The organism is Xanthomonas bonasiae, assembly GCF_014836395.1.
Classification (GTDB): domain Bacteria; phylum Pseudomonadota; class Gammaproteobacteria; order Xanthomonadales; family Xanthomonadaceae; genus Xanthomonas_A; species Xanthomonas_A bonasiae.
The window spans coordinates 5,656-47,995 of record NZ_JACSQX010000017.1; the positions used below are offsets into that span (position 1 = coordinate 5,656).

Consider the following 42,340-nt stretch of genomic DNA (forward strand, 5'->3'; position numbering starts at 1 on the left):
GGACTCTACCGGTACGCGCCCTGTCGCGGCTGAAGCCGCTCCTACAGATGCGCGCTGCGCGCGGCCAGCTGCGCGCATTGCGCGACCGCGGCGAACAGGCTGGACGGGTCGGCGATGCCGCGGCCGGCCAGCTCCAGCGCGGTGCCGTGGTCGACCGCCACGCGCGGGTAGGGCAGGCCCAGGGTCAGGTTCACCGCCTGCTCGAACCCGCTGTACTTGAGCACCGGCAGGCCCTGGTCGTGGTACATCGCCAGCACCGTGTCGAAGCCGGCCAGTTTCTGCGGCAGGAATGCGGTGTCGGCCGGCAGCGGGCCGACCAGGCGCATGCCTTCGGCGCGCAAGGCGTCGAGGACCGGCGCCATCACCTCGATTTCTTCGCGGCCCAGGTGGCCGTCTTCGCCGGCATGCGGGTTCAGCCCGAGCACCGCGATGACCGGCGCGGCGATGCCGAATTCGCTGCGCAGCGCGGCGTGGACGATGCGCAGGCAGCGTTCCAGCAGCGCGGGCGTCAGCGCGTCGGCGACCGCGCGCAACGGCAGGTGGGTGGTGGCCAGGGCCACGCGCACGATGTCGTTGGCCAGCATCATCACCACCTCGCGCCCGGCATGGCGGGCGAGCAGTTCGGTGGTGCCGGTGTAGGCGATGCCGCCGTCGTTGATCGCCGCCTTGTGCACCGGGCCGGTGACCAGGCCGGCCAGTTCGCCGCGCAGGCAGGCGTCGGCGGCCTGGGTCAGTGCGCCGATCACCGCGGCGGCATTGGCTGGTTCGGTGTGGCCGAAACGGCTGGGCACGGCATTGACGACCGCGCGCAGGCGCAGGTCGCCAGGGGCCACGGCAGGCGCGGATTCGGGAAGCAGCTGCAGCGGCAGCGACAGCGCCGCAGCGGCGGCGCGCAAGGTGTCGGGATCGGCGAAGGCCAGCAGTTGGCAGTCGCGTCGCGGCTGTTGCGCCAGCCGCACGCACAGTTCCGGGCCGATCCCGGCCGGCTCGCCCGGCACCAGCGCGAGCGAGGGCAGCACGGCTTACGGCTTGGTGGCGGCCGGTGCCGGGGTCGCCGCCGGCGCGGTGGCGTCGGCAGCGGGCGCGGCGGAGCTATCGGCACCGCCGACGCGCAGGTTCACATAGGCTTCGCCGCGCATTTCCTGCAGGAAGCGGTTGTACTCCTCCTCCAGCTTGCGGCGGCCGATGGTCTCGCGGACCTGGGCGCGCTGGGTGTCGCTGGTCACGTCGGTCTGGCGCGTGGCGACGCGCTGCACGATGTGCCAGCCGGCCTCGGTGCGGAACGGCTGCGAGATCTGGTTGTCGCTCAGGCCCTCGATCTGGTGGCCGAAGTCCGGGCCGAACGCGTCGGCCGGGAACCAGCCCAGGTCGCCGCCCTGACCGCGGCTGTTGGCGTCGTCGGAGGATTCCTTGGCCACGGCCTGGAAGTCGGCGCCGCCGGCGATGCGCGCGCGCAGGGTCTCGATCTTGGCCTTGGCGGCGGCATCCGGCTGCGCCTCGTTGACGCGGATCAGGATGTGGCGGGCGTGGTACTCGGTTACCGTCTTCTTTTCCGGGTTGGCCGAGGCATCGCGGATCTCGACCAGCTTCAGCAGCTGGAAGCCGCTGGGGCCGCGCAGCGGGCCGGCGACCTGGCCCGGCTTCATGTCGCGGATCAGCTGCGCGAAGGCGTTCGGGATCTCGTCCAGGCTGCGCCAGCCGAGGTCGCCGCCTTCCAGCGCGTTGGGGCTGTCCGAATAGCGCACCGCAGCCGCGCTGAAATCGATCTCGCCCTTGTCGATCAGGGTCTTGACCCCGTCGATCTTGCTCTGCCCGGTCTTGATCTGGTCGGCGGTGGCGCCTTCCGGCAGGCCGACCAGGATGTGCGCCAAGTGGTACTGGGCACCGGTGGTGGCCTGCTGCGCCAGCGCCGCATCGACTTCGCTCTCGCTGACGTTGATGCGGCTCTGCGCGAAGCTCTGGCGCAGGCGCTGCACGGTGATCTCGTCGCGCACCGAATTGCGGAAGTCGTCGAACGCCATGCCGTCGGCGGCGAGCTTCTTGCGCAGGCCGTCGACGTCGGTGCCGTTCTGCTGGGCGATGCTGCCGATGGCGCGGTTCAGTTCGTCGTCGCCGACGCGGATCCCGGTGCTGTTGGCGCGCGCCACCTGCAGCTTGACCAGCACCAGTCGCTCTAGCACCTGGCGTTGCAGCACGTTGTCCGGCGGCAGCTGCGCTTCGCGGCCGGAATACTGCGCCTTCACGTTGCGAACGGCACGATCCAGTTCGCTCTGCAGTACGACATCCTCGTCGACGACCGCAGCGATGCGGTCCAGTGGTTGGGTTTGTTGCGCGGCCGCCGGAGCGGACACGCCGGCGATCGCCAGCAAGGTGACGAGGAAAGCAGAGAGGGTATTGGTCATGGAATCAGGTTCGGATCGTAAGCGTCCGGATCGGTCGTGGTGTTGCTGGGCGGGACCAAGTACAGGTCGTCGCGGTTGTAGCCGAGAATAGCACGGCGCAGAACGCGGTCCGTGTCCTGGCCAAGCGAGGAGAGTCCCTTCAGCACGAACTCGACCTGGAACGCGGTGTCCAGATCGCCTTCGCGGTTGCGCACGTAGCGCCGTGCCAATGCGCGCACGGCGAGGCAGCAGCTGTCCCACTGCACGCCGGCGATGATTTCCAGCGGCTTGCTGTCTTCCAGCGAATAGTAGTGGCGCCCGACCAGGCTCCAGGTCGGGTTGATCGGGTACAGCACCGACACGTCGGTCTGCTCCAGCAGGTCGCGGCGGAAGCGGTAGCTGACGTTGATGATGCCGTCGCCCGGCAGCAGATAGCGGGTGCGGAAGCTGGCCAGGTCCTTGCGCCGGTACTTGGGGTCCCACTGGTAGGTGGCGCCCATCGTCCAGCGGTCGTTGATCATGTAGTTGGCGTCGGCGATCCACGCCGACTTGCCCTGCTCGATGGTGGTGTTGCTGCCGGGAAGGCTGACCCTGGAATCGTTGAAGTACAGGATCTGGCCCAGGCTGACCGACAGCTTTTCCTTGCCGTCGTCCTGGCGCAGCAGGCGCGAGCTCAGCGCCAACGTCATCTGGTTGGCGTCGTTCTGACGATCGGCGCCGGTGTAGCGCGAATCGCGGAACAGCTGGCCCCAGCTGAAGGTGAATTCGCGCGTGTCGAAGATCGGCAGGTCGTCCTGGTTGCGGTACGGCGTGTACAGATAGAACAGCCGCGGCTCCAGGGTCTGCAGGTAGCTGGTGTCGCCGAACTTGGCGTCGCGGTCGAAATACAGGCCGGCATCGACGGTGGTGATCGGCAGGCTGCGCGAGGGCGAGGTGTCGCCGCCCAGCGTGGCCGCCAGATCCTTGTCCAGCTGGTAGGCGGTGTAGCGCCAGGCCACGGTCGGCTTCAGGAACCAGGCCGCGCCGGCCAGCGGCATCGAGATGTAGGGCTTGAGATCCAGGCGGCTGCCGCCGGGCATTTCCGTGGTCACCCCGGTCCGCTCGTACAGCGCGTCCTTGGCATGCACGTCGTCGTGCACGAAGCGCACCGCTTCGCTGTAGATGCCGGCTTCGAAGTAGTTGCCGAACGCCTGGTCCCAGTTGAAGAAGGCGCGCGGCTGGCGGTTGTACGGCAGCGCGGACTCGGTCAGGGTGTAGTCGGTCAGCTGCCAGCGGTCGGCCATCAACCCGGCGGTCCAGGTCTCGCCGGTGCCGTAGATGCCGACCGTGCTCTGCAGATTGGACACCGCGTTGCCGAGCAGGCGGTTGGAGAAGTCTTCCGTATAGCGCTCGTCGCTGACCCAGGCCACCGAGGCGCGGGCCTGCCAGTGCGAATCGATGTTGTGGTAACCCTGGTATTCGAACTTGCCGCGGTCCTTGTCGCGCAACTGGTCGTCGGGCATGTAGGTCGCCTCGATCTCGCCCTTGCCGCCGTCGTACAGGTAGCGGAACTCGCTGCCGAGCATGAAGCCGCGCGAACTCATGTAGCGCGGATACAGCGTGGCATCGTAGTTCGGCGCCAGATTGAGGTAATACGGCTGCATGTAATCGAAGCCGTTGCGGCTGGACATGCCGATCGCCGGGAACAGGAAGCCGCTGGTGCGACGGTCGTCGATCGGGAACTTGAACCACGGCGCGTACAGGATCGGCACGTTGTAGATCTTCAGGATCGCGTTGCGCGCGGTGCCGAAGCCCTCGTCGTTGTCGACGTCGATCTCCGGCGCATGCAGCTCCCACACCTGCTGCGAGGGATCGCAGGTGGTGTAGGTGGAGCGGTGCATCTGTCCCAGCGCGCCCTGCAGGTCGACCGAGTCGGCCTTGCCGTTGCCGCGGCGCTCGATCAGCTGGTAGCGGATGTTGGTGATCTTGTGGGTGTCGGTGTCCTGGTTGCCTTCGGCGCGGTCGGCGACCATGCGGATCGACGAATCCTGGTAGCGCACGTGGCCCTCGGCAATGTAGTTGCCGGTCTCGGTATCCACGCGCAGGCTGTCGGTGCCCATGAACTGGTCGCCGCGCTTGAGCGCGACGTTGCCGGTGTAGTTGGGAACCGTGGTGGTGCCGGACAGCTTGTCGCCGACGATATCGGTCGGCTGCTGATCGCGGATCGCGGCCAGTTTCGGGTCGACCTTGGGCGCGTCGTCGAACTTGGGCAGCACGTCCGGGGTCGGGCACAGGCCCCAATTGGGCGGCTTCTCGGCCGCCATCGCCGGCAGGCAGAGAGCGATACTGAACGGAAGGGGTAGCAGGCGGAGGGCTCGGCGCACGCGCGTCAGGTATCGGGCTAAAACGACCGCTAGCTTGCCCCATCCCATGCATGGGGGCAATGAAGACGTCCCCCGGCCGGGGGACGGGGTTCATCCGCCCGGGCCGGCCTCAGCGCAGCGCGTCGACGTGGGCGACGCTGCATTCGCGCAGCGCCTGCAGGTCGTAGCCGCCTTCCAGCAGCGACACCACGCGGCCGCGGGCATGCCGTTCGGCCAGCGCGCGCAGCTCCGCGGTGAGCCAGCCGAAGTCCTCGGTCTCCAGCATCAGGTCGGCCAGCGGGTCCCGCATATGCGCGTCGAAGCCGGCCGAGATCAGCAGCAGCTGCGGCTTGAACGCGTCCAGCAGCGGCAGCATCTGGTCGGCCCAGGTGTTGCGGAAACGGAAGCCGCCGCTGCCCGGCGGCAGCAGCGCGTTGTGCAGGTTGCCGACGCCGCGGTCGTGGACCCCGCCCGAGTTGGGGAACAGCCCGGACTGGTGGGTGCTGAAGTACTGCACGTGCGGATCGCGCTCGAAGATCGCCTGGGTGCCGTTGCCGTGATGCACATCGAAGTCGACGATGGCGATCCGTTCCAGGCCGTGCGTGTCGCGCGCGTGGGCGGCGGCCACGGCGATGTTGTTGAACAGGCAGAAGCCCATCGCGGTGGCGGCGGTGGCGTGATGGCCGGGCGGGCGCACCGCGCAAAAGGCGGTGTCGGTCTCGCCGCGCATCACCGCGTCCACCGCGGCCAGGCCGGCGCCGGCGGCGCGCAGCGCGGCGGCGCGCGAGCCGGGCGAGATCACCGTGTCCACGTCGAGCATGCGCTTGCCGTCTATGTCGGCCAGCACGCTGTCGATCAGCTCGCGTTCGTGGACCCGGGCCAGGTCGCCGAGCTTGGCCAGCGGCGCCTCGCGCCATTGCAGGTCGGCAAAGGCCTCGCGCAGCGCCGCGGTGACGGCCTGCAGGCGTTCCGGCCGCTCCGGATGCTCCGGGCCGGGGTCATGGCCCAGGCACGCGGGATGGGTATAGATCAGCATGCCTGCCGCCCGGTCCACGCGCCGCCGCTGCCGCTCAGGCCTGGCGGCGGTCGTGGCGCCACAGCACTTCGCCCTGGCCATCGGCCCGGGCCAGCACCCGCGCCAGCACGAACAGCAGGTCGGACAGGCGGTTGAGGTAGCGCACCGCCTCCGGCCGCACCGCGTCCTGGCGCGACAGCGCCACGGTCTCGCGCTCGGCGCGGCGCACGATGGTGCGCGCCAGGTGGCAGCGCGCCGCGGCCTCGCCGCCGGCCGGCAGGATGAAGTCCTTCAGCGCGGGCAGGGTGTCGTTGTAGCGGTCCAGGTGCTGCTCGAGGGCGTCGATGTCGGCGTCGTGGATCGCCGCATGGCCGGGAATGCACAGCTCGCCGCCCAGGTCGAACAGCTGGTGCTGGATCGCGGTCAGCAGGGTGCGGACGTCGTCGGCCAGCGCACAGGCCAGGACCACGCCGATCGCCGAATTGGCCTCATCGACGGTGCCGTAGGCGGCCACCCGCGCCGAATCCTTGCCGACCCGGTTGCCGTCGCCCAGGCCGGTGCTGCCGTCGTCGCCGGTGCGGGTATAGATCTTGGAGAGACGATTGCCCATCGGCGGCGACCCGACCCCGGCTCAGTGGCCGGCGGGCTGGCCGCGCTGGCCCAGCCGCGCCAGCTGCTCGACGCCGACCTGGACCGCCGCGGCCAGCGCGGTGTACAGCGCCGCACTGCCCAGGTACGGCAGCAGCCAGTCGCTGTAGTTCTGCCACCAGCCGGCAACGGTCGGGTTCGGCACGCTGCGGCTGACCCAGTAGAAGCTGCCCTGCGCGATCAGGTGGCACACCGCCACCGCCACCACCAGGCTGGCGGCGGTAAGGCCCAGCGCGCGCCAGTCGGCGCCGCGGTAGCGCCGCGCCAGCCAGCTGCCGCCGGCCCACAGCGCGAAGTAGGCCGGGATCAGGCACCAGTATGCCGGCGACACGCAGTAGTGCTGCCAGAAGCTCAGGCCCTGGCCACGGATCACCAGGTAGTCGACCAGCACCGCCAGCGCCATCAGTCCCGGGAACGCCCAGCGGGTCCAGCCGCGCAGGTAGAAGCCGCCGACGAAGAACACCGCCCAGGAGGCGTCCGGAATCGCGCCGAAATGGTTGATGCGGGTCGCGGCCAGCAGCGCTGCCAGCAGGAGCAGGGCGGGAAGGCGGTGGCTGGAAGGGGTCATGGCGGATCACGGCGGGCGGCGGATGGGGCCGATTCTACTGGAAGCGCCGCGCGGCGGTGGCGCGCCATCGGGGCGCCGGGCCGGAGCGGCCGGTTTGCGGCGTGGCGGGCACCGCGGACAAGCGCGGCAGGAGCGGCGGGTCGTGTGCCAGAGCGTTGCCGGCAAGCGCACATCCTGGCAATGGCCTGCCACGCCCGGGCACTAGATTCGCAAGGCGCGGTGTCGCCGCTGGGTGCGTCGGTACGCCTGCGCCGTGGGATTCATGTCGATTCGTATCCAAGACGAGGCGGTCCGGTCGTTCGCCGGCGGGAGGGCTTTGCCGCCCGCCAGCGACAGTGGATCGACGGGGGAGGGGGCATGCGGTATCGAGCCAAAGGCCAGGTCTGGCCCAGGGCCGGCGGGTGCGCTGGCGGATTCAGCCTGATCGAGTTGATGGTGACGATCGCCGTGCTGGCGATCGTGCTGGCGATGGCGGTTCCCGCCTTCGCCGCGCTGATCAACGGCAATCGCCTGGTGGCGCAGGCCAACGAACTGGTGGCATCGCTGCAGCTGGCGCGCTCGGAAGCCGTGCGTCGCAACGCCAAGGTGGCGCTTTGCCGCAGCAGCGACGGCAGCAGCTGTGCCGGCGCTGGCGTCGCCTGGTCCGGGTGGATCGTGCGCGTCTCCAGCAGCGGCGAGCTGCTGCGGGCGAACCTGGTCAATCCCTCGGTGCAGGTGCACGCGAGCCCTGCGGTCAACGACAACGGCGCCGCGGTCGTGTTCTATCCCGATGGCCTGGCGCGCGACGCCAGCAACGGCCTGCTGGCGGCCAGCATCGCGGTGTGCATGGCGGTCAGCCGTCCCGAGAACAACCAGCGCCGGATCGGCATCGCGGCCGGCAGCCGGGTGGCGATCAGCAGCGAGAATACCGAGGCGGCCTGTGCCGTGCCCGCCGATGAGTGAGCGTTTGCCGCCACGCACGCCGGGGCCGCGCCGCCAGGCGGGCGAGTTGCTGCTGGAAGTGCTGATCGCGGTGTTGATCCTGGGGATCGGCCTGCTCGGCATCGCCGCGATGCAGACCACCGCGCTGCGCAACAACCACAGCGCGATGCAGCGCAGCCAGGCGGTGGTGCTGGTCACGACCCTGCTGGACGCGATGCGGGTGAACCGCAGCGTGTCCCTGACCGGAGGCTATGCGCTCAGCCGCACCTGCGCGGTGCCCGCCGCCGGCACGCTGGCCGCCACCGATCTGAACGGGTGGATGCAGTCGCTGCACAGCATGGTCGGCGCCAGCGCCTGCGGCACGGTCAGCTGCAGCAGCGGCCTGTGCACGGTCACCGTGGACTGGGACGACAGCCGCGCCAGCGACGCGTCGGCCAGCGGCGTCGACAGCGGCGCGGCGCGCTACACCGTCAGCATGAGCACCCAGCTGTGAGCGCCCGGGCGCGTTCGCGGCAGGGCGCGGCGGGATTCGGCCTGATCGAGTTGATGGTCGGGATGATGCTCGGCCTGATGGTGACGATCGCGGCGATCGGGATCTTCCTCAGCAACCAGCAGACCTACCGCAGCACCGAAGGCCTGAGCCGCATCCAGGAAAGCGCACGTACCGCCTTCGACCTGATGTCGCGCGACCTGCGCGTGGCCGGCGGCAGCGCCTGTACCAGTCGGGCCTTGACCAACACGTTGAGCAGCAGCGCGTGGTGGGGCAGCCTGAGCCGCTGGGGCGACGCGCTGAAGGGCTATTCCTCCAGCACCGAGTTTTCCGATGCCACGCCTGCGTTCGGCAGCGGCAAGGGCGCGCGCGTGGCCGGCACCGCGGCGCTGCAGATGTTCTCCGGCAGCGACTACGTCGCCTCCGTCGCCGCCGACAGCGGCACCGTCTTCACCTTGAACGGCAGCCTGCACGATTTCGTCAGCGGCGATGTGCTGCTGGTGTGCGACGGCAACACCAGCAGCGTGTTCGCCGCCTCCAGCGTCGCCACGACCAGTCTCTCCCATCCCGGCACCATCAGCTATGCCGCCAATGCCGCGGTGGCGCGCTTCAATGCGCTGCGCTGGTATGTCGCCTACAACGGCAACGGCAGCACCTCGCTGTACCGCAGCCGCCTGTATGCCGGAGCGCTGAAGCAGGAAGAGGTGGCGCAGGGCGTGTCGGCGATGGCGCTGAGCTACCTGGTCAGCGGTGCGAGCGGCTATGTCGATGCGGCGGCGGTCAGCGACTGGTCGAGCGTGGTCGCGGTGCGCATCGCGCTGACCGTGGACAGCCCGGACAAGGTGGGCAGCGACGGCAAGGTGCTGCAGCGATCGCTGGTGCACGTGGTCGGCCTGAGGAATCGCGACGGATGAATATGCCGAAAACCCTGGTCCCGGGCGCCGCGCCGCAACGCGGCATTTCGCTGCTGGTGGCGCTGATCCTGCTGTTGATCATGTCGCTGCTCGCGGTGGCGGTGCTGCGCAGCACCGCGCTGGAGGAACGGATGAGCGCGAATCTGCTAGACCGCACCCGCCAGTTCCAGTCGGCCGAGTCGGCGCTGCGCATCGCCGAGACCGCGATCTCCGCCGGCATCAGCGTGCCCAGCAGCGGGTGCAACGGCGGCGTGTGCGCCACGCCGCTCGCGGGCGCGACCGATCGCTGGCTGGACAGCGGCTTCGGCGGCTGGGCGACGGCGAGCAAGACCGGCAACAACGATGCGGCCATCACCACCAGCTACATCGTCGAGTACATGGGCGACGGCGCCTACGGGCCGAACTGCACCACCTCCAAATCCACCGCGTCCACCGATGCCAACTGCGACATGCGGCGCTACCGGATCACTGCGCGCAGCGCCGGCAACGACCGCGCCGCGGTGATCCTGCAAACCAACTATCTGGTGGCCAAATGAGCGCAATGGCGCGCGTGCGCGGCATCCGCATCGGTCTGACGCTGTCGTGCCTGCCTGTGGTGGTCTCGATGCCTGCCGCGGCGGCGACCAGCGGCCTGGAGCTTCCCGACAATCCGCTCATCACCGACACCACGGTGGCGCCCAACATCCTGTTTATCCTCGACGATTCGGGATCCATGGACTACACCTACATGCCGGACAGCGTGCCGGCGACCAGCACCGTGTCCGACGTCGCATCGAAGACCTATGCGCGCAATACCATCTACTACAACCCGGCCACCAGCTATGCGCCATGGGTGGACTCGACCGGCACGGAAATGACCGGCGGCACCAGCTACGACAGCGTCTACAGCAGCCTGGAATCCGCCTCCGGCAGTACCACCAGCCTGTATGCGAGCGTACAGACCTTCTACGTCCCCAAGAACACGGCCAGCACCGATACGGCGGTGTATCTGGCCAACGGCGCCAATTACTACCGCTACCAGATCCTGACGAGCGGGGCGATCTACCGCAGCGAGTACACCACCTACAGCGCCGCCAACACGCCTGCCGGCGCCTCCTCGATGGGCTGCGCCACCTCCACGTCGGGCAGCGGCTGGCGCAACTGCGTCAGGACCACGCCGACCGGGCGCAGCGAGGCCGCCGAGCGCAGCAACTTCGCGATCTGGTACTCGTATTTCCGTACCCGCAACAAGGTCGCCAAGGCCTCGGCCGGGCGTGCGTTCAGCGAATTGGGCTCGAACGTGCGGGTCGGATTCCGCACCATCTGGGCGCGGCAACTACATACGCTGTCTAGCAACTACATCACCAATGCGTATCCGATCCCGGTCAACAACAACGATGGGCTGTTCGTCGATCCGAACGGGACCACCGGCGCCAACAACAACCGCACGCTGTGGTACGACCGCCTGTACAGCGCCAATGCCAGCGACAGCACGCCGTTGCGCGGCGCGCTGGCCTCGGCCGGAACCTACTTCAGCAGCACCGCGTCCGCCGGCCCGTACGGCCCGGAGTCGGACACCAACCAATACGCGTGCCGGCAGAACTTCGCGATCCTCACCACCGACGGCTACTGGAACGAATCCGGCTACACCCCGGCCGCCGGCGAGCAGGACAACGCCAGCGGGTCGACGATCAGCGGACCCAGCGGCAATACCTATACCTACACCCCGGCGCGTCCCTACAGCAGCGCCTATGCGGACACGCTGGCCGACGTGGCGATGCGCTACTGGAAGAACGACCTGCGCAGCGACCTGTCCAACATCGTGCCGACCAACAGCGACGATCCGGCGTTCTGGCAGCACATGGTCACCTTCGGCATCTCCATCGGTGCGGCGGGCACGCTGGATCCGTCCACCGACCTGGCGGCGATCACCGCCGGCACCCTGTCCTGGCCGAAGCCGGTCAACAACACCATCGTCAACATCGACGACCTGTGGCATGCCACGGTCAACGGCCACGGCTCGTTCGTGGTCGCCAGCGATCCGGACAGTTTCGTCACCGCCTTGCAGTCGGCGCTGGCCGCGATCACCGAGCGCACCGGCTCCGGATCCAACATCAGCGCCACCTCCACCAGCCTCAGCAGCAGCACCCAGCTGTTCTCGGCGCTGTACGTCTCCGGCACCTGGAGCGGACAGTTGCTCGCCTGCGCGGCCACGGTCAGCACCTGCAACGCGAGCAGTGCGTCCTGGCTGGCGACTGCGGGCATGCCGGCCGCCACCGCGCGCACCATCGTCACCTACGAGAACGCGGCCGGCGCCAGCTTTCCCACCACCACCCAGCAGACCGCGCTCGGCGGTGCCGATATCGCCAGCTACCTGCGCGGCGACCAGAGCAACGAGAAGCAGAACGGCGGCACGCTGCGCAACCGCAGCACGGTGCTCGGCGATATCGTCGATTCCACGCCGGCCTACGTCGGCGACACCGGCACCGTGTACGTGGGCGCCAACGACGGCATGCTGCACGCCTTCAATTCCAGCACCGGCGCCGAGCTGTTCGCCTACGTGCCCGGGGCGCTGGCCATGAGCGATCTGGCCACGCTCGCCGATCCCGACTACACGCACCAGTTCTTCGTCGACGGTCCGGTGGTGGCCTCCACGCGGACCCAGACCAGCGGCAGGAACATCCTGGTCGGCGCCCTGGGGCGCGGCGGCAAAGGCCTGTACGCACTGGATGTCAGCAGCCCGACCGCGTTCTCGGCCAGCTCCGTGCTGTGGGAGAAAACGGAAACCTCCGCCGGCAACATGGGCCAGGTGCTCGGCCAGCCGTTCATCGCCAAGCTCAACAATGGCGTGACCGCGCTGGTGACCGGCAACGGCATCAACAGCGGCAACGGCCATGCCGTGCTGTTGGTCTACAACCTGAGCACCGGTGCGCTGATCCGGGAGCTGGACACGGGCAGTGGCGGGGCCACCACCGCCACCAGCAACGGCCTGTTCGCCCCGACCGGTTGGGATGCGGACGGCAGCGGCACGGTGGACTACGTGTATGCGGGGGATCTGCAAGGACATGTCTGGAAGTTCGACCTGTCCGCCAGCGCCGCCGCGTCCTGGTCGGTCGGCAACGGCGCGGCGGCGCTGTTCAGCGCGACCAGCAGCGCCGGCGTGGCGCAGCCGATCACCGGCGGCGTGCTGGTCGCCGAGGATCCCGGCACGTCGGCCACCTGGGTGTTCTTCGGCACCGGCCGCTACCTGGTCAAGAGCGACCTGCAGGACACCTCGGTGCAGACCATGTACGGCATCGTCGACGCCGGCGCCACCGTGGCGCGCAGCGGCCTGACCGCGCGCAGCATCGCGGTCAGCACCACCAGTTCCGGCTACAGCGTGCGCGGCTTCCAGAGCTATGCCGCGCTGCCGGCCGGATCGCAGGGCTGGTCGCTCGACTTGCTGACCGATGCCAGCAACCCGCAGGGAGAGCGCGTCGTCGGCACCCCGGTGATCTCCGGCACGACCCTGGTGTTCAGCAGCATCATTCCCAGCAGCAGCGCCTGCCAGTCCAACGGCACCAGCTACGTCAACGCGATCAGCGCATTCACCGGGACCAGCACCAAGACCGGCTATTTCGACCTGGACGGCAACGGCAGCACCAGCAACGACACGCTCACCACCAGTGCCGGCGCCAGCGTCGCGGTCGGTTCGGTGGCGATAAGCAGCGGCATGGCCAGCGTGGCGGCGCTGCTCAACGGCAAGCTGGTGGTCAGCGACTCCAGCGGTACCAGCACCAGCCTCGCCACGTCGGCGATCAGCCCGAGCCGCGTGTCCTGGCGCGAGGTCATCAAGGAGAAATGAGCATGCAGCGCCAGCGGCACCCCCAGCGGCGGCGGATCGCCGGTTTCACCCTGATCGAACTGATGATCGTGGTCGCGGTGATCGGGATACTGGCGGCGATCGCCTATGCCAGTTACACCGCTTCGATTGTCACGTCGCGGCGGCGCACGGCGGCGGCCTGCCTGCAGGAGCGCGCCCAGTTCATGGAGCGCTACTACACCACCCACATGACCTATGCCGACGCGCCGGATCCGGCGCAGTGCGAAGCGGTCTCCAATTTCTACAGCGTCGCCTTCAGCGGCACGCCCAGCGCCACCGCGTTCAAGATCGTCGCCACCCCGCTCGCCGGCCAGGCCGTCGCCGATACCGCCTGCGCCGCGCTGGGCATCGACCAGACCGGGACGCGCAGCGCGACCGGCAGCGCCGGTGCCGGCAGCTGCTGGTAGCGCAACGGCGGCGTGTTCGTGGTCTGACGGCGGCGGTCGTATCATGGCCGCATGAGCAAACGACATGACGTAGTGATCGTCGGCGGCGGCCTGGTCGGCGCCAGCCTGGCCATCGCGCTGGACCGCCTGGGCGTGGACGTGGGGCTGATCGAGGCCGCGCCGCCGGGCGCGCTGCCGCCGGTGTTCGACCAGCGCAACCTCAGCTTCGCCGCGGCCACGGTCAACGCGCTGGGGGCGCTCGGGGTGATGCAACGGCTGCGCACGCCGACCGGCCCGATCCGGCGCATCCACGTCAGCCGCGAAGGCGATTTCGGCCGGGTGCGGCTGGACGCGGCCGACTATGGGCGCGAGGCGTTCGGGCAGGTGGTGGTGGCGCGCGACTTCGGCGAGGCGCTGGAGGCGCGATTGGCCGAGGCGACCCATGTCAGCCGCTACCGGCCGGCGCAGTTCCTGGCGCTGGAGACCGGCGGGGATGCAGCGCTGCGCTCGGTGCGCATCGCCCAGGACGGCGCCACCCAGGTGCTGCAGGCGCGCCTGCTGGTCGGTGCCGACGGCAGCGCCAGCGCGGTGCGCGGCGCGCTGGGCATCGAGGCTGCCCGTCACGATTTCGGCCAGACCCTGTTCGTGGCGCGGGTGCGCGGCAGCCGCCAGCCCGACGGCACCGCCTACGAGCGGTTCCGCGACGACGGCCCGACCGCGCTGCTGCCGCGCGGCGACCGCCACTACGGCGCGATCCATGCGGTCGCCGCCGAGCAGGCCGACGCGGTGGCTACGCTCGACGAGGCCGCCTGGCTGCAGCGCCTGCAGGAGGCGCTGGGCTGGCGCGTCGGCCGCCTGCTGGGCAGCGGCGAGCGCAGCGCCTACCCGATCGTGCAGGTGCTGGCCGGGCGCCTGACCGATGCGCGCGCGGTGCTGCTCGGCAACGCCGCGCAGACCCTGCACCCGCTGGGTGCGCAGGGCTTCAACCTGGGCCTGCGCGACGCGCTGACCCTGGCCGAACTGATCGAGCGCGACCGCGCCGATCCGGGCGCGCCGGCGCTGCTGCAGCACTACGCGCAGCGCCGCGAACAGGACCGCCAGCGCACCGTGACCTTCTCCGGCGGGCTGGCGCGGCTGACCGCCAACCCTGCGCCGCTGCTGCGCCCGCTGCGCAGCCTGGGCCTGCTGGCGGCCGCGCAGGCCGCACCGCTGCAGTCGTTCCTGGTCGGCGGCGCGATGGGCTTCCGCGGCGAAGTGCCGCAGCTGTGCCGGGAGGCGACGGCATGAGCCGGCGCGGCGTGCTGGATGTGGTGGTGGTCGGCGGCGGCGTGGTCGGCGCCGCCTGCGCATTGGCGCTGGCCGCCGAAGGCCTGGCGGTGGCCCTGGTCGAGGGCCGCGAGCCGCCGCGCTGGTCGCCGGCCGAGCCGGACCTGCGCGTGTACGCGTTCGCCCCGGACAACGCCGCGCTGCTGCAGGCGCTGGGCGTATGGCCGCAGGTGCTGGCGCGGCGCGCACAGGCCTACCGGCGCATGCGCGTGTGGGATGCCGGTGGTGGCGGCGAGCTGGACTTCGATGCCGATGCGCTGGGCCGCGATCAGTTGGGCTGGATCGTCGAGCATGCGTTGCTGGTCGAACAACTGTGGGCGGCGCTGCCGGCGGCCGGAGTGCAACTGCACTGCCCGGCGCGGGTCGAGGCGGTGGAACTGGCGGAGGAGCGCGTGCGCCTGCGCCTGGACGACGGCAGCCGGCTCGATGCGCGCCTGGCGATCGCCGCCGACGGCGCCGATTCCACGCTGCGCGGCCTGGCCGGGCTGGACGCGCCGGCGCACGACTACGGCCAACGCGGCGTGGTCGCCTTCGTGCACACCGAAGTGCCGCACCAGGACACCGCCTGGCAGCGCTTCCTGCCCGGCGGCCCGCTGGCGTTCCTGCCGTTCGCCGACGGTCGCAGTTCGATCGTGTGGACGCTGCCCGAGACCGAGGCGGCGCGGGTGCTGGCGCTGGACGACGCCGCGTTCGGCGCCGAGCTGACCCAGGCCTTCGGCGCGCGGCTGGGCGCGGTGCGCGCGCTGTCGCCGCGGCTCGGTTTCCCGCTGCGCCGGCAACTGGTGGAGGACTACCACCGCGGCCGCCTGCTGGTGCTGGGCGATGCCGCGCACGTGGTGCATCCGCTGGCCGGGCAGGGCGTCAACCTCGGCCTGCGCGACGTCGCCGCGCTGGCCGCGCAGGTGCGCCAGGCGCAGGCGCGGCGGGTCGACTGGTCGGCGCCGCACCGGCTGGCGCGCTGGGCGCGCGGCCGCCGCAGCGACAACACCGTGGCCGCCTACGGCTTCGATGCGATCAACCGGCTGTTCTCCAACGACGAGATGCATCTGACCCTGCTGCGCGGCCCGCTGCTGGGCCTGGCCGGCAAGCTGCCGCTGCTGATGCACGGGTTCTGGAAGCGCGCTTCGGGGGTGTAGCGCGGCGCACCGGGCGCTGCGCGCTAGCGCCAGTGCCGTGCGATTGGCGCACCTGGAGCGACGCGCGCCAGGCGCGGCCTGGTCGGTGTCGCATGCGCGGTGTGGTGTCCCGCCGGCGCTGCTGCGCCGGCGGTTGCAACGGTCACTGGAGCCAGCCCTTCAGGTCTTGCTTGCTGAGGCGGCCGCGGTGGTGCGCGTCCACCGCGTCGAACTCCGCCGCCAGGGTCGGGTCGGCCTTGGCCTCGGCGCGGCTGATATAGCCGTCGTGGTTCTTGTCGAGGGCGGAGAAGTCGATGCGGTATTGGCCGACGATCGAGTTCGGTTCGACCGACGTGACCTGCACGGTCTGGCCCTTGTCCTGCAGGGTGACGCTATTGCCGCCGGACTGGGCCAGTGCCAGTGCCGGGATGCTCAGCAGGCCGAGCGCGAGGGGAAAGAGTGGAGCAACGACAGATTTCATGGCACGACTCCTGTGGTGGGAAAGGAGCCATGAACATAGGCCTGGCGAAATTAAGCGGATTTGAAAAAAGCGCCTCGCCACACATGTCCACCGAAGGCGTTTAGCGCCGGTTTCCACTCGCCGCCGCCGCGGTCGCCGCTTACGACGGCGGCAGCAACCAACCGGCCAGCTGCTCGCGGCTCAGGCGCCCGCGCCGTTGCGGATCCAGCGAATCGAATTCGTCGGCCAGCGCCGGGTTGGCCTGCGCTTCGCTGCGGCTGATGTAGCCGTCGTGGTCGCTGTCCAGCGCGTCGAAGTCGATGCGGTAGTTGCCGGCGACGGTGTCGGGCTGGACCGTGCGCACGGTGACCGGCGCCTGGCCATGCGGGACCTCGAGCCGCACCTGGTGGGTCACCTCACCGCTGCTCAGCGGCTGCGCCTGCACGATGCTCGCCGGCACGTCGCGCAACGGCTCGGTGACGACGCTCGAGGTCGGGTTGAGGTTCTGCGCGGCGGCCGGGACGATGGCGGCGGCCAGCAGAAAGGCGGCGAGGGACGAACGGCAGTGCATGGACACAACGGACTCCGATGGTTCGAATGATGGGACGGCGCGGGCAGGCTCAGCCAGGGATGAACGGGAACGCCAGTTTCAGCAATCCCTTCAGCCCGCCCTCGGCGGTGCTGGCGATGGCCTTGGCGCCGAGGCTGTTGAGCGCGCGGCGCACGTCCTCCCAGCGTAGCTTGCCCACGTCCTTCTTCAACAGGTCCGCCACTTCCTCGGCGGTCGGGGTGAGCTTTTCCAGCTCGCGCACCACCTTCTCCGGTTTCGGTTGCAGGTAGCCCCAGCGCTCGGCGATCTTCAGCAAGGTGTCGAAGCGCACCGCGACCACGTCGCGGTTGCGCTCGTACACCGGCATCGCACCCACATCGACGATGGCCTGCTCGAAGCGCTGCTGGTCGTCCGGATGCTCGATGCGGATCGCCAGGAAGCCTTCCTTCTTGCTGCGTTCGCTGACGTGCTTGGCCCCGGCGCGCAGGTTGTCTTCGGTGAGCACCGTCGCCACGATGCGCTCCAGGGCCGCGTCGCCGTCTTCGGGCACCAGCGCGCGCCAGCGCGCATAGCCGTCGCGGCGCAGGCCCTTCACCTTGGCCGGGGTCACCCGCAGGCGCAGCGCCACCGCGTTGTTGGAGTCGCTGCGCGAGATCGCGCCGTCGCGTTCCAGCAGCACGAAGATCAGCAACTCCAGGTCGCGCTTGGTCAGCGACTGGAACCCCTGCAACAGGGTCAGGCGCAGGAATTCGTCGGCGAAGCCGGCCGGGTCTTTCAGTTCGATCGGCTGCATGTGCGCGGCTCTCCAGTCAGTGCAGGCAGGATGCCCGACCGCGATTGCGCGGACTGAGACGACGATGCGATGCGCATCCCAGCGCCATTGTATGGACTAACGTCCGTATTCGCGCCCGCGGTGATCGCTGCGGAAGGTCTCGATCGCGCCGCGGTCCTGCAGGGTCACGTACACGTCGCGTCCGTCCTTGCCGCCGAAGGCCACGTTGGTGGGCTTGGCGCCCTTGGTGGCGATCTCGTGCAGGATCCTGCCGGCGGGATCGAGCACCAGCACCTTGCCGGCGTCGTAGCGGGCCAGGTACAGATTGCCGTCGGCGTCGCAGCGCATGCCGTCCAGGCCGAAATCGGGGAACGCCAGCAGCAGGCGCTTGTTCGACAGCGTGCCGTCGCCGGCGCGGTCGTAGACCCAGACCTTGCGCTGCACGCTCTCGTTGACGTACAGGCGCTTGCCGTCGGGGCTGACCTCGATGCCGTTGGTGGTGCCCATGCCGGTCTCGATCAGGTGCGCGCTGCGGTCGCGGTCGATGCGCCACAGCTGGCCGCCGTTGCCTTTCCAGTCCGGGTCGCTGGCGTACAGGGTGCCGTCCGGGGCGATGGCGATGTCGTTGGGCTGGAACGCCCCGGGCAGCGTCGCATAGACCTCGATGCGCTTGCTGGTCAGTGCGATGCGCAGGATGCGGTGCTGGGCGTAGTCGGCCACGTACATGCGCCCCGCACGGTCGAAACGGATGCCGTTGCCGATGCTGCCCGCGGGCAGGTCCACGAACAACGCCGCCTGCGCGCGGCCATCGGCGGCGACGCTGACCCGGCCGATGCTGCCCTCGTGGCCGAAGTTGACCGCGTACAGCGCGCCGTCCGGGCCGCTCGCCGGGCCTTCGATGCCGTGGGTGAATACGCCGTCGCCGATCAGGTCGCGGGCGCGGAACAGGTCGGCGTTCGCTGCGGAGGCCGCGGTGCAGGCGAGCAGCAGCGCAACGCCGGCAGCGGCGGGAAACGGCAGGCGAATGGACATGGACAGACCCGAAGCGGTGCAGGGCCGGGCAGTGTGCCAGAGGTGCCGGCGGCGCCGGGATGGCGCTCACAACGCCGGGCGCTGGATGCGTTAAGGTTCGGGCGGTCCGTGTCCGGCCGCCAGGGAGATCCGCATGTCGCTGTCCTCGCCGAATCGTCGCCGTGTGCTGCTCGCCGGGCTGTCCGCCGCGGGCGCAGGCCTGTTGGGATCGCCGTTGTTGGCGGCCCCGCGCGGCAAGCCGAAGAAACCGCTGGGGGTGGCGCTGGTCGGATTGGGCGATTACGCCAGCACGCGCCTGGCGCCGGGCCTGGCGCTGACCAGGCACTGCCGGCTGGCCGGCATCGTCACCGGCTCGCCGCACAAGATTCCGCAGTGGCAGTCGCGCTACCGCATTCCCGATCGCAACGTCTACAGCTACGACGACCTGGAGCGCATCGCCGACAACCCGGACATCGACGTGGTCTACGTGGTCACGCCGACCTATCTGCATGCGCCGCTGAGCCTGCGTGCGGCCGCCGCAGGCAAGCACGTGTGGTGCGAGAAGCCGATGGCGATGCATGCCGACGAGGCGCAGTCGATGATCGCCGCCTGCGCGCGCAACAAGGTGCGGCTGAGCATCGGCTACCGCATGCAGCACGAGCCGAACACGCGGCGGATCATCGCGCTGGCCGGCGAGCGCCCGTTCGGCGCGTTGCGCACGGTGCGCGCCGAGGCCGGCTACAACGGCTACGGTGACACCGATCCGGCGCAGCGGCCGTGGCGGCTGCGCGCGCAGTTCGGCGGCGGCGCGATGTACGACATGGGCGTGTATTCGCTCAATGCGGCGCGCTACACGGTCGGCGCCGAACCGCTGGCGGTCAGCGCGCACCGTTCCACCGACCGGCCGGCGCTGTTCGACGAGGTCGACGAACACATGCAGTTCAAGCTGGAATTCCCGCACGAAGTGCTCGCCGACTGCGCCACCAGCTTCGGCCGCAGCATGAACCGGCTGCGCGCCGAGTGCGAGCGCGGCTGGTACGAACTGGCGCCGTTCCAGAGCTACGACGGCATCCGCGGCAGCGCCAGCGACGGCCGCGTGTTCGACGCGAAGGTGCGCCACCAGCAGGCGCTGCAGATGGACGAGGACGCGCTGGCGATCCTCGACGGCACGCCGCTGCGCGCGCCGGGCGAGGAAGGCCTGCGCGACATGCGCGTGATCGACGCGATCCAGCGTTCGGCGCGCGAGGGTGGCAAGCGGATCGTGCTGTAGCGGTGCGGTGGTTGCGGGGCCACGGCCGCGCGACGTTGGGTACGCTTGCTTCGATTTCCTGCAGGAGCGGCTTCAGCCGCGACAGGATCTCGCCGGTAACGTCCTGTCGCGGCTGAAGCCGCTCCTCTACAGGAGGCGCTGTTGGCGGGCGCAGTGGGCGCCCGCAACGTCAGGCCGGCATCGCCAGCACGGTGATCTCTTCGCGGTCGTGGTAGAGCTGCTTGGCGCGGATCTGCAGCGGGCGCTCGGCGCGTTCGGCGAACAGGTCCAGGCACAGCTGGGTCTCGTCCCAGCGCTTCTTCATCGGCAGCTTGAGGTTGAAGATCGCGTGCCGGCACCAGCCTTCGCGGAACCAGGTGCCCATGCGTTCGGCGACGCGGCGCGGCTGTTCGACCATGTCGCAGACCATCCAGTCCAGCGCCTGCGGCGGCTTCCAGTGGAAGCCGTCGGCGCGCAGGTGATCGACCAGGCCGCTGTCGAGCACGTGCTGGCGCAGCGGGCCGTTGTCGACGCTGGTCACGTGCAGGTGCTGGCGGGTCAGCACCCAGGTCCAGCCGCCGGGCGCAGCGCCCAGGTCGGCGGCGCGCATGCCGGGCTTGAGCAGCACTTCGCGCTCCTCCGGCGCCAGCAGCGCCAGCAGCGCTTCTTCCAGTTTCAGCGCCGAGCGCGAGGGCGCCTCCGACAGCAGCTTCAGGCGCGGAATGCCCAGCGGCCACGGCGCGCTGTCGTCGCTGTCGGCAACGGCCAGCAAGGCGTGGGTGCCGGCGAGGAAGCATACGTGCAGGCGCGGCAGCTTCGGCTGCGGCTTGTCGCTGAGCAGGCCGGCCTTGCGCAGCGCCGGACGCAGCGCATTGCCGAAACTGCGCGCCAGCCCGGACAGCTGCTTGCCTTCGTCCGAATCCGGGTGCTCCACCCACAGGTCGCCGAAGCGGCTGTGCCCGGCCAGCGCCTGCAGCATCGGCGCGATCCGGTCGCTGGGATCCAGCTCGCGCAGTTCGGCCAGCAGGCGCAGTTTCTGCCGCGCGAAGATCAGCCCGCGCCACGGCAGCGCGCGCGGCGGCAAGGCGGTCTCGCAGACCAGCAGCGCGTAGCCGCTGTTGCGTTCGGTGCGCGCGTAGGCCGGCAGGTCGGCGCGCGCGGCGCGATCGTTCAGTTCGGCCGCCAGTTCGGGCTCGAAGCCTTGCCGGCAGTAGCACAGCAGGCCGTTCAGGGAGGACATGGAGGAAGCCTTCGCCGGGCGGCGGTCAGTAGCGGGGGCTGTCGAGCTCGCCGTAGCGGCGCAACACCGCGCAGGCGGCGTCGCGATGCAGGCCGCGCACCACCTCGATGCCGCGGCGCTCCAGTTCGCCGATCCAGTCCGCCGGCAGCGGGCCTTCGTCGAACGGGGTCAGCGCCATCACGTCCTCGGCACTGGCGCCGATCAGAAGGCGGTCGATGCCGGCCCAGATGGTGGCGCCGTAGCACTGGCAGCACGGTTGCGCCGAGGTCGCCAGGGTCACCGGCGACAGCGCCACGTTCAGCCGCGGCGTCTGCAGGCGCTGCTGCGCGAGCATGTAGGCCATGTTCTCGGCGTGCGCCAGCGACGTGGTCTGCGGCACCACCCGGTTCACGCCGACCGAGATGATGCGGTGGTCCGGGCCGAACACCGCCGCGCCGAACGGACCGCCGCTGCCGGCGTCCACGTTCAGCCGCGACAGTTCCACCGCCAGCGCCACCTTGTCGGCATCGCCGGGATAGACCGCCTGCGGATCGACCGCCTCGTGGATCCAGGCGGGCAGGGTGAGGTGGACTTGCGCGTAGAGCATCAGCGGACGGGTTCGGCAGGCTGGGGGTCGCGCAGTGTATCGGCTTGCGCGCCCTTGGCGCTGCATTGCCCGGCCACGCACTGGCAGCCGCTGATCGCGCGCGAGCCGCACACGCTCATGCGGCCGCTGGCCTGGCATTGCGCCATCACGCTCTGCGGATCGGTGGGGCTGTCGCGGTTGACGCAGGCCGGCATCGCGCCGCAGCAGTTGCCGACGTCCTTGACCGCGCAGTCGGCGTCGCTGCGGCAACTGGTGTCCACCTTCACCGGCAAACCGGGCGCGGCGGGCTTGGCGCCTTCGCTGCGCGCGCAGCCGCTGAAGACGAGGGTGCCGGCGAACAGGCACAGGCAGCACAGCAACAGCGCAAGACGAGTGGACATGGCGACCTTCCGTGCGAGAGACCGCTGCCATCCTAACGCGCATGGCCGCGGCGCCGGCAACTCAGCGGCGGCCGACGGCAATCGTATCGGCGGTTTCCTGCTTGACCCGGAGCGCGGTGCCGTCGATGGCCTGGTGGATCGCCTGGCGGATGCTGATCCGGCCCTTCACCGCATTGACCTGCACCGGCGACAGCGACTGGTCGTCGTAGACGATGCCGCAACCGGTGGCATGCGCCAGCTGCTGTGCGGTTTCGTCGAAGCGTGCGGCCGGCATGTCGTAATCGTGGTCGGGCACGGCGTCGCACTTGCCTTGCGCCGCTGGCGGCGCAGATGCCGGCGCGGGTGCGGGCGTCGCGGCGGCTTGCGAGGGAGCGGAAGACGGTGCCATGTCGCACCCGGCGAGCAGGGCGAGCAACGCAAGGCTGATGCAGGAGGTGCGCAACGCAGCGGACATGGCGGGATTTCCTGGTGCTGGGGACGACGCGTGAAGTCTAGGCGGCGTGCCTTAACCCAAGGTTGCATCCGGCTTGCGCACCGGCGCAGGCGCGTGCAGCCAGGCGCACCACAGCACGCCCACCAGCAGGCAGGCGATCGCCAGTGTCTCCAGCGGGGTGGGCCAGCGCGCCTCCCACAGGAAACCGTAGAGCAGCGCGAAGACGGTTTCGAACACGATCATCTGCCCGACCAGGGTCAGCGGCAGCAGCCGGCTGGCGTGATTCCAGCAGGCGTTGCCGATCAACGAGGCGAACACGCCCAGCACGATCGCCACGCCCCAGAACCGCGCCCAGTCCGCCGCCGCATGGCCGTGGCCGAACGCGAACGCGGGGATCGCCAGGGTCAGCGCCAATGCGCCGGTGACCACGCCGGTCAGCATCGACCAATCGCGCCCGGAGATCTCGGGCCGGCGCGCGAGCCAGCCGGCGTTCTTGACCGAATACGCCGCCCAGCACGCCAGCGCGCCGACCGCGCACGCCAGCCCGGCCGCGCGCGTGCCCACGCTGGTCTGCGCCGGGTGCGCGGCGTCGAGCGTCTGTGCCGCGACCAGGGCCACGCCGAGCACGCACAGCGCGCATGGCGCGGCCAGCCGGCGCAACCGCATCGCGCCGGCCGCGCGCGAACCGAGCACGGTGACCACCGCCGGCAGCAGGCCGATGATCAGGGCCGTGGCCGCGCCGCCGGCCCATTGCACCGCGCTGCCCAGCAACACGTAGTAGACGATGTTGCCGAGCAGGCTCAGCCGCAGCAGCGCCCACCATTCCGGCGCCCCGAGCGCCGCGGTGGCGGCGCGCCAGCGCGGCGCGAGCAGCAGCGCGGCGACCGCGCCGTAGGCCAGGTAGCGCGACACCGACAGCTGCAGCGGCGAGAACCCGGCCAGCAATTGCGGCGCCAGGAACACCAGTCCCCACAAGGCGCCGGCCGCCACGCCGCTGCCCACTCCCGCCCACAAACGCTTGCGCATGCCGTGTCCTGTTGCTTCGTTGCGTAGTGCGCCAGCATGGCCTTGCGCGTGCCGCCCCGGCTTGTCCCAGGCTACTGGTCCGGCGCCACGGTGGCCGCCCGATGGCGTCGGCGATAGGCGGCAGGCGTGTGTCCGGTCTGGCGCCGCAGCGCGCGGGTCAGCGCGCTCTGGTCGGCATAGCCGCTGTCCAGCGCCAGTTGCGCGATCGGGCGCTCGCCGTACGCCAGTTGCCGCCGCACCCAGTCCAGCCGCCGCGCCGACAGCCACGCCTGCGGCGTGCGCCCCAGCGCTTCGCGGAACAGCGCATGCAGGCGGCTCACGCTCAGGTGCGCGGCCTGCGCCATGCGTTCCACCGGCCACGGCTGGCCCGGGGCGTCCTCGATGCGCAGGCACAGTTCCTGCAGCCGCGCCCATGCGCGGCGCTGCGTGCGCAGCTGGCGCAGCGCCAGCGCTGCGCAGGCCGCAGCGCCGGTGCCGGGCTGCACGGGGTCGAGCGAGGCCAGCAGGCGTTGCAGTTGCGGCGTCAGGTCCAGGAAGGGCGCGCGCTGCAGGCGTTCGAGTGCGTGGTCGTCGAACCCGGCCGCATCGCAGTCCAGCACCAGGAAGCGGTTGTCGCCTTGTGCCGACTGCGCGTGCGAGGTGTGCGGTGCGACGACGGCCGCGCGGAACGCATCCAGGCGGCTGCCGCGTCCGCCCACCTCGATTTCCAGTTCGCCCTGCAGCGGCAGCACGATCTGCACGTGTGCGTGCTGGTGGGCATGGCCGTCGCGGCCGTAGCTGCGCAGGCTCAGGGTGGGGGCGGGCGACATGGACGCTACGCTAACGCGCCGGCAATGCCGTTGGAAAGCGCGACGCTGGCGACTGTGGCGCCGGGGCGGCCATAGCGGCACGGCATGCGCTCAGGCAGCGCATGCCGGAAACCGCGCCGGTGGCGCGGCGCGATTGGGTCAGGCTGCGCCCTGGCCACCGGTCCAGGTGTCGCGCAGGGTCACGCTGCGGTTGAACACCGGCGTGGCCGCGCTGTGGTCGTAGCGATCGGCGACGAAGTAGCCGCTGCGCTCGAACTGGAACGCCTGCTCCGGCGCGGCCTGCGCGGCGGCCGGCTCCACGTAGCCGCGCACGCTGCGCTTGGAGGCCGGGTTGAGGTGGTCGCGGTAGGTCTTGCCGTCGGATTCGTCGTCGGGCTTTTCCACCGAGAACAGGCGGTCGTACAGGCGGATCTCGGCCTCCACCGCATGCGCGGCGCTGACCCAGTGGATGGTGCCCTTGACCTTGCGGTTGGCGCCTTCCATGCCGGGACGCGACTCCGGATCCAGCCAGCCGCGCAGCTCGACGATCTCGCCGGCATCGTTCTTGATCACCTCGTCGACGCGGGCGATGCCGGCGCCGCGCAGGCGCACTTCGCCGCCCGGCACCAGCCGCTTCCAGCCCTTGGGCGGGACTTCGGCGAAATCCTCGCGCTCGATCCACAGTTCGCGCGAGAACGGCACCTCGCGCGTGCCGAAGGATTCGTCCTTGGGATGGTTGGAGAAGCTCAGCGTCTCGCTGTGGCCTTCCGGCAGATTGCCCAGCACCAGCTTGAGCGGGTCGATCACCGCCATGCGCCGCGGCGCGGCGGCATCCAGGTCCTCGCGCAGGCAGCCTTCCAGCACCGAGAAGTCGATCACCGAGTTCTGCTTGCTGATGCCGACCCGGTCCACCAGCAGGCGCAGCGCCGCCGGCGTGTAGCCGCGCCGGCGCAGGCCCTGCAGGGTGTACATGCGCGGGTCGTCCCAGCCGTCGACCAACTGCTCGGCCACCAGTTGGGTCAGCTTGCGCTTGCTCATCACCGTGTAGTTGATGTTCAGGCGCGAGAACTCGATCTGCCGCGGCTTGGCGGCCTCGCGCGGCAGGCCCTTGTCCAGCAGCGGCTGCAGCAGCTCGGGATGGCCGGCCAGGTCGACCTTGTCCACGCACCAGTCGTACAGCGGGCGGTGGTCTTCGAATTCCAGCGTGCACAGCGAGTGGGTGATGCCTTCCACCGCGTCGCCCAGCGAGTGCGCGAAGTCGTACATCGGGTAGATCGGCCAGGCGTTGCCGGTGTTCTGGTGCTCGACGTGCTTGATCCGGTACAGCGCCGGGTCGCGCAGGTTGATGTTGCCGCTGGCCATGTCGATCTTCGCGCGCAGGGTGCGTGCGCCGTCGGGGAACTCGCCGGCGCGCATGCGCCGGAACAGGTCCAGGTTCTCCTCGACGCTGCGCTCGCGGTAGGGCGAGTTGCGGCCAGGTTCGGTGAGCGTGCCGCGGTATTCGCGCACCTGTTCGGCGGAGAGATCGCAGACGAAGGCGTGGCCGTCGCGGATCAGCTTCTCGGCAGCCAGGTAGTACACCTCGAAATAGTCCGAAGCGTGGCGCAACTCGGCCCAGTCGAAGCCCAGCCAGCGCACGTCGTCCTGGATCGCGGCGACGAACTCGGGGTCTTCCTTGGCCGGATTGGTGTCGTCGAAGCGCAGGTTGCAGCGCCCGGCGAACTCGGCGGCGATGCCGAAATCCAGGCAGATCGCCTTGGCGTGGCCGATGTGCAGGTAGCCGTTGGGCTCGGGCGGGAAGCGGGTGCGGATGGCCGCGTGCTTGCCGCTGGCCAGGTCCTCGCGGACGATCTGGCGGATGAAGTCTTTCTTCTCGGCCGGGGCGGTGGCGTCGGTGGCGGGGGTCTCGGACATGCGCGCTTCAGCAGAAAGTAAAGCGCAAGTTTAGCCGAGCTGGCCGCTGGCCGCCCCGCCGCTTACGATGCGGGTCCGTCTACCCCGAGATCGCGCCAATGCCGCTTCCCCGTCTGGTCATCGGCGACAAGAACCTGTCCTCGTGGTCGCTGCGGCCATGGCTGCTGCTGCGGCACTTCGCGGTGCCGTTCGAGGAAGTGCCGCTGCCGCTGGACACGCCCGAGTTCGCCGCGCGCATCGGCGCCTATTCGCCGACCGGGCGGGTGCCGGCGCTATGGGACGGCGAACTGCAGATCTGGGATTCGCTGGCGATCTGCGAATACGCCAACGAGCGCTGGCTGGGCGGCCGCGGCTGGCCTGCCGACCTGGCGGTGCGGGCGCAGGCGCGGGCGGCGGCCTGCGAGATGCACTCCGGCTTCCTGGCGCTGCGCCGGCAGCTGCCGATGCAGGCCTGCCGCGAGCCCGACGATTACCGCTGGGACGCCGAGGCGCAGGCCGATATTGCGCGCATCGTGCAGCTGTGGGCGACGCTGCGCGAGACCCACGGCGCCGGCGGGGCGTTCCTGTGCGGCGACTTCGGCATCGTCGATGCGATGTTCGCGCCGGTGGCGGTGCGCTTCGCCGGCTACGGGGTGGCGGTGCCGGCGGCGGCCGCGCAGTACATGGCGGCCCTGGAGGCCTTGCCGGCGATGCGCGAATGGCGCGCCGGCGCGGTCGCCGAAGTCGCTGCGCGTAGCTGAGGGCGGGCCATCATGCAGATCGCCTACCGCGCTCAGCACCTGATCGATGCGCACCTGGCCAAGCACGCGCTGGAGGATGCCGGCATCACCGCGTTCGTGTTCGGCGAGGCGCTGCTCGGCGGCGCCGGCGAACTGCCGTTCGGCGTGGTGCAGGTGTGCGTGGCCGACGAACTGCTGGAGAAGGCGCAGGAAGTGCTGACGGCACTGGGCCTGGGCGGCCAGGTGACGCGGGCGATGTAGCCGAGAGGCCGGGATTGGGGATTCGGGATTGGGGATTCGCAAGAGCCGCAGGCCCGCTTTTTCGAATCTCCAATCCCGAATCCCCAATCCCGGCCTTCAATCAATCGGCGCGCCAGCCTGGTGGGGCGGCTTCCGGATCGGCCAGGGCGCGTAGGCGCTTGAACAGCACGGTGGTCTCGGCGACGTTCCAGACCCGCAGCGCGACTTCGAAGGTGTCCAGCGGCTTGGTCAGGAAGTCCTTGGCGCCCAGGCCGAGCGCGCGGTGGCGCGCGCTGCGGCTGGGGTCGGCGGTGAGCACGATCACCGGCAGGAAGCTGGACGCGCCGGCCAGCCGCGACAGCTGCTCCAGGATCGCGTAGCCGTCCAGCTCCGGCATCATCAGGTCGAGCAGGATCAGGTCCGGCGCGAACGCCGAGACCAGGCCCAGCACGCGTTGCGGGTCGGTGGTCGCCACCACCTGCTGGAAGCCTTCGCGCTGCAGCAGGTCTTCGAGCAGGCGGACGTTGGCCGGTTCGTCGTCGACGATCAGGATGCGCGAGGCGAGGACATCGTTGCGGGTCATGCGAGGTGTCGGTCCAGAACGGTGAAGAATTCGGCCACGTCCAGCGGTTTGGTCAGGTAGGCGCGCACGTTGTCACCCTGCACCCGCGCCAGCGTGGCGGGCGTCGCGTCCGCGCTGACCACCACCACCGGGATCGCCGCGGTGTGCGGTTGCTCGCGCAATTGCCGCAGCAGGTCCTCGCCGTTGCCGTCGCTCAGGTGCAGGTCGAGCAGGATCAGGTCGGGGCGGGCCTGTTGCAACTGCGCGCGTGCCTGCGCCAGCGTCGCCGCCTCGTGCAGGCGCCAGTGCGGGCGGCGCTCGGCCAGGGTGCGGATCAGCGCCTGGTTGGAGGGGTTGTCCTCGACGCTGAGTACGCTGCGCTGGCCATCGCCGGCCGCGGTCGCGGTGATCGCCGGATGCGGTACCGGCGCGTCGGCGGGCCGGTCCAGCGGCAGCGCGATCCAGAACCGCGAACCCTCCGGGCTGCTCTCCACCACGATGCGCCCGCCCATCGCTTCGGTCAGGCGCTTGCTCAACGCCAGACCCAGGCCGGTGCCTTCGATCGCCGAACGCTCCGCGCCGAGCCGCTCGAACGGGGTGAACAGGCGCTGCACCTGCTCGGCCGACAGACCGTGGCCCTGGTCGTGCACGGCGATGCACAGGAATTCGCCCTGCTGCTCGGCGCTGACCCGCACCGCGCCGCCGGGGCGGTTGAACTTGATCGCGTTCGACAGCAGGTTGATCAGCACCTGGCGCAGGCGCTGCGGATCGGCGCGCACGGTCCAGGCGGGCGGGACCTGCAGCGGTTGCAGGGCGATGCCGCGGGTCTTCGCCTCGGGCGCGACCAGGCCCAGCGCTTCCTCGATCGCCGCGCGCACCGGGACCGGCTGCGGGCTCAGGTCGAGCTGGTCGGCCTCGATGCGGGCGATGTCCAGCAGCTCGGTGATCAGCCCGAGCAGGTGCCGCCCGGCGCCGAGGATGTGCTGCAGCTGGCCGCGCTGCGCGGCGCCGGGCAGGTCCATCTCCAGCACCTGCGCATAGCCGAGGATGGCGTTGAGCGGGGTGCGCAGCTCGTGGCTGCTGCGCGACAGGAACTCGGTCTTGGCGCGGTTGGCGGCCTCGGCCTCGCGCCGCGCCGACTGCGCTTCGGCGGCACGCGCGGCGAGCAGGGTGCTGGCCTGGTCCAGGCGTTGCGCGACCTGGCCCAGTTCGTCGCCGGTGCGCAGTTGCGGCGCCAGCGGCAGGCCTTCGCCCAGGCGGTCGGCATTGGCGGAGAGCACGCGCAGCCGCCGCGACAGCGAGGAGGCGAACCAGGCCACCGCGAACACCGCGCCGAGTCCGCCGAGCATCGCCGCGCACAGGGTGATCAGCAGGTTGCGCTGGCGCAGCGCCTGCGCCTTGGCGGTGCGGACCTGCAACTGCGCGGTCTCGTAGTTGCGCAGCTCGCGCAGTTCGGCGCGCAGGATGTCGAGCTTGACCTTGCCTTCGCTGAGCTGGCGGATCTCTTCCTCGCGGCTCAAGTCCGGCGCCAGCAGCCGGCGCCAGCCCTGCATCTTCTCCGCGAACAGCGGCTGGATGCGGGCGAAGCGCTGCGCCTGCCGCGGGTCGGTGATGCGCTGCGCCAGACGCTGCACCACGGTCTGCAGGCGCGGCTCGGCGTCGCGGTACGGGGTCAGGAACGCGTCCTGCCGCACCAGCCGGTAGCCGCGCACGCCTGCCGCGGTCTCGGCCAGCAGCGCATGCGCCTCGTACAGGTCGCTGAGCACTTCCAGGGTCTGGCGCACGTCGTTCTCGGCGGCGATGTTCTGCCGTTCCACGCTGTAGATCGCCACCAATGCCGCCAGCAGCAGCAACAGCGGCAGCGCGACCACCGCCAGGCTCTTGCGGGTCAGCGGCCAATCGTTCCAGCGCAGCGTGGCCGCGCTCACAGCGCCATCCCCGCCTGCACCGCGTACACCGCCGCCTGGGTGCGATCGGACACCTGCAGCTTCTGCAGGATGCGCTCCACGTGGACCTTGGCGGTGCCGGCGGAAATGCCCAGTTCCGCGCCCAGCCCGGCATTGGTCAGGCCGCGCGGCAGCAGCGCCAGCACCTGCCGTTCGCGCGCGCTGAGCGCGCCGAGCCGGTCCGGTTGCGCCGGCTTGCGGCGCCGCGGCGCGCGCGCCGGTTCGGCCACCGCCGGCGCCAGCAGCGCGGCGATGGTCGCGATCGCCTGCACGTCGCCCGGTGCCGGCGCCATGCGCGCGTTCCAGCCCAGGCACAGCGTGCCCAGCGTGGCGCCCAGCGCGGCGATCGGCACGCACAGTTCGGCCGCGTCGCCCGCGCGCGCGGCCAGGCGCCAGGACAGCGCCGGGCCGTCGCTGGCGACGCTGGCGCCGGGCGGCAGCGCGTCGCCATGGCTGGCCAGCACCAGGCTGCGGCTGCCGCGCAGCGCCAGTACCGCGGCGTGCGGCGCATCCACCAGCTCCCGCGCCAGGCGCAGCGCGTCGGCCCCGGCCTGCTCGGCGCCGCTGGCGCGCGTCACCGCGTCGGCGGCGTCGGCCACGGCCTGCCAGCGTGCGCTGTCGGCCGCTTCGCGGCGCAGCGCCTGCCGCCATTGGCCCGCATTGAGAGGGGGTTGCATGATGCTCTCCACTATGCCGATCGGCATATTCGAGGATATGCCGCCCAGCGGATTTTGCGCAAGCCGCCGCTGCCAATACTGGCTTCGCCCCGAGACGGCATTCCCTCATCCACAGCGGAGATCCACCATGCGTCGCATCCTGTTCACCCTGGTCCTGAGCCTGTCCGCCACCGCCGCGCTGGCGGCCCCGGCGATGCACTACGACGCCCGGCCGTCGCTGCCGGCGGCGGGCGAGGAGCGCGAGATCGCCGGCCTGTTCGACCGCTGGAACGCGGCGCTGGCCACCGGCAACGCCGACCGCGTCGCCGACCTGTATGCCCGCGACGGCGTGCTGCTGCCGACCGTGTCCAACCAGGTCCGCGCCAGCCGCGCCGAGATCAAGGACTACTTCGACCACTTCCTGGCGGCCAAGCCGCGCGGCGTCATCAACTACCGCCAGGTGCGGCTGCTCGACGACGACAGCGCGGTCGATGCCGGCGTCTACACCTTCACCCTGACCAATCCGGACGGCAGCACCCGCCAGGTGCAGGCGCGCTACACCTTCGTCTACGAGAAGCGCGACGGCCGCTGGCTGATCATCAACCACCACAGCTCGGCGATGCCGGAACTGGCGGACGGCGGCAGCAGGACCGCAGCGCACTGACCTGGCGGACGCGTGGCGTGGGCCCATGGCGGCCCACCGCCACGGAAGGGCGCCGCACGCACCTTGAAAGCCGGTGCCGGCAGCGCCATCCAGGAGGCATCCCTTTCGATGCCAGGAGTCCGCGCCATGTTGGGAATCGGTGCCTTCAAGCAGCGCCTGCCGCGCCCGGGCGAAAGCCTGCCCGGCCGCGCGGAGCCGCTGCCGCTGCACAACCGCCACTTCGTCATAGGCCACCCGCTGCGCGACGCGTTCGCCGGCCTGCAACAGGTGCAGTTCGGCCTGGGCTGCTTCTGGGGCGCCGAGCGCAAGTTCTGGTCGCTGCCGGGCGTGTTCAGCACCGCGGTCGGCTACGCCGGCGGGCAGACGCCCAACGCCACCTACCGGGAAGTGTGCTCCGGCCAGACCGGCCACACCGAGGCGGTGCTGGTGGTGTTCGACCCGCAGGCGGTGGGCTTCGAGCAGTTGCTGCAGACTTTCTGGGAGAGCCACGATCCGACCCAGGGCATGCGCCAGGGCAACGACACCGGCACCCAGTACCGCTCGGCGATCTACTGCAGCACGCAGGCGCAGTACGACGCGGCCATCGCCAGCCGCGACGCCTACCAGCAGCGCCTGCGCGCGGCCGGCTACGGCGAGATCACCACCGAGATCCTGTTCCCGGCGCCGCCGTTCTACTACGCCGAGGACGAGCACCAGCAATACCTGGCCAAGAATCCGGGCGGCTACTGCGGATTGGGCGGCACTGGAGTCAGTTGCCCGCTGGGGCTGGAGGCCTGAGCAACCCGTCCCCGCGCCGCCGGCGCGGGGCAGGACCGGCGCGGCGGCGCGGGCGCGGGACGCGTGCTGCCGCCGCCACCGGCAATGGCGCGCTCGCGCCCGTCAGCGCACGCCGATCATTTGGCGGCGCTTGCACTGCGACCGCTGGCGACGGCGGGACGCAGCCGCAGCGCATAGCCGGCGAGTTGCAGTGCCTTGCGCGGCGACAGCTCGGCCTTGACCCGTTCGATCGCCGCGTCGCCCTCGCGGTTCCGGCCGAGGGCGTAGCAGGTCCGCGCCAGTTCGAGCGACGCGCGCTGGCGCACCGTCAGGTTGCCGAACGGATCGAAGAAGGAATCCAGCCGCGTGCGGTCCTGCACCCCGGTCCAGCCGAACGCGAGGTCGGCGGGGGCCTCCTTGGCGAGCCCGGCGTAGCGGCGCAGCGCCTCGCTCGGCGCGATGCGTCCGCTCAACAGCGCCAGGCGGATGCGCAACAGCGCCGTTTCGGCGGGGGGCGCATCGGCGGCGTAGGCGTCCAGGACGCGCGTCATCCACGCCCAGTCGACGTTGCCGGTGTCGGCCTGCGTGCCGAGCAGGTTGAAGGCGAGGATCGCCGCGCGGTGCGCCGCGGTGGTGGCGCGCTCGATTGCTTCGGCCGCAGGGCGCCCCAGCGCGGACGGCTGGACCAGCGCAATCGACGGATCGTGGGCGAGGATCGCCTCCAGGTCCGGCTTGTGGAAATAGCCCACCACGACCAGCAGCGTCTTGCCCGGGTGCGCCATCGCCGCGGCGCGTATGCGCTGGGCCTGCAGGAAGGTGCGGTACAGGTACAGGCGGCGCGGCAGGTCGAGATCGGCGCGCGGCGCCGGGGTTTGGGCCCACTGCCGCACCGCGGCCACGTTTTCGGCCGCGTCCGCGGCGAAAAAGTCGCGGTGCAGGATGGCCTTGTCGGGGAAGGACAGGAACCCCTGGAATCCCTGCGCCCGCCGGATCTCCAATGGCGTGTCCAGGTCCACGCCGAAGCCGAGCTTGGCGTCCTCCACCGGCGGCATCCAGTCGATCGGGCACAGGGCGACCGGATGCGCCGCGGCATACGGCAGGATCACGCCCTGCACCTCGTAGGTGTACTCGTAGTAGTCGCCGCGTGCAGACTGCTCCGGCGGGCGCTCGATGCACACCGCGTCCGGTGCGAGTTGCTCCAGGAACGCGGCCAGGACGCCGGGCTGGTCGTGCTCGGACACCAGTTGCGCCGCGTGCTCCACGCCCAGGATCGCGACCCGGGTCGGCGCAGGCGCGGCGGCCACGCCCGGGGCCACGGCAGCGGCAAGCGCCAGCAAAACGAAACGACGCGCTCTCCATCTGCGCATGCACAATCTCCCTGTGAACGCTGCGGCAATGCCATCGCGACACCCGTTGTCGCGTGGTCGCCATTGCCCGGCGCGGCGACGCGCTCAGTCCACGCAGGCGCGCTGCATGGCGCAGCTGTCGTGCCTGGGCCTACGGCGGCGACTAGTGTAGGCAACCGTCGCGGCCGTCGTCTGCATGACAGTCGGCACTGGCCGCACTACACGAACTCGGCCGCGAACATCTGCCGCATCTGCGCGATCTGTTCCTCGCGCTCGGGATGCAGCACGCGCAGGCATTCCACCGCGAAGCCGACCGGGCTGGTGCCGGGTGCGGTGATCAGTCCGTCGGCACTGGCCACTTTCTGGTCCAGGTAGTGCGCCGTCCCGGCGTAGACGCTGGCGTGCTCGCGCAGGAAGGCTTCGGAATTGCTGGTATGCGGCCGCGTGTCGAGCAGCCCGGCGTAGGCCAGCGCCAGGGTCGCACCGCAGATCGCCGCGACCGCGCGCCCGGCGTCGATGCGTTGCTGCAGCAGCGCGCTGAGTCCGGGAATCTCGCCGGCCTGCCAGCGTTCGCTGCCCGGCAATAGCCACAGGTCCGCCTCCAGCGGCGCCAGGTCCGACAACGCGTATTCCGGGTGCAGGCTCAGTCCGCCGATCGAGGTGACCGGTTTGCCGTCGATGCTGGCGATCCTGATCTCGTCGCCGAACCAGGCCCGCGCCGCCGGCAGGACGGTGCCGATCTCCCAGTCCGCCACGCCGTCGACCATCACTACCGCGATCGTTGCCATTGCCGTCCCTCTGCTGTGAGGTAGGCAGCATAGCGAGCGGAGGGTTGCGGCGGCGCCAACGCTATGCCGCACGACCGCTGTCACGCGTGCATCGGGTCTGTGCGTGTCCTTGGCGTCAGACCGCGTTGCCGCATCCACGCTGTGTGCAGCGGGCTATCGCGTCTCAACTACGATGGAGTCCGCAGCGAATCGGGAATCGAACGCAAAGCGGAGACCCGCTTCGCCCATTCCCCATTCCCGTTTTCACATTCCCCGCAAAAAAAGAGCGGCGTTGCCGCCGCTCCTGGGTCGTGCCGTTGCAGGCTGCGCTCAGGCCGCCAGCTTCTGCCGGATCGTGTCGCGCAGCGCCTGCAGGTCCTTGGCGAAGGTGTCGATGCCGCTGGCCAGCTTCTCGGTCGCCATCGGATCGGCGGCCAGGTCGGTGGCGAACTGCTTGGCATCGATCGGCACGATCTGCGCGCCGTCGGCCTGGCCGGGCGACAGCTTGCGCGGCAGCTCGCCATGGTCGGCGTCGAGCTTTTCCAGCAGCTCCGGCGAGATGGTCAGGCGGTCGCAGCCGGCCAGCGCCTCGATCTGCGCGGTGGAACGGAACGAGGCGCCCATCACCACGGTCTGCGAGCCGCGGCGCTTGAACTCGGCATACACGCCGCGCACGAACTGCACGCCCGGGTCGTCGTCGATGCTGGCCGGGGTCTGCCCGTTGGCCACGTACCAGTCCAGGATGCGACCGACGAACGGCGAGATCAGGAACACGCCGGCCTCGGCGCAGGCCAGTGCCTGGGTGCGGTTGAAGATCAGCGTCAGGTTGCAGTCGATGCCGTCCTTCTGCAGCTGGCGCGCGGCCTCGATGCCTTCCCAGGTCGCGGCGACCTTGATCAGGATCTTGTCCTTGGGCACGCCGCGTTCGGCGTACATGGCGATGAACTTGTGCGCCTTGGCGATGGTCGCGGCGGTGTCGTGGGCCAGGTCGGCGTCCACCTCGGTGGACACCCGCCCGGGCACCAGCGCGCTGAGCTTGCTGCCCACGCCGATGGTCAGGCGGTCGGCGATCTCGTCGACCAGGGCGGCGTGGTCGCCGTCCTGGCTGCGCGCCCAGGCCAGCGCCTCGTCAATCAGCTCGGCGTAGACCGGCAAATCCAGGGCTTTCTTCACCAGGGTCGGATTGGTGGTGCAGTCGACCGGCTTGAGCCGCTTGATCGCATCGTAGTCGCCAGTATCGGCCACGACCACGGACAACTCGCGCAGCTGGGCCAGTTTGGAAGGAGCGGAAGACATCATCGGTATCTCTCGGAACGGATGAAATGGAGGATAAACCCGCGCACGTTAACCCGCCGCAGGCGCAAAGTCGCTTGCGGCCTGCACCGCGAGCACGCGCAGCCGCAGCGCACGGCCGCCGGGGCCCTGCCAGTCGATCGACTGGCCCACGGCCAGGCCGAGCAGGGCGCTGCCGACCGGCGCCAGCACCGAGATGCGGCCTTGCGCGGCATCGGCTTCGTGCGGATAGACCAGGGTCAGTTGGTGGCGTTCGCCGTGCAGTTCGTCTTCGCATTCCACGCGCGAGTGCATGGCGACGATGCCGGCGGGAATCTGTTCGGGCGGCACCACCGTGGCGCGGCCGAGTTCTGCGCCCAGCGCGAGCGCGGCCGGGTGCTGCTGCAATGCGGGGGATTCGAGCAAGGCCTCCAGACGGGCCAGGTCGTGGCTGGACACGATCAGTGAAGGGGGCAGGCCGCTTTGCGGTTGAGAGGACATGGCAAACTCCTTGGGTCATGAAAAAGGCGGCGCTGCGAGGCGCCGCCCGGATGGCGCTGGCTGCCGCGTGGCATCGGCCGCAGGGCCGATGGCCGCGCTCAGACAGCAGTAACGCGCGGTTGCGTGGGTAGCAGTTGCTCCAGCAACGCCAGCAACAGCGGGCCGTCGAACAGGGCGGTGTAGCTGACGCTGACCTTGCTGCCGCCGCGCAACTGGAACTGCAGGCGCGAGGTCCACGCCGACACGTCCATGCCGACGATGTCGTCGATGCGGACCTCGTTGCCGGCGAAGGCGATGCGCTCGCGGCTCAGCTGCACCGTCTCGAGCGGGCCACGGGTGAAGCCCTTCATGTTGACCGCGAATTCGCGGCGGATCGCGCCGGCGGTGGTGACCATGCGGAAACTCAGCGTCTGCCCGGCATCGAGCCTGGCCATCAGCACCGGCACGCGCGCCTGCAGGTAGCCGTGCATGAAGCGGTCGAGGAACTTGTAGTAGCCGCCGATGTTGCCGTTGGCGGCCTGCCACTGTTCCTGGCCTTCGCGCCGCCAGCCCAGGTTGACCGACAGGCCGGCACGGTAGAACTGGCAGGTCTCGACGATGTCGCGATAGAGATAGGTGCCGTCGCTGCGCTCGGGAAACTGGCGCACGCCCAGCTCGCCCTGTTCCCAGCCGCCGCGGCGGATCGCCCAGCCCAGCAGGAGGGTCAACACGCCGACCAAGGCCAGGCCGAGCATGATCCATTGCAGCGTCTGCGCCGCTTCCGGCGCGACCTTGTCGCGCACCGCGAACAGCAGCACGCCGCAGGCCAGCAACGCCACGCCGAACAGCATGACCAGGATCGACAGCGTCGCATTGTTGCGATGGCGGCCGAGCACGGTTCCAATAGACGTCATCCGCATTCCTCTACACAGGTAATCGCGGGATTGTCGCACCGTCGGCCGTAAACCGGGCGTTAGCGTCGCCCGCGCGCCTTGCGCCAATGGCGCGGTGCCGTGCTCAGAGCGTCGCGGCGCGGGGCAGCGCGGCGGCCGTCGGGGCGAGCGCCGACGGTGCGGCCTTGGCCGACAGCAGCGCCTCGGGCAGCGCCTTGAACAGTTGCGCCAACTGCTCCAGGAAATCGCTCATCGCCGAGCTGCGGCGCCACAGCATCGCGATGCGCCGGCTCGGGCCGGAGGCATCGTCGAAGCGCAGCAGGTGGATATTGGACGAGTTGGTCACCGGCGGCTGCACCGCCAGCAAGGGCAGCAGGGTCACGCCGACATTGGCGGCCACCATCTGCCGCAGCGTTTCCAGGCTGGTGGCCTGGAATTCGGCCTTTTCCAGCGCGCCGGACAGATGGCAGACGTCCAAGGCCTGCTCGCGCAGGCAATGGCCGTCCTCCAGCAGCAGCAGCCGTTGCTGGTGCAGTTCGCTCAGGCTCAACGAATCGCGCTGGGCCAGCGGATGGCTATCCGGCACCGCCAGCACGAACGGTTCCTCGAACAGGAATTCGGTATGCAGTTGGTCGTCGTGCAGCGGCAGCGCGAGCAGCGCCGCATCCAGCCGGCCTTCGCGCAATCGGGTCAGCAGCACGTCGCTCTTTTCCTCGATCAGCAGCAGTTCCAGTTGCGGGAAGCGCTCGCGGATGCCCGGGATCACGTGCGGCAGCAGGTACGGGCCCAGCGTCGGGAAGATGCCCAGGCGCACCGTGCCCGCTTCCGGGTCCTGGCTGCGCCGCGCTGCTTCCTTCATCTGCTCGATCTCGGCGACGATGCCGCGCGCGCGGCTGGCCGCCTCGCGCCCGGCCGGGGTCAGCATGACCTTGCGCGGCGCGCGCTCGACCAGCGGCACGCCCAGTTCGTCCTCGAGCTTCTTGATCTGCGTGGACAGCGTCGGCTGGCTGACGAAACAGGCCGCCGCGGCGCGCCCGAAATGCTTGTGATCGGCCAGCGCCACCAGGTATTTCAGATCACGCAGGTTCATCGGCAGGTTCCTTGGCGGTGCGTTCGGCGCGGCGTGGGGCCAGTCGCCCCCCGGGACAGCATAGGCCCCGCGCCGGGTCGCGGCGCGGGGCGGTCGCGCATCAGGCCGCTTCGGCGACCGCGCTGCTGACCGGCGCGCTGCTGCGGATCAGGTGGTCGAACGCGCTCAGCGCCGCCTTGGAGCCTTCGCCCATGGCGATGATGATCTGCTTGTACGGCACCGTGGTGGCGTCGCCGGCGGCGAACACGCCGGGTAGCGAGGTCTGGCCGCGGTCGTCGACGACGATCTCGCCGCGCGGCGACAGCGCCACCGTGCCCTGCAGCCATTCGGTGTTGGGTAGCAGGCCGATCTGCACGAAGATGCCTTCCAGCGCCACGCGGTGGACGTCGCCGCCGACGCGCTCCTTGTAGACCAGCCCGGTGACCTTGCTGCCGTCGCCCAGCACCTCGGTGCTCTGCGCGTTGACGAGGATGTCCACGTTGCCCAGGCTGCGCAGCTTGCGCTGCAGCACTTCGTCGGCGCGCAGCTTGGCGTCGAACTCGACCAGGGTGACATGGCTGACGATGCCGGCCAGGTCGATCGCCGCCTCCACGCCGGAGTTGCCGCCGCCGATCACCGCCACGCGCTTGCCCTTGAACAGCGGGCCGTCGCAGTGCGGGCAATAGGCCACGCCCTTGTTGCGGTACTGGTCCTCGCCGGGCACGTTCATCTGCCGCCAGCGCGCGCCGGTGGACAGGATCACGCTGCGGCTCTTCAGCGACGCGCCGTTGGCCAGCCTGATCTCGACCAGGCCGTCGGCGCCGGCCGGAATCAGCTGCTCGGCGCGCTGCAGGTTCATGATGTCCACGTCGTACTGGCGCACGTGCTGCTCCAGCGCCGCGGCCATCTTCGGGCCTTCGGTCTCCTGCACCGAAATGAAGTTCTCGATCGCCATGGTGTCCAGCACCTGGCCGCCGAAACGCTCGGCCGCCACGCCGGTGCGGATGCCCTTGCGCGCCGCATAGATCGCCGCCGCCGCGCCGGCCGGGCCGCCGCCGATCACCAGCACATCGAACGGCGCCTTGGCCGCGATGTTGGCCGCGTCGCGCTTGGCCGCGCCGGTATCGAGCTTGGCCACGATCTGCTCCAGGCTCATGCGGCCCTGGTCGAACACTTCGCCGTTGAGGTACACGGTGGGCACCGACATGATCTGCCGCGCCTCCACCTCGTCCTGGAACAGCGCGCCGTCGATCGCCACGTGCTTGATGTTCGGGTTCAGCACCGCGGCCAGGTTCAGCGCCTGCACCACGTCCGGGCAGTTCTGGCAGGACAGCGAGAAATAGGTCTCGAACACGTACTCGCCGGGCAGGTTGCGCACCTGCTCGATGACCTCGGCGGTGGCCTTGGACGGATGCCCGCCGACCTGCAGCAGCGCCAGCACCAGCGAGGTGAACTCGTGGCCCAGCGGCAGCCCGGCGAAGCGCAGGTGGATGTCGTGGCCGGGACTGGTCAGCGCGAACGACGGGGTGCGCTCGGCGCTGTCGCGGTGCACGTCCAGGCTGATCTGGTCCGACAGCAGCACCAGGTCCTCGAGCAGGTCGAGCATCTCGCGCGACTTGGCGCCGTCGTCCACCGACGCGGTGATGTGGATGGGCCGAACGACCCGCTCCAGGTAAGCCTTCAACTGGGTTTTCAGATCGGCATCCAACATGGCGGACTCCTGACGATGGGCAAAGCGAGGGGAAGGCGTTGCTGCCGCGGGGGCAGAGCGCCGTAGAGAATTGGGAGGAGGGGTGAACCGCAGCCGGCGCGCGCTGCCGGTGGCTGGCGTGAGGCGGGCGTACCGACCGCGACGCGGGCTGCGGTTCACCCCCACCCCCGCCGAAACGGCGGAGATGGGAGTGGGGCGCGGCTTAGATCTTGCCGACCAGGTCCAGCGACGGCTTCAGGGTCTTTTCGCCTTCCTTCCACTTGGCCGGGCACACTTCGCCCGGATGCGAGGCGACGAACTGCGCGGCCTTGAGCTTGCGCAGGGTCTCGGTGACGTCGCGGGCGATCGCGTTGTCGTGGATTTCCAGCGTCTTGATCACGCCTTCCGGGTTGATCACGAAGGTGCCGCGCAGGGCCAGGCCTTCCTCGTCGATGTGCACGCCGAACGCGCGGGTCAGCTGGTGGGTCGGGTCGCCGACCAGCGGGAACTGCGCCTTGCCGACGGCCGGCGAGGTCTCGTGCCACACCTTGTGCGAGAAATGGGTGTCGGTGGTGACGATGTAGACCTCGGCGCCGATCTTCTGGAACTCGGCGTAATTGTCGGCGGCGTCTTCCACTTCGGTGGGGCAGTTGAAGGTGAAGGCGGCCGGCATGAAGATCAGCACCGACCACTTGCCCTTCAGGTCCGCGTCGGTGACTTCGATGAATTCGCCGTTCTTGTAGGCGTTGGCCTTGAACGGCTGGACCTGGGTGTTGATCAGAGACATGGAGTTTCCTCGTGGTTGCGAAGGGGAACGGGGGATAGAACGAGGCTCATCATAGGAGGGGTCGATAGATATCTCAAATCGATTGATGGAATTGAATAGATAGGTTTGGCCTATCGCTATTCAAGCCTGGCTCTTTGCTGCGCTGCGGTGGGCGCACACCGTTCAATGGTTCTACCACGTTGGCTTTTCCAGGCCGCTGCGGCATCGTGACGCCGATGAACGCCCCCACCCCCGAGTCCCTGCTGCGCGCGGCCAGCACGCGGATCGACCGCGCCGATGCCGAAGCCTTGCTGATCCACGCCCTGCAGCGCGACCGCGCCTGGCTGTTCGCGCACGCCCGCGATCCGTTGCCCACGGAGGCGGCGGAGCGCTTCGATGCCCTGCTGGCGCGGCGCGCGCAGGGCGAACCGGTGGCCTACCTGACCGGCCGTCGCGGCTTCTGGACCCTGGACCTGGCGGTCGGCCCGGCCACGCTGATCCCGCGCGCGGACACCGAGCGCCTGGTGGAACTGGCGCTGGAGCGGCTGGACACGGCGCCGGGCCGCCGCGCCGCCGACCTGGGCACCGGCAGCGGCGCGATCGCGCTGGCGCTGGCCAGCGAACGGCCGCAGGCGCGGGTGCTGGCCACCGACCTGAGCGACGCGGCGCTGGCGGTGGCGCAAGCCAATGCGCGCACGCACGGCCTGCACAACGTCCGTTTCGCCCACGGTCCCTGGCTGGCGCCGCTGGCCGGTCAGCGCTTCGACCTGATCGCCAGCAACCCGCCCTACATCGCCGCCGGCGACCCGCACCTGGCGCAGGGCGACCTGCGCTACGAACCGGCCAGCGCACTGGCGTCCGGCGCCGACGGCCTGGACGACATTCGGCTGATCGTCGCCGGCGCATCGGCGCATCTGTTGCCGGGCGGCTGGCTGCTGCTGGAGCACGGCTGGGAGCAGGGCGAGGGCGTGCGCGCGCTGCTGGCGGATGCCGGCTTCGCTGCCGTGGCCACCTACCAGGACCTGGAAGCGCGCGACCGGGTCAGCCTGGGATGTTGGCCGGCTGGCTGATTCGAGCGCCGCCAGCCGTGTCTGCGCCGGAAGCCGGCGTGAGCGAACGGCGACGGCGGACGCCGCAGGGCCACGCCATCCGCGGGTAAAATCCAGTTTTCAAGCACCGTTTTCGAGCAGGAGCCGCCATGCGTACGCTGTATCCCGAGATCGAACCGTTCGACAGCGGCATGCTGCCGGTGGACGCGCGCCACACGCTGTACTACGAACAGTGCGGCAACCCGCAGGGCAAGCCGGTGGTGCTGCTGCACGGCGGGCCGGGCGGCGGCTGCAATGCCAAGATGCGCCGCTTCCACGATCCGGCCAAGTACCGCATCGTGCTGTTCGACCAGCGCGGCTCCGGCCGCTCCACCCCGCATGCGGACCTGGTCGACAACACCACCTGGGATCTGGTCGCCGACATCGAGACGCTGCGCGAGACGCTCGGCATCGCGCGCTGGCAGGTGTTCGGCGGCAGCTGGGGTTCGACCCTGGCGCTGGCCTACGCGCAGACCCATCCGCAGCGCGTCACCGAACTGGTGCTGCGCGGCATCTTCATGCTGCGCCGCTGGGAGCTGGAGTGGTTCTACCAGGAAGGCGCCAGCCGGCTGTTCCCCGATGCCTGGGAGCACTACGTCGCCGCGATTCCGCCGGTGGAGCGCGCCGACCTGATCTCCGCGTTCCATCGCCGCCTGACCAGCGACGACCAGGCCACGCGCCTGGCCGCGGCGCGCGCGTGGAGCGTGTGGGAAGGCGCCACCAGCTTCCTGCACGTGGACGCGGATTTCGTCAGCGGCCACGAGGACGCGCAGTTCGCGCTGGCGTTCGCGCGCATCGAGAACCACTACTTCGTCAACGGCGGCTTCTTCGAGGTCGAAGACCAGTTGCTGCGCGACGCGGGCAGGATCGCCGACATCCCCGGGGTGATCGTGCAGGGCCGCTACGACGTGGTGTGCCCGCTGCAGAGCGCCTGGGAGCTGCACAAGGCCTGGCCGAAGGCGACGCTTGAGATCACCCCGAGCGCGGGCCATTCCGCGTTCGAGGTCGAGAACGTCGACGCCCTGGTGCGCGCCACCGACGCCTTTGCCTGAGGCGGGCATGGCGGGGGG

Annotated in this window: 43 protein-coding genes; 15 read left to right on the plus strand and 28 right to left on the minus strand. The window is 70.2% G+C overall.

All coding sequences use genetic code 11. The features are described 5' to 3' along the window. Nucleotides 1–41: 41 nt before the first annotated feature. The 6 genes from pdxA to H9658_RS20695 form a co-directional block, all read right to left on the minus strand. Nucleotides 42–1,019 carry a 4-hydroxythreonine-4-phosphate dehydrogenase PdxA gene (pdxA, locus tag H9658_RS20670; RefSeq protein WP_191826768.1) on the minus strand — a complete coding sequence of 326 codons (978 nt, stop codon included), beginning with the start codon at nucleotides 1,017–1,019 and terminating at the stop codon, nucleotides 42–44. A 3-nt stretch (nucleotides 1,020–1,022) separates the two neighbouring features. Further along, a complete protein-coding gene (locus H9658_RS20675; protein ID WP_191826769.1) occupies nucleotides 1,023–2,402 on the minus strand; it encodes a peptidylprolyl isomerase in 1,380 nt (459 codons plus the stop codon). Next, complete coding sequence (lptD, locus tag H9658_RS20680; protein ID WP_369914533.1) at nucleotides 2,399–4,744, minus strand: LPS-assembly protein LptD; 2,346 nt, start codon at nucleotides 4,742–4,744, stop codon at nucleotides 2,399–2,401. The genes H9658_RS20675 and lptD overlap by 4 nt, the downstream gene beginning before the upstream one ends. 109 nt (nucleotides 4,745–4,853) lie before the next feature. After that, on the minus strand, nucleotides 4,854–5,759 hold the full coding sequence (locus H9658_RS20685) for a histone deacetylase family protein (RefSeq protein ID WP_191826770.1): 906 nt from the start codon (nucleotides 5,757–5,759) through the stop codon (nucleotides 4,854–4,856). A 34-nt stretch (nucleotides 5,760–5,793) separates the two neighbouring features. Further along, nucleotides 5,794–6,348: a cob(I)yrinic acid a,c-diamide adenosyltransferase gene (locus tag H9658_RS20690; RefSeq protein WP_179568257.1), complete on the minus strand. Its 555-nt coding sequence runs from the start codon at nucleotides 6,346–6,348 to the stop codon at nucleotides 5,794–5,796. A 21-nt stretch (nucleotides 6,349–6,369) separates the two neighbouring features. Further along, nucleotides 6,370–6,954: a hypothetical protein gene (locus tag H9658_RS20695; RefSeq protein ID WP_191826771.1), complete on the minus strand. Its 585-nt coding sequence runs from the start codon at nucleotides 6,952–6,954 to the stop codon at nucleotides 6,370–6,372. A 357-nt stretch (nucleotides 6,955–7,311) separates the two neighbouring features. Here H9658_RS20695 and H9658_RS20700 point away from each other — a divergent pair, with 357 nt between their 5' ends. The 8 genes from H9658_RS20700 to H9658_RS20735 are packed head-to-tail and all read left to right on the plus strand — an operon-like array spanning nucleotide 7,312 to nucleotide 15,968. Then, nucleotides 7,312–7,896: a GspH/FimT family pseudopilin gene (locus H9658_RS20700; RefSeq protein ID WP_179568253.1), complete on the plus strand. Its 585-nt coding sequence runs from the start codon at nucleotides 7,312–7,314 to the stop codon at nucleotides 7,894–7,896. Further along, nucleotides 7,889–8,368, plus strand: a complete 480-nt coding sequence (pilV, locus tag H9658_RS20705; protein WP_191826772.1) for a type IV pilus modification protein PilV — start codon at nucleotides 7,889–7,891, stop codon at nucleotides 8,366–8,368. Before H9658_RS20700 ends, pilV begins: the two co-directional genes overlap by 8 nt. Continuing rightward, complete coding sequence (locus tag H9658_RS23225; RefSeq protein ID WP_191826773.1) at nucleotides 8,365–9,279, plus strand: PilW family protein; 915 nt, start codon at nucleotides 8,365–8,367, stop codon at nucleotides 9,277–9,279. The genes pilV and H9658_RS23225 overlap by 4 nt, the downstream gene beginning before the upstream one ends. Next, a complete protein-coding gene (locus H9658_RS20715; protein ID WP_225210158.1) occupies nucleotides 9,276–9,815 on the plus strand; it encodes a pilus assembly PilX family protein in 540 nt (179 codons plus the stop codon). Before H9658_RS23225 ends, H9658_RS20715 begins: the two co-directional genes overlap by 4 nt. Further along, entirely contained in the window at nucleotides 9,812–13,102 is a 3,291-nt protein-coding gene (locus H9658_RS20720) for a pilus assembly protein (protein ID WP_191826774.1), read from the plus strand. The genes H9658_RS20715 and H9658_RS20720 overlap by 4 nt, the downstream gene beginning before the upstream one ends. Before the next feature lie 2 nt (nucleotides 13,103–13,104). Beyond that, entirely contained in the window at nucleotides 13,105–13,527 is a 423-nt protein-coding gene (locus H9658_RS20725) for a type IV pilin protein (RefSeq protein WP_191826775.1), read from the plus strand. A gap of 51 nt (nucleotides 13,528–13,578) precedes the next feature. Continuing rightward, complete coding sequence (ubiH, locus tag H9658_RS20730) at nucleotides 13,579–14,793, plus strand: 2-octaprenyl-6-methoxyphenyl hydroxylase (protein ID WP_191826776.1); 1,215 nt, start codon at nucleotides 13,579–13,581, stop codon at nucleotides 14,791–14,793. Beyond that, on the plus strand, nucleotides 14,790–15,968 hold the full coding sequence (locus H9658_RS20735; protein ID WP_191826777.1) for a UbiH/UbiF family hydroxylase: 1,179 nt from the start codon (nucleotides 14,790–14,792) through the stop codon (nucleotides 15,966–15,968). The genes ubiH and H9658_RS20735 overlap by 4 nt, the downstream gene beginning before the upstream one ends. A 142-nt stretch (nucleotides 15,969–16,110) precedes the next feature. On the opposite strand, the gene H9658_RS20740 is transcribed toward H9658_RS20735, so the two are convergent. The 4 genes from H9658_RS20740 to H9658_RS20755 form a co-directional block, all read right to left on the minus strand. Next, nucleotides 16,111–16,428 carry an EF-hand domain-containing protein gene (locus tag H9658_RS20740; protein ID WP_191826778.1) on the minus strand — a complete coding sequence of 106 codons (318 nt, stop codon included), beginning with the start codon at nucleotides 16,426–16,428 and terminating at the stop codon, nucleotides 16,111–16,113. 139 nt (nucleotides 16,429–16,567) lie between these two features. Beyond that, nucleotides 16,568–16,978 carry an EF-hand domain-containing protein gene (locus tag H9658_RS20745; RefSeq protein ID WP_191826829.1) on the minus strand — a complete coding sequence of 137 codons (411 nt, stop codon included), beginning with the start codon at nucleotides 16,976–16,978 and terminating at the stop codon, nucleotides 16,568–16,570. A 49-nt stretch (nucleotides 16,979–17,027) separates the two neighbouring features. Beyond that, nucleotides 17,028–17,750 carry a hypothetical protein gene (locus tag H9658_RS20750; protein WP_191826779.1) on the minus strand — a complete coding sequence of 241 codons (723 nt, stop codon included), beginning with the start codon at nucleotides 17,748–17,750 and terminating at the stop codon, nucleotides 17,028–17,030. Between the two features lie 96 nt (nucleotides 17,751–17,846). Continuing rightward, complete coding sequence (locus H9658_RS20755) at nucleotides 17,847–18,761, minus strand: SMP-30/gluconolactonase/LRE family protein (protein ID WP_191826780.1); 915 nt, start codon at nucleotides 18,759–18,761, stop codon at nucleotides 17,847–17,849. Nucleotides 18,762–18,894: 133 nt separating this feature from the next. On the opposite strand from H9658_RS20755, the gene H9658_RS20760 reads away from it, so the two are divergent. Further along, nucleotides 18,895–20,010: a Gfo/Idh/MocA family protein gene (locus tag H9658_RS20760; RefSeq protein ID WP_191826781.1), complete on the plus strand. Its 1,116-nt coding sequence runs from the start codon at nucleotides 18,895–18,897 to the stop codon at nucleotides 20,008–20,010. Between the two features lie 169 nt (nucleotides 20,011–20,179). On the opposite strand, the gene rlmM is transcribed toward H9658_RS20760, so the two are convergent. The 7 genes from rlmM to H9658_RS20795 form a co-directional block, all read right to left on the minus strand. Further along, entirely contained in the window at nucleotides 20,180–21,220 is a 1,041-nt protein-coding gene (gene rlmM / locus H9658_RS20765) for a 23S rRNA (cytidine(2498)-2'-O)-methyltransferase RlmM (protein WP_191826830.1), read from the minus strand. A 34-nt stretch (nucleotides 21,221–21,254) separates the two neighbouring features. Beyond that, nucleotides 21,255–21,815: a nucleoside deaminase gene (locus H9658_RS20770; RefSeq protein WP_191826782.1), complete on the minus strand. Its 561-nt coding sequence runs from the start codon at nucleotides 21,813–21,815 to the stop codon at nucleotides 21,255–21,257. Continuing rightward, on the minus strand, nucleotides 21,815–22,195 hold the full coding sequence (locus tag H9658_RS20775) for a hypothetical protein (RefSeq protein WP_191826783.1): 381 nt from the start codon (nucleotides 22,193–22,195) through the stop codon (nucleotides 21,815–21,817). Before H9658_RS20775 ends, H9658_RS20770 begins: the two co-directional genes overlap by 1 nt. Nucleotides 22,196–22,256: 61 nt before the next feature. After that, nucleotides 22,257–22,649: an STN domain-containing protein gene (locus H9658_RS20780; protein ID WP_191826784.1), complete on the minus strand. Its 393-nt coding sequence runs from the start codon at nucleotides 22,647–22,649 to the stop codon at nucleotides 22,257–22,259. Between the two features lie 51 nt (nucleotides 22,650–22,700). Then, the gene (locus H9658_RS20785; RefSeq protein ID WP_191826785.1) at nucleotides 22,701–23,654 is read right to left on the minus strand and encodes a DMT family transporter; all 954 of its coding nucleotides are present in this window, start codon (nucleotides 23,652–23,654) and stop codon (nucleotides 22,701–22,703) included. 71 nt (nucleotides 23,655–23,725) lie between these two features. Continuing rightward, the gene (locus H9658_RS20790; RefSeq protein ID WP_191826786.1) at nucleotides 23,726–24,463 is read right to left on the minus strand and encodes a helix-turn-helix transcriptional regulator; all 738 of its coding nucleotides are present in this window, start codon (nucleotides 24,461–24,463) and stop codon (nucleotides 23,726–23,728) included. 138 nt (nucleotides 24,464–24,601) lie between these two features. Beyond that, complete coding sequence (locus tag H9658_RS20795; protein WP_191826787.1) at nucleotides 24,602–26,356, minus strand: glutamine--tRNA ligase/YqeY domain fusion protein; 1,755 nt, start codon at nucleotides 26,354–26,356, stop codon at nucleotides 24,602–24,604. A gap of 98 nt (nucleotides 26,357–26,454) precedes the next feature. Here H9658_RS20795 and H9658_RS20800 point away from each other — a divergent pair, with 98 nt between their 5' ends. Next, nucleotides 26,455–27,096 (plus strand): glutathione S-transferase family protein, encoded by a 642-nt coding sequence (locus H9658_RS20800; protein WP_191826788.1) that lies wholly within the window; start codon nucleotides 26,455–26,457, stop codon nucleotides 27,094–27,096. Nucleotides 27,097–27,108: 12 nt separating this feature from the next. Beyond that, complete coding sequence (locus tag H9658_RS20805; RefSeq protein ID WP_010340670.1) at nucleotides 27,109–27,336, plus strand: putative signal transducing protein; 228 nt, start codon at nucleotides 27,109–27,111, stop codon at nucleotides 27,334–27,336. A 100-nt stretch (nucleotides 27,337–27,436) separates the two neighbouring features. Here the strand turns inward: H9658_RS20805 and H9658_RS20810 are convergent, their stop codons facing one another. The 3 genes from H9658_RS20810 to H9658_RS20820 are packed head-to-tail and all read right to left on the minus strand — an operon-like array spanning nucleotide 27,437 to nucleotide 30,500. Then, entirely contained in the window at nucleotides 27,437–27,898 is a 462-nt protein-coding gene (locus H9658_RS20810; protein ID WP_179568215.1) for a response regulator, read from the minus strand. Beyond that, the gene (locus tag H9658_RS20815; protein ID WP_191826789.1) at nucleotides 27,895–29,805 is read right to left on the minus strand and encodes an ATP-binding protein; all 1,911 of its coding nucleotides are present in this window, start codon (nucleotides 29,803–29,805) and stop codon (nucleotides 27,895–27,897) included. The genes H9658_RS20810 and H9658_RS20815 overlap by 4 nt, the downstream gene beginning before the upstream one ends. Continuing rightward, a complete protein-coding gene (locus H9658_RS20820; protein WP_191826790.1) occupies nucleotides 29,802–30,500 on the minus strand; it encodes a helix-turn-helix transcriptional regulator in 699 nt (232 codons plus the stop codon). The genes H9658_RS20815 and H9658_RS20820 overlap by 4 nt, the downstream gene beginning before the upstream one ends. Nucleotides 30,501–30,627: 127 nt before the next feature. Between H9658_RS20820 and H9658_RS20825 the strand changes: the two genes are divergently transcribed. Both H9658_RS20825 and msrA read left to right on the plus strand, forming a co-directional pair. Next, nucleotides 30,628–31,143, plus strand: a complete 516-nt coding sequence (locus H9658_RS20825; RefSeq protein ID WP_179568209.1) for an SgcJ/EcaC family oxidoreductase — start codon at nucleotides 30,628–30,630, stop codon at nucleotides 31,141–31,143. Between the two features lie 126 nt (nucleotides 31,144–31,269). Continuing rightward, nucleotides 31,270–31,920: a peptide-methionine (S)-S-oxide reductase MsrA gene (gene msrA, locus H9658_RS20830; RefSeq protein ID WP_191826791.1), complete on the plus strand. Its 651-nt coding sequence runs from the start codon at nucleotides 31,270–31,272 to the stop codon at nucleotides 31,918–31,920. Between the two features lie 116 nt (nucleotides 31,921–32,036). Here the strand turns inward: msrA and H9658_RS20835 are convergent, their stop codons facing one another. The 8 genes from H9658_RS20835 to ahpC form a co-directional block, all read right to left on the minus strand. Continuing rightward, a complete protein-coding gene (locus tag H9658_RS20835; RefSeq protein ID WP_191826792.1) occupies nucleotides 32,037–33,266 on the minus strand; it encodes a hypothetical protein in 1,230 nt (409 codons plus the stop codon). Nucleotides 33,267–33,463: 197 nt separating this feature from the next. Then, nucleotides 33,464–34,033, minus strand: a complete 570-nt coding sequence (locus H9658_RS20840; RefSeq protein ID WP_191826793.1) for a type 1 glutamine amidotransferase family protein — start codon at nucleotides 34,031–34,033, stop codon at nucleotides 33,464–33,466. 309 nt (nucleotides 34,034–34,342) lie between these two features. After that, nucleotides 34,343–35,308, minus strand: a complete 966-nt coding sequence (gene tal / locus H9658_RS20845; RefSeq protein ID WP_191826794.1) for a transaldolase — start codon at nucleotides 35,306–35,308, stop codon at nucleotides 34,343–34,345. A gap of 48 nt (nucleotides 35,309–35,356) precedes the next feature. Then, nucleotides 35,357–35,785: a nucleoside diphosphate kinase regulator gene (gene rnk / locus H9658_RS20850; protein ID WP_191826795.1), complete on the minus strand. Its 429-nt coding sequence runs from the start codon at nucleotides 35,783–35,785 to the stop codon at nucleotides 35,357–35,359. A gap of 98 nt (nucleotides 35,786–35,883) precedes the next feature. After that, entirely contained in the window at nucleotides 35,884–36,678 is a 795-nt protein-coding gene (locus H9658_RS20855) for a hypothetical protein (protein WP_191826796.1), read from the minus strand. A gap of 103 nt (nucleotides 36,679–36,781) precedes the next feature. Then, nucleotides 36,782–37,747 (minus strand): LysR substrate-binding domain-containing protein, encoded by a 966-nt coding sequence (locus H9658_RS20860; protein WP_191826797.1) that lies wholly within the window; start codon nucleotides 37,745–37,747, stop codon nucleotides 36,782–36,784. Nucleotides 37,748–37,847: 100 nt separating this feature from the next. After that, nucleotides 37,848–39,437, minus strand: a complete 1,590-nt coding sequence (gene ahpF / locus H9658_RS20865; protein ID WP_191826798.1) for an alkyl hydroperoxide reductase subunit F — start codon at nucleotides 39,435–39,437, stop codon at nucleotides 37,848–37,850. 202 nt (nucleotides 39,438–39,639) lie between these two features. Continuing rightward, nucleotides 39,640–40,203, minus strand: a complete 564-nt coding sequence (gene ahpC, locus H9658_RS20870) for an alkyl hydroperoxide reductase subunit C (RefSeq protein ID WP_039007575.1) — start codon at nucleotides 40,201–40,203, stop codon at nucleotides 39,640–39,642. A 215-nt stretch (nucleotides 40,204–40,418) separates the two neighbouring features. Here ahpC and prmC point away from each other — a divergent pair, with 215 nt between their 5' ends. Both prmC and pip read left to right on the plus strand, forming a co-directional pair. Continuing rightward, the gene (prmC, locus tag H9658_RS20875; protein ID WP_191826799.1) at nucleotides 40,419–41,252 is read left to right on the plus strand and encodes a peptide chain release factor N(5)-glutamine methyltransferase; all 834 of its coding nucleotides are present in this window, start codon (nucleotides 40,419–40,421) and stop codon (nucleotides 41,250–41,252) included. 128 nt (nucleotides 41,253–41,380) lie between these two features. Further along, complete coding sequence (gene pip / locus H9658_RS20880; RefSeq protein ID WP_179568184.1) at nucleotides 41,381–42,322, plus strand: prolyl aminopeptidase; 942 nt, start codon at nucleotides 41,381–41,383, stop codon at nucleotides 42,320–42,322. Nucleotides 42,323–42,340: the final 18 nt, after the last annotated feature.

Excerpts from the sequence above, each read along its gene's own strand:
- H9658_RS20675 (WP_191826769.1), bottom strand. The coding sequence starts at position 2,402 with ATGACCAATACCCTCTCTGCTTTCCTCGTCACCTTGCTGGCGATCGCC.
- H9658_RS20685 (WP_191826770.1), bottom strand. The coding sequence starts at position 5,759 with ATGCTGATCTATACCCATCCCGCGTGCCTGGGCCATGACCCCGGCCCG.
- H9658_RS20690 (WP_179568257.1), bottom strand. The coding sequence starts at position 6,348 with ATGGGCAATCGTCTCTCCAAGATCTATACCCGCACCGGCGACGACGGC.
- H9658_RS20695 (WP_191826771.1), bottom strand. The coding sequence starts at position 6,954 with ATGACCCCTTCCAGCCACCGCCTTCCCGCCCTGCTCCTGCTGGCAGCG.
- H9658_RS20700 (WP_179568253.1), top strand. The coding sequence starts at position 7,312 with ATGCGGTATCGAGCCAAAGGCCAGGTCTGGCCCAGGGCCGGCGGGTGC.
- pilV (WP_191826772.1), top strand. The coding sequence starts at position 7,889 with ATGAGTGAGCGTTTGCCGCCACGCACGCCGGGGCCGCGCCGCCAGGCG.
- H9658_RS20715 (WP_225210158.1), top strand. The coding sequence starts at position 9,276 with ATGAATATGCCGAAAACCCTGGTCCCGGGCGCCGCGCCGCAACGCGGC.
- H9658_RS20720 (WP_191826774.1), top strand. The coding sequence starts at position 9,812 with ATGAGCGCAATGGCGCGCGTGCGCGGCATCCGCATCGGTCTGACGCTG.
- H9658_RS20725 (WP_191826775.1), top strand. The coding sequence starts at position 13,105 with ATGCAGCGCCAGCGGCACCCCCAGCGGCGGCGGATCGCCGGTTTCACC.
- ubiH (WP_191826776.1), top strand. The coding sequence starts at position 13,579 with ATGAGCAAACGACATGACGTAGTGATCGTCGGCGGCGGCCTGGTCGGC.
- H9658_RS20735 (WP_191826777.1), top strand. The coding sequence starts at position 14,790 with ATGAGCCGGCGCGGCGTGCTGGATGTGGTGGTGGTCGGCGGCGGCGTG.
- H9658_RS20740 (WP_191826778.1), bottom strand. The coding sequence starts at position 16,428 with ATGAAATCTGTCGTTGCTCCACTCTTTCCCCTCGCGCTCGGCCTGCTG.
- H9658_RS20745 (WP_191826829.1), bottom strand. The coding sequence starts at position 16,978 with ATGCACTGCCGTTCGTCCCTCGCCGCCTTTCTGCTGGCCGCCGCCATC.
- H9658_RS20750 (WP_191826779.1), bottom strand. The coding sequence starts at position 17,750 with ATGCAGCCGATCGAACTGAAAGACCCGGCCGGCTTCGCCGACGAATTC.
- H9658_RS20755 (WP_191826780.1), bottom strand. The coding sequence starts at position 18,761 with ATGTCCATTCGCCTGCCGTTTCCCGCCGCTGCCGGCGTTGCGCTGCTG.
- H9658_RS20760 (WP_191826781.1), top strand. The coding sequence starts at position 18,895 with ATGTCGCTGTCCTCGCCGAATCGTCGCCGTGTGCTGCTCGCCGGGCTG.
- H9658_RS20770 (WP_191826782.1), bottom strand. The coding sequence starts at position 21,815 with ATGCTCTACGCGCAAGTCCACCTCACCCTGCCCGCCTGGATCCACGAG.
- H9658_RS20775 (WP_191826783.1), bottom strand. The coding sequence starts at position 22,195 with ATGTCCACTCGTCTTGCGCTGTTGCTGTGCTGCCTGTGCCTGTTCGCC.
- H9658_RS20780 (WP_191826784.1), bottom strand. The coding sequence starts at position 22,649 with ATGTCCGCTGCGTTGCGCACCTCCTGCATCAGCCTTGCGTTGCTCGCC.
- H9658_RS20785 (WP_191826785.1), bottom strand. The coding sequence starts at position 23,654 with ATGCGCAAGCGTTTGTGGGCGGGAGTGGGCAGCGGCGTGGCGGCCGGC.
- H9658_RS20790 (WP_191826786.1), bottom strand. The coding sequence starts at position 24,463 with ATGTCGCCCGCCCCCACCCTGAGCCTGCGCAGCTACGGCCGCGACGGC.
- H9658_RS20795 (WP_191826787.1), bottom strand. The coding sequence starts at position 26,356 with ATGTCCGAGACCCCCGCCACCGACGCCACCGCCCCGGCCGAGAAGAAA.
- H9658_RS20800 (WP_191826788.1), top strand. The coding sequence starts at position 26,455 with ATGCCGCTTCCCCGTCTGGTCATCGGCGACAAGAACCTGTCCTCGTGG.
- H9658_RS20805 (WP_010340670.1), top strand. The coding sequence starts at position 27,109 with ATGCAGATCGCCTACCGCGCTCAGCACCTGATCGATGCGCACCTGGCC.
- H9658_RS20810 (WP_179568215.1), bottom strand. The coding sequence starts at position 27,898 with ATGACCCGCAACGATGTCCTCGCCTCGCGCATCCTGATCGTCGACGAC.
- H9658_RS20820 (WP_191826790.1), bottom strand. The coding sequence starts at position 30,500 with ATGCAACCCCCTCTCAATGCGGGCCAATGGCGGCAGGCGCTGCGCCGC.
- H9658_RS20825 (WP_179568209.1), top strand. The coding sequence starts at position 30,628 with ATGCGTCGCATCCTGTTCACCCTGGTCCTGAGCCTGTCCGCCACCGCC.
- msrA (WP_191826791.1), top strand. The coding sequence starts at position 31,270 with ATGTTGGGAATCGGTGCCTTCAAGCAGCGCCTGCCGCGCCCGGGCGAA.
- H9658_RS20835 (WP_191826792.1), bottom strand. The coding sequence starts at position 33,266 with ATGCGCAGATGGAGAGCGCGTCGTTTCGTTTTGCTGGCGCTTGCCGCT.
- H9658_RS20840 (WP_191826793.1), bottom strand. The coding sequence starts at position 34,033 with ATGGCAACGATCGCGGTAGTGATGGTCGACGGCGTGGCGGACTGGGAG.
- tal (WP_191826794.1), bottom strand. The coding sequence starts at position 35,308 with ATGTCTTCCGCTCCTTCCAAACTGGCCCAGCTGCGCGAGTTGTCCGTG.
- rnk (WP_191826795.1), bottom strand. The coding sequence starts at position 35,785 with ATGTCCTCTCAACCGCAAAGCGGCCTGCCCCCTTCACTGATCGTGTCC.
- H9658_RS20855 (WP_191826796.1), bottom strand. The coding sequence starts at position 36,678 with ATGACGTCTATTGGAACCGTGCTCGGCCGCCATCGCAACAATGCGACG.
- H9658_RS20860 (WP_191826797.1), bottom strand. The coding sequence starts at position 37,747 with ATGAACCTGCGTGATCTGAAATACCTGGTGGCGCTGGCCGATCACAAG.
- ahpF (WP_191826798.1), bottom strand. The coding sequence starts at position 39,437 with ATGTTGGATGCCGATCTGAAAACCCAGTTGAAGGCTTACCTGGAGCGG.
- ahpC (WP_039007575.1), bottom strand. The coding sequence starts at position 40,203 with ATGTCTCTGATCAACACCCAGGTCCAGCCGTTCAAGGCCAACGCCTAC.
- prmC (WP_191826799.1), top strand. The coding sequence starts at position 40,419 with ATGAACGCCCCCACCCCCGAGTCCCTGCTGCGCGCGGCCAGCACGCGG.
- pip (WP_179568184.1), top strand. The coding sequence starts at position 41,381 with ATGCGTACGCTGTATCCCGAGATCGAACCGTTCGACAGCGGCATGCTG.